Below are 57,671 nucleotides of genomic sequence, written 5' to 3'. Positions count from 1 at the left end.
CGTGGGCGGCGGCGTCATCGTAGGAGTCGCCGTGCAGCACCGCGGTGGCGCCGAGTGCCTGCACCGCGGAGACCTTGATCTGCGGCGTGGTCGCCGGCATCACGATCACCGCGTCGATGCCCAACTCGCGCGCGCCCAGTGCAACGCCCTGGGCATGGTTGCCGGCGGACACTGCCAGCACCCCGCGTTCGCGCTCCTCGGCGCTCAGCTGGCAGAGCCGGTTGTAGGCACCGCGCAGCTTGAACGAGAACACCGGCTGCAGGTCCTCGCGCTTGAGCCACACGCGATTGTCCAGACGGCGGCTGAGCCGTGGCGCCTCGTCCAGCGGCGAGCGCCGGGCCACGTCATACACCGGCGCGGTGAGGATGGCGCGCAGCCAGTGACTGGCCTCGGCGGCCTGGCGCTCGGCCTGCGTCCCGGTGCGGGCTTCAGGTAGTGTGTCAGGGGTGCTCACGCGCGCCGCCGCTTGGCGAGCTTTCGATAGCGCTTGCGCACCGCCTCGCCGGCTTCCCGGGTCGACACCGCATGCTTGCGCGACAGGTCGGCGGTCAGAACGCCCTCATCCAGCACATCGGCGACCGCCTGTTCGATGCGTGCGGCCTCGGTCTCCAGGCCCAGCGAGTGGCGCAGCAGCAGGGCGACCGAAAGCAGGGTCGCGTAGGGATTGGCGATGCCCTGACCTGCGATGTCCGGCGCTGATCCGTGGATCGGCTCGTACAGCCCGACCCGTCCCTCTCCCAGCGAGGCGGAGGGCAGCAGCCCCATCGAGCCGGCCAGCACCGAGGCCTCGTCGGTGAGGATGTCGCCGAACAGGTTCTCGGTCAGGATCACATCGAAGCTGGCCGGCCGGGTCAGCAGGTACATCGCCATGGCGTCGACCAGCAGGTGCTCGACCGCCACGTCCGGAAACTCATCGCGCATCACCCGGGTGACCGTCGAACGCCACAGCCGTGAGGTCTCCAAAACGTTGGCCTTGTCGACATGGGTCAGTTTGGCGCGACGGCCGCGCGCCAAAAGGGCCGCCTTGCGCGTGACCCGTTCGATCTCCGTGACCGTGTAGCGACATTCGTCCACGGCGGCATCGGCTTCGCGCCGCTTGGCGCCGAAGTAGCTGCCGCCGGTGAGCTCGCGCACGAACAGGATGTCCACGCCCTTCAGCAGCCTGGTCTTCAGCGGTGCCAGCTTGGCGGCCACCGGGTGTGGGGCCACCGGCCGCAGGTTGGCGAACACGCCGAGCTGGGCGCGCAGACGCAGCAGGCCCTGCTCGGGCCGGACCTTCGCATTGGGATCCGACCACTGCGGTCCGCCCACCGCGCCGAGCAGCACGGCGTCGGCCTTGGCGCACAGCTTCACCGTCTCCTCGGGCAGCGGGTCGCCATAGGCATCAATGGCGCAGCCGCCGATCAGACCTTCCTTGAGTTTGAACGTATGCCCGTCCTTCTCCGCCACCAGTTCCAGCAGCTCACGCGCTTCCGCGCAGATCTCGGGGCCGATGCCGTCGCCGGGGAGCAGGGCAATGGTGGCTTTCATGCGGTGAGTCCTTTCAATGGGATGGGTGCCTTCCCGGCGCCGGGGAACATGCCGATTCTTGTAGGAGCCAGCTTGCTGGCGATGGTGTACGGACTGCCGGTGCGCCGATCGCCAGCAAGCTGGCTCCTACAAGTTAGTGATGGCGGGCGCACTCAGGCCGCCCGCTGCGCCTCGAAGGCGCTGATCGCCGCGTCTTCGGCGAGCAGATAGCCCAGCTGGTCCACGCCGCGGAGCAGGCACTGCCGCGCGAAGCCCTCGACGCTGAATCCGATGGTCGTTCCGTCCGGCAGCTCGATCTGCTGGCGCTCGAGGTCCACCGCGATCGACTGCGCATTGAACGCGGCGATGCGCTGCCAGTCGGCCTCGCTGACCACGATCGGCAGCAGCCCGTTCTTCAGCGAGTTGTTGCGGAAGATGTCAGCGATCTGGCTGGAGATGACCACTTGGATGCCGAAGTCGAGCAGCGCCCAGGGCGCATGCTCGCGGGAGCTGCCGCAGCCGAAATTGCGTCCGGCCAGCAGGACGCCGGCGCCGCGCAGCTCGGGGCGGTGCAGGATGAAGTCGCGGCGTTCGTTGCCGTCCTTGTCGTAACGCCAGTCGGCGAAGCAGTGCCGGCCAAGGCCGCTGCGCTCGGTGGTGGTGAGAAAGCGGGCGGGGATGATCTGGTCGGTGTCGACGTTCTCGGTCGGCAGGACGGCCAGACGCGATTCAATGCGGCGGATCGGCTTCATCAGGCGGCCTCCTCCTGCAACACATCCAGTTCCCGCGGGTCGGCGATCGCCCCGGCGACGGCGCAGGCCGCGGCGGTGGCCGGACTGGCGAGCACGGTGCGGGCCCCGGGGCCCTGGCGGCCCTCGAAGTTACGGTTGCTGGTGCTGACGGCCAGCTGGCCCGGGGCCACCTGGTCGCCGTTCATGGCGATGCACATCGAGCAGCCGGGCTCGCGCCATTCGGCGCCTGCCTCACGGAACACCCGGTCCAGCCCTTCGGCCTCGGCCTCGCGCTTGACCCGCTCCGAGCCCGGCACGACCAGCATGCGGACATGCCCGGCGATGCGCCGGCCGCGCAGCAGGGCGGCGGCTTCGCGCAGATCGGACAGTCGCCCGTTGGTGCAGGAGCCGATGAACACGACGTCGACCTTCTCACCGAGGATCGGCGCGCCGCCCGCGAAACCCATGTACTGCAGGGCGCGCTGGGCCTGCGGATCGGCGGACGAGGGAATGGCCCGGCCGACCGGCGTGACCTGGCCGGGATGGGTGCCCCAGGTGATGGTCGGTTCGACCTGGGCGGCGTCGATGCGGACCTCGCGGTCGAAGCGTGCGCCGGGTTCGCTGGCCCAGGCCAGCCAGGCCTGGGCCGCGGCTTCGAAGGTCTCGCCCTTGGGGGCGTGCGGGCGCCCGCGCAGCCATTCCACGGTGGTGGTGTCCGGCGCCACCAGCCCGGCGCGGGCGCCGGCCTCGATGCTCATGTTGCACAGGGTCATGCGCTGCTCCATCGACAGCGCGCGGATCGCTTCGCCGCGGTATTCGATGACATGGCCGGTGCCACCATCGACACCCAGCACGCCGATGATGTGCAGGATCAGGTCCTTGGCCGCGACGCCGGGCCGGAGGTGGCCGTCGACGGTGACCGCCATGGTCTTCGGCCGCCGCTGCAGCAGGCATTGCGTGGCCAGCACATGCCCGACTTCGGTCGTGCCGATGCCGAACGCCAGGGCGCCGAACGCGCCGTGCGTGGCGGTGTGCGAGTCGCCGCAGACGATGGTCATGCCGGGCTGGGTGGCGCCCAGCTCCGGGCCCATCACGTGGACCACGCCGCGGCTGCCAGATCCGAAACCGTGCAGGGTCAGGCCGAACTCGGCGCAGTGGCGCTCCAGTGAGGCCACCTGTTCAGCCGCCGAGGCATTGGCGTAGGGCAGCTTGCCGTCGGGCCCGGCGGGCAGGGTCGGCGTGCTGTGGTCGAGCGTCACCAGCGTGCGCTCGGGACGGCGCACCTTGAGCCCGCGTGCGCGCAGCTCGGAGAAAGCCTGCGGCGAGGTGACCTCGTGGACCAGATGCAGGTCGACGTAGAGGATGGCCGGCGCGTCCTCGCTCTCCGCGCGTACGCAGTGCGCGTCCCAGATCTTGTCGATGATCGTTCTGGGGCCGTGATTCGTGACTGGTAATTCGTGATTCGTCTTCATTGCGCTTCGCTGTTTGGGGGCCAACGGAGAGGAGCTGGTCTGCAGGCGCCTCTCGACGCCTACGCCGCTACCTCCACCGCCTGCGGGCTGCCGACGTGGACATGGTCCAGCCAGCCCCAGCGGTCCTCGGTGCGGCCGTCGAACAGGCCGAAGAACTTTTCCTGCAGTGCGGCAGTGATCGGTCCGCGGCCGCCATTTCCGACGGGTCGGCGATCGACCGAGCGAACCGGGGTGATCTCGGCCGCGGTGCCGGTCATGAACACCTCGTCGGCCAGATACAGCAGCTCGCGCGGCAGCGGCTGCTCGACGATCTTCAGGCCGAGGTCGCCGGCCAGCTCGAACACCGTGTCGCGGGTGATGCCGACCAGGATCGAGGCCGCGGCGGGTGGGGTGTAGAGCACCCCCTTGCGGATGATGAACAGGTTCTCGCCGCTTCCCTCGCTCAGGGTGCCGTCGGGCGCGAGCGCGATGCCCTCGCCGAAGCCGTTGGCTCGGGCCTCCATGGCGATCAGCTGCGAATTGAGGTAGTTGCCGCCGGCCTTGGCCGCGGTGGGGAAGGTGTTCGGCGCGGCGCGATGCCAGCTGGAGACGCAGGCGTCGATGCCGTGCTTGAGACCTTCCTCGCCGAGGTAGGCGCCGAACTCGATCGCGGCGATCGCGACATCGACCGGGCCATCGACCGGCGCTGCGACGCCGAAGCCGCTGATGCCGCGCATCGCGATCGGACGCAGGTAGGCCGCGTGCAGCCGGTTCTCGCGGATGGTCGCGCGGCAGGCTTCGACCAGATCGGCGGGCGAGAAGCGCAGGTCCATCCGGTAGATCTTGGCCGACTCGTAAAGCCGCTCGATGTGGTCGACCAGGCGGAATATCGCCGGCCCGTTGGGGGTGTTGTAGCAGCGGATGCCCTCGAACACCGAGGAGCCGTAGTGCAGGGCATGGGACATCACGTGCACATTGGCCTCTGCCCAGGGCAGGAAGCAGCCGTTGAACCAGATCGATTGGGAGGTCTTCATGGGGCGCTCTCTCGTTGGCGGGGCGGCTTCAGGCCACGGCTTCTTCACTGGCGCCGGCGCTGGCCTGCAGGGCTCGCCGGCGTTCGATGCGGTTGATCACTTCGACCAGGGCCAGCGCGCTGGCCTCGAGGATGTCGGTGCTGACCGCGCGGCCGCGGTACTCGCGACCGTCGGCCTCGATCTCGACCCGGGCCTCGCCCTGGGCGTCCTCGCCGGTGGTCAGGGCGCGGACCTGGAACTGGCGCAGGGTGACTGCGGTGCCGGTGGCGCGTTCGATGGCGGCGAAGATGGCATGGACCGGGCCGTCGCCGACTGCCGCCTCCTGCACCACGCGGCCGTCCTCGTGCGCCAGGCGCACCGAGGCGCTGGGCACCGCGTCGCGCCCGATGGCGCCCTGGATCTGCAGCGCCAGCAGCCGCCACGGGCCCTGCTCGTTGCCGGTCTGGCCGAGCGCGATGGCTTCCAGGTCGGCGTCGAAGACTTCCTTTTTCTTGTCGGCCAGGGACTTGAAGTGCGCAAACGCCTGGTTCAGGGCTGATTCGTCCAGCGCGAAGCCCAGTTCGCGCAGGCGGTCGGACAATGCAGCGCGGCCGCTGTGCTTGCCCAGCACCAGCTGAGAGCGGGATACGCCTACGTCGTCCGGGGACATGATCTCGTAGGTTTCGCGATTGCGCAGCATGCCGTGTTGGTGGATACCGCTTTCATGGGCGAAGGCGTTCTCGCCGATGATCGCCTTGTTGCGCGCGACCGCCGAGCCGGTCACCGCGACCAGCTGCCGCGAGGTCGGGTACAGCCGCTTCGTGTTGACCCGGGTGCCGACACCGTAGAACGGCGCGCGGGTGCGCAGGGCCATGACGATCTCTTCCAGCGCGGCATTGCCGGCGCGCTCGCCGATGCCGTTGATGGTGCACTCGACCTGGCGCGCGCCGTTCTGCACGGCGGCCAGCGAGTTGGCCACGGCCATGCCGAGATCGTCGTGGCAGTGGCAGGAGAGGATGGCCTTCTCGATGCCACGGACGTGCTCGCTCAGATACTTGAACAGCGCGCCGTACTCCTCCGGTACCGCGTAGCCGACCGTGTCCGGCACGTTCAGGGTGCGCGCACCGGCCTCGATCGCGGCGCTGAACACATCGGCGAGGTAGGCCGGATCGGAGCGCGAGGCGTCCTCGGCGGAGAACTCCACGTCGTCACAGTACTGGCGAGCCAGTTCGACGCCGGCCGCCGCCGCGTCCAGTGCCTCGGCCCGGCTCATGCGCAGCTTGTGCGCCAGATGGATGTCGGAGGTCGCGATGAAGACGTGGATGCGGCCTTTCTCGGCGGGTTCCAGAGCGGCGGCAGCTCGCTCGATGTCGTTGCGCTGGCAGCGCGCCAGCGCCGCGACGCGCGGGCCGCGCGCCTCGCGGGCGATCGCCTGCACCGCCGCGAAGTCGTCCGGGCTGGCCGCGGCGAAGCCGGCTTCGATCACGTCGACGCCCAGCTCGCTCAGGGCGCGGGCAATGGTCAGCTTCTGCGGCGTGGTCATCGAGCAGCCGGGCGACTGCTCGCCATCGCGCAGGGTCGTGTCGAAAATGCGTACGAAATCCTCTGATACGCCGCTCACGCCACACCCCCTTGCGCGACAGACACGCGCTCCGGAATACCCAGGAAGCTCATCCCCCGGCGCTGGCGCAGGGCGATGCGCGACAGCTCCGGCGCCGGGTCGGGCTGCGCGGGCAGGGCAAAGGCCGGGCGGACGATGTCCAGGCTCACCTCACGCACTTCCATCAGACGCTGCAGCTGGCGCACCAGCACCTCGGCCGGCCGCGCGGTGTTGCCCAGTGCCACCTTGATCCGCTGCGACGTGCCCTGCGGGGTGACACTCAGCGATTCGATGCGGAAACCGCGACGCTCGATGGTGCCGAGCAGGCGCAGCAGGGCACCTTCGGTCTGGGCGATGGTCAGGTTCAGTTCCAGCATGGCGGCGGTCCTCGTGGCTCAGGCAGCGGGCGTGGACGCGGGCGGGGCAGCGTCCATCATCTTGTGGTTTGGGGTGTTCGGCGGCACCAGCGGCCAGACGTTGGCCTTGGGGTCGATACGAACGTGGAGGAGGAAAGGGCCGTCCGTGGCAAACAGATGCTTGAGGGCGTCCTCGACCTGGTCGCGGCGCTCGATGCTCGCCGCCTCGATGCCGAAGGCACGGGCCAGCACGGCGAAATCCGGGTTGTCGGACAGGTCGATCTCGGAATAGCGCTCGGCGAAGAACAGCTCCTGCCACTGGCGCACCATGCCCAGCGCGCTGTTGTCGAGCAGGATGATCTTCACCGGCACCTGGTAGCGGCGCAGGGTCGCCAGCTCCTGGATGTTCATCATGATCGAGCCGTCGCCCGACACGCAGACCACCGGCCGCTCGGGCATGCCGATCGCCACGCCCATCGCGGCGGGCACGCCGAACCCCATGGTGCCGAGGCCGCCCGAGGTCAGGTGCTGGTGGATCGAGCGATGGATGCAGTGCTGCGCCACCCACATCTGGTGCTGGCCGACATCGCAGGCGACCACGGTATTGGCCGGGGCGATCTCGCTCATCCGGCGCAGCAGGGCGGGAGCGTAGATGTCCTCCCCGGGCGCGTCGTAGCGCGGCTGCGACTCCGCCCGGCGCTCGGCGCACAGCGCCTGCCAGTCGGCGATCTGCGGGCGGCAGTCCAGCTGGGGCAGCAGTTCGGTCAGGGTGCCGAGCAGGTGCACATGGGCATAGCGCAGCTTTGAGATCTCCGCGGCGTCGGTATCGAGATGGATGACCTTGGCGTGCGGGGCGAACTCGGCCAGCTTGCCGGTGGCCCGGTCGTCGAAGCGCGCGCCGACGCAGATCAGCAGGTCGCACTCCTGAACACCGAGGTTCGCCGCACGGCTGCCGTGCATTCCGAGCATGCCGAGGAACTGCGGGTGATCGGTGGGGACCCCGCCCAGCCCCTTCAGCGTGCTGACCACCGGGATGCCGGTGTCCTCGGCCAGCCTGCGCAGGGCCGGCTCGGCGCCCGCGACGCCGACGCCGTAGCCGGTGTAGAGCAGCGGGCGCTGCGACTGCTGGATCAGGGTGCGGGCGCGCTGCACGGCGGCGCGGTCGATCGGTGTCGCCGGCTCGCTCGGCGAGGTCGCGGCGCCGGTCCAGTCGACCTCGGCCACGGCGACGTCCTTCGGCAGGTCGATCAGCACCGGGCCGGGACGGCCTTCGCGGGCGATGCGAAAGGCCTCGCGCACGGTGGCGGCAATGTCGCGTGCGTCGCGGATGACCCAGCTGTGCTTCACGATCGGCAGGGTGATGCCGAAGATATCGACTTCCTGGAAGGCATCGGTGCCCATCAGGTGGGAGGGCACCTGACCGGTGATGGCGACCATCGGCACAGAGTCCAGATAGGCGTCCGCGATGCCGGTGACCAGGTTGGTGGCGCCGGGACCGCTGGTCGCCATGCACACGCCGACCTCGCCGCTGGCCCGGGCATAGCCGTTGGCCGCCAGCGCTGCGCCTTGCTCATGGCGGACCAGGATGTGGCGGATCGGCGAGTCCACCAGCGCGTCGTAGACCGGCATGATCGCCCCGCCCGGATAGCCGAACACCGTGCGTACGCCTTCCGCTTCCAGCGCGCGGAGCAGGGCGTCGGCTCCACGGATACGGGGCGTGGTGGCGGGCGTTGGCTGGGCGTGTGTGCTCATGGCTGGATCTGTTCGACTCTCTTGGCGGTGGCAGCCGTTCGTCCTGAGGTATCGAAGGACGGACGGCTTCGCTGCGCCCGTTCACCCTTCGATACCTCAGGGCGAACGGGCAGCGGTACGGGCCTCAGCTTGCAACCGCCTTCGGCTTGGCCTTGCCTTGTGCTGCTTCCTGCAGCCAGGGCATGCGTGCGCGCAGCTTCTTGCCAACCACTTCGATGGGATGCTCCAGGTCCTTCTGCTTGAGGGCGTCGTAATTGGCACGGCCAGCCTTGTGCTCGGCCACCCACTGGCGGGCGAAGGTGCCGTCCTGGATTTCGCGCAGGATGGCGCGCATCTGCTCGCGGGTATGCGCATCGACGACGCGCGGGCCGCGGGTCAGGTCGCCGTACTGGGCGGTCTCGGAGATGAACTCGTGCATGCGTGCGAAGCCGCCTTCCCAGAGCAGGTCGACGATCAGCTTCAGCTCGTGCAGCACCTCGAAGTAGGCGACCTCGGGCTGGTAGCCCGCTTCGACCAGGGTCTCGAAGCCGACCGCGACCAGCTCGGTGGCGCCGCCGCAGAGCACGGCCTGCTCGCCGAACAGGTCGGTCTCGGTTTCTTCGGCGAAGTTGGTTTCCATCACCCCGCCGCGGGTGCCGCCGATGCCGTGGGCGTAGGCCAGGGCCAGCTCCTTGGCCTTGCCGGTGGCGTCCTGGAAGACCGCCATCAGCGAGGGCACGCCGCGACCTTCCTCATACTGGCGGCGCACCAGGGCGCCGGGGCCCTTGGGCGCGACGAGGATCACGTCGAGGTCCTTGCGCGGGCTGATCTGCTTGTAGTGGACGTTGAAGCCGTGGGCGAACAGCAGGGCGGCGCCTTCGCGCGCCAGCGGTGCGATGTGCTTCTCGTACAGCTCGGGCTGCTGCATGTCCGGGGTCAGCAGGGCGATCAGGTCGGCGGTCGGGATGGCCCGCTCGGGCGTGTCCACCGCCAGGCCATCGGCCTTGGCCTGGTCGAAGCTCTTGCCCGGGCGCGCGGCGACGACGACGGTCATCCCGCTCTCGTGCAGGTTCCGCGCGTGCGCGCGGCCCTGGCTGCCGTAGCCGTAGATGACGATGGTGCGGCCACGCAGGGCGTCGGGATTGGCGTCGTTGATTCCGTAGTACTGCATGGCAAAGCTCCGTGTTAAGTAGGTGAGTGCTGGTTCAGAAGCGCGGGGCGGGGAAAGCGGTGGAGGCGCCGGTCGAGGCCGAGCTGACCGCGGCGGCGAACTTGGCCAGCGCGCCGGAGCGCGGCGGCGGCGAGGGCGGCGACCATTCGTTCGGGCGCGATGCGAGGTCGGCATCGGTGGACAGCGTGCGCGCCTCGACGTCGATCACGATGCGGTCGCCGTCGCGCAGACGGCCGATCGGTCCGCCCAGCGCGGCCTCCGGGCAGATGTGCCCGACCATGAAGCCGTAGGTGGCGCCGGAGAAGCGGCCATCGGTGATCAGGGCGATATCACCGCCCAGGCCCTGTCCGACCAGGGCCGCGGTGACTGCCAGCATCTCGCGCATGCCCGGGCCGCCGACCGGGCCTTCGCCGCGGATCACCACGACGTCGCCAGCGACGATCTCGCGGCGCTGCACGGCGGCGAAGCAGGCCTCCTCACCGTTGAACACTCGGGCGCGACCCTCGAAGCGCAGGGCATCGTGCCCGGCCAGCTTCACCACGCAGCCTTCCGGGGCGATGTTGCCGTAGCAGATGCCAAAGCCGCCGCGCGCCTTGACCGGCGCCTCGCAGGAATAGATGACCTTCTGCTTCGGGGTCTCCTCGGCGCGGTCGATCTCGCTGAACAGGGGGTTTCCGCTGACGGTCGGCTGATCGACGATCTTTCCCGCGGCGCGCAGGCGCTCGCCCAGCAGGCGCGAGCCACCGGCCAGGTACATGTCCGGGGCCATGAAGCGACCACCGGGCTTGAGGTCGGTGATCACCGGCGTGTCGCGGCTGATGCTGTCGAACTGGTCGATGTCGAACTCGACGCCGGCCTCGCGGGCGATGGCCAGCAGATGGAGGATGGCATTGGTGGAACCGGCGGTGGCGGTGACCGCGACGGCCGCGTTGCGCACCGATTCGGCGGTGATGAACTGCCGCGCGTTGATGCCTTCCTTCACCATCTGCACCGCGCGCTCGCCGCACCAGCGCGCGGCGGGCTTCTTCGCCGGGTCCGGCGCAGGAATATCGTTCAGGCCCATCGGCGCGAGGCCCAGGAAGGTGCTGGCCAAAGCCATGGTGTTGGCGGTGAACTGGCCGCCGCAGGCGCCGGCGCCCGGGCAGGCGGTCTTCTCGATCGCGGCCAGTTCCTCATCATCGATCTTGCCGGCCGCGTGCGCGCCGACCGCCTCGAACACGTCCTGAATCGTCGTCGCCTGGTCCTTGTGGCAGCCGGGCAGGATCGAGCCGCCGTAGAGCATCAGCCCGGGCAGGTCGAGGCGCGCCAGCGCCATCGCCGCGGCGGGGATGGTCTTGTCGCAGCCGCAGAGCACCACCAGGCCGTCCAGGCAGTGGCCGCGCACGGCCAGCTCGATGGAGTCGGCGATCACCTCACGCGAGGCCAGCGAGGCGCGCATGCCCGGCGTGCCCATCGCGATGCCGTCGGTGACCGCGATGGTATTGAACTCGATCGGCGTGCCACCGGCCGCCTCGATGCCGGCGCGCACTTCGGCGGCCAGTTCGCGGTGGTTGATGTTGCAAGGAGAGACGTCCGACCAGTTGTGGATCACCGCGACCAGCGGCTTGGCGATGGCGGCGTCATCCAGCCCGGTCGCGCGCAGCATGGCCCTTGCGGGGGCGCGGTCCGGTCCGGTCTTGATGGCATCGCTTTGCATGGATTCGGGGTTCCTCGGTGTCGTCTGCAACGTTTTCGGGGGCCCATCAAGCAGAAACCCCGCACTGGTTGCCCGGTGCGGGGTTTCGGTTTTGTCTGGGTCTGCTGTCGCTCAGGCCAAACTCGCCGCTCCGCACCGTTGTCGGCTAATAAGGAGTACGAGTACGAGCGCGAGCAGGCCGTCGAGCTTCTGCCCGATAGCTTGCAGGTGGAACGCTCTGTTCAGTGCGGCGGAGGTCATGGGTCTATGCTGTGCCGCAACAAAGAACGTTGTCAAGTGGTTTTTCACGGGCCTGCCATGATTTCCCGTGAAACCGATTAAGTGACTGATAGACAGAGCGTTATTCTTGGCGTGGCAGGCCTGAATCCGCTTGACGATTGCCTGCGCTGACGCAGCTCGGGCCACTGAACGACGGGATCCGCCTTGGTCGGTGAGGCCTTGAGGCAAGGTCGGGTTCAACCCATCGGCGCTTCGCGAACGGCGGCGCGAAGGCGGATGCGGCGTTGGAGTGCATCCACCACCCTCAGTCCAGCACGGCGCAAATGCGAAGGAAGGGCGAGAAGTTCGCATTCGCCACGGTTCATCAAATGGGCCGATATTCTGTGGGAGTGCCCTTGGGCGCGACCGCGGAGTTCCGCTCTGGCCGCGGTCTGTGGTGAATCCGTAGCGCTGCGGTCGCGCCGGAGGGCACTCCCACAATTTGACTGCGGCAAGGCCTGCTTTGCAGCGCAAACCGGACCTGGCAGCGACGTTGCGTGTAGGAGCCAGCTTGCTGGCGATCGTTCCGTCCGGGGTGCCTATCGCCAGCAAGCTGGCTCCTACAGCGGGGCCGGGGCGAATGCGAACTTCGCGCCCAGACTCCGCATTGGCCGGGCTCAGCCCGGCAGCGTGCGGCAGCCCAGCGCGGTGAGAAGGTCGTGCATCGCGGGAACGGAAGCCAGCCAGGGCGCGAAGATGGTCAGGAGGCCCGCCGCGATCAGCGCAGCGCCGGCCAGAGTTTTTGCGGGTGGCTGTCGCAGCCAGCCGATCAGCCGCGATCCGCTCCAGGTCAGGGGCAGCATGGTGGCCCAGGTGCCAAGGCCGAAGGCGAGCATCAGCAGGCCGCCCTGCAGCGGATCGACGGTCAGCCATGCCGCACCCAGCATGGTGGCGCTGAGGCCGCACGGCATCCAGCCCCAGAGCGCGCCCAGGGCCAGCTGGCGGATCGGCGTATCGGCGGGAATCAGATGCCGCTTCAGCGGTCCCAGCTTGCCCCACAGCCGCTGGCCCGCGCCGGCCGCGAAGCGCAGCCGCGGCCACAGCACGCGCAGGCCAGCCAGCATCAGGACGACGCCGACGCCCATGCGCAGCGCCAGCTGCAGCGACTCGAACCGGGCGAGGCTGAGCAGGCCTGCGCCCAATCCACCAACCAGCGCGCCGGCCAGCGCATAGCCGAGCACGCGACCGAGATTGAGCCGGAGCGCCGCGGCGAAGGGCTGCCCTTTCGGGAACGTCGCACTGAGTCCGGTAGCGATTCCGCCGCACATGGCCACGCAGTGCAGTCCGCCGAACACGCCGGCGAGGGCGGCGCCGGACAGGACCAGCCAGTCGATCACCCGGTGTGGTCGCCGTTGCTTGAGGCAGGGGCCGCGCCCCGTCGCGGCAGCGGCTTCGACTCATCGGCCAGCACGTCGACGGCCGGCGTGTCGAGATCGTCGAACTGGCCGCGACGCACCGCCCAGATGAAGGCCCAGACGGCGATGCCCAGCAGCACCAGGCTGATCGGAATCAGGACGACAAGGATGCGCATGGGCTGAGCTTATACCCGGCCCGCGAGCGGGGTCCTGTCCAGCGCCACGGCTGTATCGGCGTCCACGGGCGCACGCGGCGCGTCCGCAACCGGCCGTGTTCCGGAATGGGTGGAACGGTGTGATGTGACGCGCTGCAGGCGCAGCGCATTCAGGGTGACCCCGAGCGAGGAGGCCGTCATGCCGAGGGCGGCCAGCCAGGGCGCCACCCACCCGGCCATTGCAAACGGCAGGGCGACCACGTTGTAGGCGAGCGCCCAGGCGAGGTTCTGCCGCAGCACGCGGCGCGCGCGGCGGGCGAGGGCGAGCGTCTGCGGGATGCGGGTCAGGGCGCCTTGCAGCACCACGAGATCGGCGGCGCGGTGGGCGATGGACGAACCGTCGGACAGCGCGAAGGAGATATCGGCACCGGCGAGCACCGGGGCATCGTTGATGCCATCGCCGATCATCGCCACCCGGTAACCCTTGGCCTGCAGGGCGCGGACCCGGGCCAGCTTGTCCTCGGGGAACTGCCGCGCGGTCCAGGCCTCGACGCCCACGGCTTCGGCCACCTCGCGTACCGCCTGCTCCCCGTCGCCGCTGGCGATGTGCAGCGCCACGCCGAGCCGGCGCAGTTGCCCGATGGCCTCCAGCGCGTCCTCGCGCAGCGCGTCGCGGACCTCGAAGCGGCCCAGCGCTCGACCCTCGTCATCGCCGAGCCAGAGCGCGCCATCGTCCTCTCCACTGCAGGCAAAGTCGGCCCGGCCGAGCCGCAGGGACTGCCCCTGCACCCGGCCGCTGACGCCCAGGCCGGCGTGGACGGCCACGTCGCTGGCCTCGGGGACGAGGCCCACGTGTTCGAACGCGCGCGCCAAGGGATGCCCGCTGGCGCGCTCAAGTGCCGCCGCCAGTCTGCGCACCTGATCGCGGGTCAGCTCCCCGAAGGCCTCGCAGCGAAGCAGGGTGGGCGCGCCCGCGGTCAGCGTGCCGGTCTTGTCGAGGACCACGCAGTCGACACTGGCCAGGCGCTCAAGCGCATCGGGGGTGAGACTCAGCACGCCGCTGCGTGACAGTCCGGACTGCGCAGCGGCGATCCCGGCAGGCACCGCCAGAGACAGGGCGCAGGGACAGCTGACGACGAGCACGGCCAAGGTGACGGCAAAGGCTCGCGAAGGGTCGAGCCACCACCACACCAAGGCGGTCAGCGCCGCGGCGACGAACAGCACCAGCACGAAATGGTGGGCGAGGCGCTCGGCCCAGCGGGCCAGCGGCGGCCGGTGCTCCTGCGCGCGCTCGATCGTCTGCACCAGTCGCGACAGCCGCGTGTCACTGCCCACGCGGGTGACCCGAAGGCGGACCGGCCTGCCAAGGCACTGGCTGCCCGCGAGCACCTCCTCGCCGGCCGCGCGAGCGACCGGGCGCGATTCGCCGCTGACCAGGGCCTCGTCGAAGTCGCCCGGCTCCAGCAGCACGCCGTCAGCGGGCAGGGCCTCGCCGGCGCTGACCTGCAGGACGTCGTTGGGATTGAGCCCGGCCAGCGGCACGCATTCGACGCCGCCGTCGGCATCAAGCCGGGTGGCGCTGCCCGGCTGGGCGCGGGCCAGGCGCTCGACCACCGCCTGCGAGCGCTGCCGGGCGAAGCGCTCAAGCGCGCGCGCGGCGAGCAGGAAGAAAACGAACATCACCGCGGCATCGAACCAGACGTCCGGTCCGCCACGCACGGTCTCGATGGCGCTGGCCGCCCAGGCCAGCAGCACCGAGCTGGCGATCAGGCTGTCCATGCCGGCGTGCCGGGCGCGCAGCTCGCGCAGCATGCCGGCGATGAACGGCCAGCCGCTGTAGAAGACCACCGGCGTAGAGACCAGCAGGGTGATCCAACGGAAGAAGTCGCGGGTGGCCGGATCCATCGCGCGGTCGAAGTCGAGGTACAGCGCTTCGGCCAGCATCATCGCCTGCATGGCGCCGAGCGCGGCCACGCCAAGGCGGATCATCAGGCTGCGCTGCTCGCGGCGGCGGGCGTCCTCGCGGGCCGGGTCAGGCGCGAGATGCACGCGGTAGCCGAGCTCCGCCAGGCGTTCCAGCAGGCGGCTCAGCGCTATCTCCTCAGGATGCCAGCGCAGACGGATGCGTCCGGTCACGGCATTGACGCCCACCTGCTCGACGCCGGGCTCGCGCTGCAGGGCGCGATCGATCAGCCAGGCGCAGGCGGCACAGCGCATGTCGTCGCTGACCACGGTGATCTCGCGCAGCCCGGGCGAGCCGTCCACCGTTCGGCAGTGTTCGGCGAGGATGTCCTCGCGGTCCCACAGGGCCAGCGACTCCGCGCGCGATCGGCCGGCCGGCTGGCTGCGCAGACGGTAGTAGTCGGCGAGCCCGGCGTCGCGGATGAAGCGCGCGGCCGCCGCGCAGCCGGCGCAGCAGAAATCACGCGGCTCGCCGTCCAGCGTGAGCCGCTCGGGACGCGCCGGCAGCGGCTCACCGCAGTGGTGGCAGCCGGCCATTCGCGGCTCAGCCATGGCCGAATCGGGGGGACAGCACCGCAATGCCCGAGTGGCCGCGCAGCTCGCCATCGAGCCGCCAGCTGGCATCCGATGCGCGCAGGACGAGGCGCCAGTGGTCGGCGACGGGCAGGTCGATCCGGGCCGTCCACACCGATCCGTCACGCTGCAGGGCGATGTGACGGTCCAGCTTCGAGTTGGACGGATGCTCGAAATGCAGGGAGAGGGCGTCGTCGGCCTCCCCTGCGCCCAGCAGCTGCAGCTGCAGCGCGCCATCCTCGACGCGCAGCGAGGCACTCAGGCCGCGGCGCAGCGCCTGTGCATCGGCCCTCATGTCGGTCTGTTGCACCTGCGCCATGCGCCGCACGGCATCGCTGCTGGCATCGAGCTGGCCGGCGCGGATCGCGATGCCGAGGGTGACCAACCCGGCCACGACGACCACCGCGGGCAGCCCCCAGACCAGCAGCAGCATCGGTTCGAAACGACGCGGGGTTTCGTGGGAACGATCAGAAGTGTTCATCGGCTGCCCTCCTCGGGAGCGAAGAATCGGGCCACGTGGGTGACGCTCAGCCGGGCGTCGTCGAGCCCGGTGACGCGCAGTTCGATGTCACGCCTTCCGCCGGGTCCGCCGGCGGGCGCGGTCAACGTCAGCGGCAGGCTGGCGACCTCCTCGGCCTCCACCCGCACGTCGAGCGGCCCCCCGACGACCTCGGCCGCGCCGCCCGCCACCTCGACGCGCAGGCGGACCGGCGCGCCCTGCTTGTTGACCAGCTTCAGGGTGTAGGCGTTCTCGATCCGGCCATCCGGGGCGACGCGATACAGCGCGTTGCGGTCACGAAGCACGTCGACCAGCAGGGGCTCGCGGTTGAAGACGCCGTACAGCCAGCCGAGGCAGATCAACGCCAGCAGGGTCCCGTAGGCGAGGACACGCGGACGCAGCACCTTCGATGGCTTGCCGTCCACCGCGTTCTGCGTCGTGTAGCGGATCAGTCCGCGCGGATAGTCCATCCGCTCCATCACCGAGTCGCAGGCGTCGATGCAGGCGCCGCAGGCGATGCATTCGTACTGCAGGCCATTGCGGATGTCGATGCCGGTGGGGCAGACCTGCACGCACAGCGTGCAGTCGATGCAGTCGCCGAGCTGCTCGCGCTTCAGCGGCCCGCGTTCGGGCAGCGGCTTGCCGATGTCCAGCGCGCCCGTGGTCAGCCGCGCGGCGGCCTGCCGGTCGGCCGCGCTGCGCCGCCCGGCGGCGCGGACCAGTTCCTCGTGGGCCCGCTCGGGCGAGAGCAGGCCGCGGGCCCGCTCCAGCACCGAGGCCAGCGCGCCGCGCTTGCGCGGCCCGCGGGGTTCGCCGCGCAGCGGGTCATAGCTGATGATCAGGGTGTTGCGGTCGAACATCGCGCCCTGGAAGCGCGCATAGGGACACATGTACTTGCAGACCTGCTCGCGCAGCACGCCGGCATTGCCCCAGGTGGCCAGCGAGTAGAACAGCACCCAGAACGTCTCCCAGGCACTCCACTCAAGCGTCAGCAGGCGCGCGCCGAGGTCCTGGATCGGGGTGAAGAAGCCGACGAAGGTGAAACCGGTCCATAGCGCGAAAAGCAGCCAGATGAGGTGCTTGCTGCCCTTGCGACGGACCTTCTCGGCACTCCACGGCCCGGCGTCGAGCTTGATGCGCTTGTGACGGTCGCCCTCGGTCCAGCGCTCCATCCACAGGAACACCTCGGTCCATACCGTCTGTGGACAGGCATAGCCGCACCACAGGCGTCCGGCCACCGCGGTGAAGAAGAACAGGGACAGCCCGGCCATGATCAGCAGCAGGGCGAGGAAGATGAAGTCCTGCGGCCAGAAGGCGAGGCCGAAGACATAGAACTTGCGCGCCGGCAGGTCGAACAGCACCGCCTGGCGTCCATCCCAGGTGAGCCACGGAAACAGGTAGTACATGCCCAGCAGCCAGAACAAGGCGGCAGTGCGCAGTCGCGTGAAGCGGCCCTGCACGTCGCGCGGATAGACCTTGCGCTCGGACACGTACATCGCGCCGTCGTCAGGGTCGAGCGTGCTGGGAATCTGCTTGCTCATCTCGGTGTGGCGCAGGGCGTTGGCTGCAACACGCCGGCCTCAGTCCAGCGGCCGGTTGAAGCGGCTCGCCGGGCGCAGCAGGATCCAGGTGAACAGCGAGCTGGCCGCGGTGGCCAGCCAGAACATGAAGAAGCCGATCGTGTAGCCGAGCTCGCGGCTGATCTCCCAGTCGACGAAGCTGATGTCGCGCAGGGCAAGGGGGTCGATGAAGGCGAAGAACACCGTGGTCGAGACGCCCGCAGCGAAGAAGCTGGGCCAGAGGATGGCGCCGACCCGCTGCGCCATCGGGCGCGGCGGGTGGTCGAACAGCTCGCTTTCACCGGTGTTCACGGCGCCGTACCGCTGCCCGCGGTGCTCGCGTCTCCGTGCGAGAGTGACCATACCCAGGCGCCGGCCAGTCGCGCCCGGGTCTCGCCGATCAGCGGCTCGTGGGCAGGCATGGCGCCGGCGCGGCCCTTGACGATGGCCGTGCGGATGGCATCGAAGTCGCCGCCATAGAGCCAGACATCGTCGGTCAGGTCGGGGGCCCCGAGGGCCGGATTGCCCTTGCCCTCAGCGCCGTGGCAGGCCGCGCAGACGTTGGCGAAGCGCGGCTTGCCGGCGGCGGCGAGCGCCGGATCCACCGGCTGCCCCGACAGGCTCTGCACGTAGACGCCGGTTTCCAGCACCGCGCGATCGCTGCCCAGCACCGCGGCGAACGGCGGCATCGCGGCCTGGCGACCGTCCAGGATCGAGGTCAGCACAGCCTGCGGATCGCGGCCCCACTGCCAGCTGCCATCGGCAAGGTTGGGGAAGCCGCGTGCGCCGCGGGCGTCCGAGCCGTGGCAGGTGGCGCAGTTCGCGGCAAACACCGAGCGACCATGTTCGACGGCCTGCGGGTTGCGTGCCAGGACGTCGATGGGCTGCCCCTCGAAGGGTGCCAGCGCCGCCATGATCTTGGCTTCGGCGACCGCGCGGTCGGCTGCGTGCTCCTTGGCCGAGGTCCAGCCCGAGGTGCCGGCAAAGCTGCCCGCACCCGGGTACCAGATGAGGTAGCCGACGGTGAATACGATGGTGATGTAGAACAGGTTGATCCACCAGCGCGGCAACGGCTTGTTGTACTCGCGGATGTCGCCGTCCCAGACGTGGCCGGTAGTCTCCGGCTCGCCCGGGCGGCGCTTGGAGGTCCACCAGAGCAGCCAGATGCAGCCGGCGATATTCAGGACCACCAGCAGGATGATGAAGATCGACCAGAAAGTGCCCATGGCAGCCCTCAGTGCTTGTCTTGGGAGCGGGAGGACGACGTCGATTCGTCGTGCAGCGGCAGGCGCGCGGCGGCGTCCAGAGAGGCCTTGCGCTTGCTGCTCCACAGCCAGAGGGTCCCGCCGATGAAGGCGATCAGCAGCACGGCGGTGATCAGGCCCTGGATCATGGTGCACCCCCTGCCGAAGCGCTGGCGGAGGCAGGGTCATCGCCCTCCGGGCTCGCACCCGGACGTGGCGCATGGCGGCCAAGGGCCTGCATATAGGCGATCAGCGCATCCATTTCGGTCTTGCCATCGACCGCGACCGGTGCCCCGGCGATCTGTTCCTCGGTGTAGGGATCACCAAGCGTCTTCAGCGCGCGCATGTGCCGGACGATGGCGCTGGCGTCGACGCGGGTCTTTTCCAGCCAGGGATAGCCCGGCATGTTCGATTCCGGCACCACGTCGCGCGGGTTGATCAGGTGGACGCGGTGCCACTCGTCCGAGTAGCGGCCGCCGACGCGGGCGAGGTCGGGCCCGGTGCGCTTGCTGCCCCACTGGAAGGGGCGGTCGTACACCGACTCCCCGGCCAGCGAGTAGTGTCCATAGCGCGCGGTTTCGAAACGCAGCGTGCGGACCATCTGCGAGTGGCAGTTGTAGCAGCCCTCGCGGACGTAGACATCCCGCCCTGCCAGCTGCAGCGGCGGATAGGGCTCGATGCCCGGCGTCGGCTCGACGGCCTCGGCCTGGTACATCAGGGGCACGATCTCGGCGAGGCCGCCGAAGCTGATCGCCACCGCGATCAGGATGCCCATCAGGCCGACGTTCTTTTCGATCTTCTCATGGCTCATAGCGGGCTCCTCAGGCGTGGGCCGGCTTCAGGACCGGGCTTTCCGGGGTTTCCTCCCGCGCCATCTGGAAGGTCTTCCAGACGTTCCAGGCCATGACCAGCATGCCGGCGACGACCAGCACGCCGCCGAGGAAGCGGACCAGGTAGTAGGGGTAGGTGGCGACCAGCGACTCGACGAAGCTGTAGGTCAGCGTTCCGTCGGCATTGGTGGCGCGCCACATCAGGCCCTGGTTGATGCCGGCCACCCACATCGCGGCGATGTAGAAGACGACGCCGATGGTGTGCACCCAGAAGTGGGTGTCGATCAGCTTGACCGAGTACATCGCCGATAGGCCCAGCACCCTCGGGTACAGCATGTACATCGCGCCGATCGAGATCATCGCCACCCAGCCCAGCGCGCCGGAGTGCACGTGGCCGATGGTCCAGTCGGTGTAGTGGCTGAGCGAGTTGACCGTCTTGATCGACATCATGGGCCCCTCGAAGGTGCTCATCATGTAGAACGACAGCGAGACGATCAGGAACTTGATGATCGGATCGGTGCGCAGTTTGTGCCAGGCACCCGAGAGGGTCATGATCCCGTTGATCGCGCCGCCCCAGCTCGGGGCCAGAAGGACCAGCGAGAACACCATGCCGAGCGACTGCGCCCAGTCCGGCAGCGCGGTGTACTGCAGGTGGTGCGGGCCGGCCCACATGTAGATCGCGATCAGCGCCCAGAAGTGCACGATCGACAGCCGGTAGGAGTAGATCGGCCGGCCGACCTGCTTGGGTACGAAGTAGTACATGATCCCGAGGAAGCCGGCGGTCAGGAAGAAGCCGACCGCGTTGTGCCCATACCACCACTGGACCATGGCATCCACCGCGCCGGTGTAGATGCCGTAGCTCTTGCCGAGGCTCACCGGCAGGGCCAGGTTGTTGACGATGTGCAGCACCGCGACGGTGATGATGAAGGCGCCGAAGAACCAGTTGGCGACGTAGATGTGCTCGACGCGGCGCTTCGCGATCGTGCCGAAGAAGACCACGGCGTAGGCGACCCAGACCGCGGTGATCAGCAGGTCGATCGGCCATTCCAGTTCGGCGTACTCCTTGCCCTGGGTCCAGCCCATCGGCAGGGTGATCGCGGCCAGAACGATCACCGCCTGCCAGCCCCAGAACACGAAGGCCGCGAGCCGGTCGGAGATCAGCCGCGCGTGGCTGGTGCGCTGAACGCAGTAGAGGCTGGTCGCGAACAGGGCGCAGCCGCCGAAGGCAAAGATCACCGCGTTCGTGTGCAGCGGGCGGAGCCTGGAGTAGGTCAGCCAGGGAATGTCGAAGTTGAGCGACGGCCAGTAGAGCTGGGCGGCGATGACCACCCCCACCAGCATGCCGACGATGCCCCAGACGAGAGTCATGACGGCGAATTGGCGCACCACCTTGTCGTTGTAGGTTTCCTGCAATGTCGCGGACATGCCTGCCTTCCCGGAAATCGGTGGCGCGATTGTCCGTTCGGGAACTCGGGGAGGGCTTGACCGTGGTCAAGTCGTCGCCGGGAGCACGATCGGCAGTGCAAAGTCGCGCAGCCGGGCCGGTCCCGGCGAAAGCCTGCAGAGCGCGTGGGAATCAGGGATAATTTCGCAAAGCCGGGCCGCGTCCTGGCTTTTTCTGTGCCTGCGTCGGGAAAAACCCTTGCCCCGCCCACGCCGGTTCGTGGTCCTGGCCGGGGTTCGCCAGCAAGCTGGCTCCTACATCGGATGCGCCCTGTGTAGGAGCCAGCTTGCTGGCGATCAGACGCGCGAACCTAGTCAGCGACGTCGCCCCCAACATTGCATTTCAATCGGAGTAAAGACATGGGTCAGTCAGTGGTGGTGATCGGCGCGCAGTGGGGGCTCATGCCGTCGCTTTCGCGTGCCGTTCAGGCACGCGAGACGGCCTGAGCGCCCGAGGCAGGAGCCGAGGGCCGGCTGACTTGGTGAGCGCTGGACGCGCGAACCTAGTCAGCGACGTCGCCCCCAACATTGCATTTCAATCGGAGTAGAGACATGGGTCAGTCTGTAGTAGTGATCGGCGCGCAGTGGGGCGACGAAGGCAAGGGCAAGATCGTCGACCTGCTCACCGAGCAGGTGGGTGCCGTGGCGCGCTTCCAGGGCGGCCACAATGCCGGACATACGCTGGTGATCGGCGGCAAGAAGACCGTCCTGCACCTGATCCCGTCCGGCATCCTGCGCGAGAACACCCTGTGCCTGATCGGCAATGGCGTGGTGCTGAGTCCGGCGGCGCTGAAGAAGGAGATCGGCGAACTGGAGGGCGAGGGAATTGACGTGCGCTCGCGGCTGAAGATCAGCCCGGCGACGCCGCTGATCATGCCGTACCACATCGCCCTTGATCAGGCCCGCGAGAAGGCCGCCGGTGGCAAGGCCATCGGCACCACCGGCCGCGGCATCGGTCCGGCCTACGAGGACAAGGTTGCCCGGCGCGGGATCCGCGTGGCCGACCTGCACTACCCGAACGAGCTGGCCGAGAAGCTGCGCGGCACGATGGAGTACCACAACTTCGTGCTGACCAAGTACCTCGGCGTCGAGGCCGTGGACTACCAGAAGACGCTCGACGAGGCGCTGGCCTTCGGCGAGTACGTCGAGCCGATGAAGACCGACGTCGCCGGCCTGCTGCACGACCTGCGCCGCCAGGGCAAGCGCGTGCTGTTCGAGGGCGCGCAGGGCGCTCTGCTCGATATCGACCACGGCACCTATCCCTACGTCACCTCGAGCAACACCACGGTGGGCGGGGCGCTGGCCGGCACCGGCGTCGGCGCCGATTCGATCGACTACGTCCTCGGCATCGCCAAGGCGTATGCGACGCGCGTGGGTGGCGGCCCGTTCCCGACGGAGCTGGACGACGCGATGGGCGAGGACATCCGCAAGCGCGGGGCCGAGTTCGGCGCCACCACCGGCCGCCCGCGCCGCTGCGGCTGGATCGACCTCGTGGCGCTCAAGCGCGCGGTGGCGATCAATGGCATCTCCGGCCTGTGCATCACCAAGCTCGACGTGCTGGACGGACTGCCCAGCCTCAAGATGTGCATCGCCTACCGCTACCGTGGCAAGGAGACCGAGTACTCGCCGCTGGACGCCGCCGGCTGGAACGAGTGCGAGCCGGTATACCTCGAATTCCCGGGCTGGCAGGAGTCGACCCACGGGGTGACCGAGTTCGCCAAGCTGCCGCCTGCCGCGCGCGCCTACCTGCGCTCGCTGGAAGAGCTGGTCGGCTGCCCGCTGGCCATGGTCTCCACCGGCCCGGACCGCGACGCCAATATCGTGCTGAGGGACCCGTTCGCCTGAGCGAAAGGCGGACTCGGGCGCGAAGTTCGCATTCGCCACGGCCCCGCTGTAGGAGCCAGCTTGCTGGCGATAGGCGCCCCGGATGGGACGATCGCCAGCAAGCTGGCTCCTACATTCGGGTGTTGTGGAATGTCTGCTTCGCGCCCGAATCGGCCGCCCAACGAGCGCCCACACGCCTTCAGCCGACGCCTCGCGGCGTCGGTTCGCTGGTGCTGCGAATCAGGCGGTAACGTCTAGAAGGCTGCCCGGGCCGCGCGGGTCGGTGTCGGCGCGGCGGGTTTCGGCGCCGGTGGCGCTGCTGGCGTTGCCGCCCTCGACCACCTGGGTGGCGTTGAGGTCGGCGCCGGCGCGTTCGCGGGCGGCGTCGCTGATGGCGACGCTGACGCCGCTTTGAGCCTGGGTCGCACGCTCGGACTGCTGCTCGCGGCTGCGCTCCGTGCCGGCGGACGGATCCTGCGGACGGGCCCCGTCAATGCGGAGCGGATTCTCGAAGGCGGTGGCCGGGGAGGCGGTGCTGAGCGGGTTCATGGGCGCTCCTCTGCTGCGAGGAAACCGCAGCATACCCCGACGGCGCGCGGGGTGTGCTGCCAGAGTGTGAAGATCGTGAACTCCGGGCGGATTCGCGAACCCCCGTTCAGGCTGCGGCCGGCTTCCGGCCCCGTCCCCGTGGCTTGTCCGGCCCCGGCGCCGTAAACAGCTCGGCAGGCAGGTCGCGCATCACTTCGGCCAGCTTGCCGAGGAATCCGTCCAGCGCCGAACTGCGTCGCCAGATCATCGCGATCCTCCGGCTGGGCGCTGTGCCCTGGAACGGCACCAGCTCGATCGCCGGGGAGCGTGGTACCGGCGGCTTGACCGCGAGCACAGGAAGCAGGGTGATGCCGACGTTGGCGGCCACCATCTGGCGCAGGGTCTCGAGGCTGGTCGCGCGGAATTCGGCCTTCTCCTCTGCTCCCGCGAGATGGCAGACGTCGAGCGCCTGGTCGCGCAGGCAGTGTCCCTCCTCGAGGAGCAGCAGGCTTTCGTTGGCGATGTCCTCCAGGCGCAGCGGTCCGGCCTTGGCCAGCCGGTGCAGCTCGGGCACGGCAAGGACGAAAGGCTCCTCGAACAGCGGCTCGACGTGCAGCTGATCATCGCCGACAGGCAGGGCGAGGATGCCGGCATCGAGCCTGCCCTCGCGCAGCATGCGCAGGATCACCTCGGTCTTCTCCTCGACCAGAAGCAGCTCAAGCTTGGGAAACCGCTTGCGGATCGGCGGCACCACGTGCGGCAGCAGATAGGGGCCGAGGGTCGGGAACAGGCCGATGCGTACCGCGCCGGCTTCCGGGTCGGTCGCCCGGCGGGCCGCTTCGCGCAGCTGCTCGACATCGGAAAGGATCCTGCGGGCGCGATCGGCGACCTCACGACCGACCGGGGTCAGCATGATCCGTCTCGGCGCGCGCTCGACGAGGGCGACGCCCAGTTCCTCTTCCAGCTTCTTCAACTGGGTGGACAGCGTAGGCTGACTGACGAAGCAGGCCTCGGCAGCGCGGCCGAAGTGCTTGTGGTCGGCCAGGGCGACGAGGTAGCGCAGGTCGCGAATATTCATCCCGTTTCCCGCTCCGGTGTGGGTGATCTATCCATTTTCTCTATGGAAAGGATAAACACAATCAACTTGATCGATTTTGTGCGTCGCAGCAGACTGAGGTTGAAAGCAGCCCGGTCTCTCCCTTGCCGCGGCGGCCTTCGGCGTCCGCGAACCTCCCCCCGGTTCGGCGCGTCAGGACGGCGGGGTGTCCACTCCCGCCCCGCCGTCCGCCCTTCCCTCGGGCTCGCGGTCGAGGCCAGGCGAAGGGACCAGCGTCTCCAGGGCCTCGCGCAGGGCGGGCTCGGCGATCGAGCTGCGCAGGCGCAGCACCCCCCTGGCGATCAGACCGGCGGCCTCGCGCGGAAGCGCTTCGGATAGCGGCGCGTCACCCGTCGCCTCGATGCCGACCCAACCGTTTCGCCCGGCATGCTTGACCGCATACAGGGCGAGATCGGCCAGTTCCACGGCCTCGGCCCAGCCATGCCGTTCCGGGTGGGCGGGCTGCAGGGGCAGGGCTGCATAGCCTACCGAGCAGGTACAGCGCAGCCGGCGCGGTCCGGGCAGTTCGAAGGCGAAGTCGGCCACCGCGCGGACCGCGCGCCCGGCAAGCTCGGCGGCGCGCTGGCGGTCGCTGTCGCGAGACACGACCAGGAACTCCTCGCCGCCCCAGCGGACCAGGTGGTCGATATCACGGAAGCAGGCCTGCAGCCGCTCGCGCATCTGGATCAGCACGGCGTCGCCGGCCGCATGGCCGTGTTCGTCGTTGACCTGTTTGAAATGGTCGAGGTCGACGAGGAAGAACACCAGGTCGGCGTTGCGCGGCGCCTCGCCTCGGTCAAGCGCGGCGCGATGGCGTCGACGGCTGCGCATCACGTCCTCGTCGATGTGCTCGGCGAAGAAGCGCCGGTTGCGAAGCCCGGTCAGCGGGTCGGTGAGACTGGCCTGCTCCAGGGCATCCGACTTCTCCTTGAGCCGCGCCGACAGCGCCTGCAGCTCGCGGGTTCGTTCCTCAACACGCAGTTCCAGCTGCGCCTCGCGCAGGCGCTGGCGGCGGTTGCGCCGGTTCAGCAGCAGCAGGCCGACCGCCAGGACCAGCGCCGCGGCCAGGGCATGGACCATCCGGCGCTGCCACCAGGCCGGGATGACCTCGACCGAAAGCACGATGCGCTGCGCGGTCCAGCGACCATGCCGGTCGCTGGCCTCCACTTCGAGCTGGTAGCTGCCGGGGTCGAGGTTGGCGAGGATCACCCGGCGGTAGGCGGCATCGGTCTCCTGCCATTGAGGTGATTCGCCGCTGATCCGGTGCCGGTAGCGCAGCTGCTCCGGGGCGCTGTAGTCGAGGGCGGCGAACTCCACGCTCAGCCGGCGCTGGCCAGGGCTCATGGCGAGGGCGCGGTCTTCGGGCACCGGAAGGGGCTCGCCGTCGAGCAGCAGCTCGCTGATCACCAGCGGGGCGTCGTAGTCGGGCAGGCGGTAGCGATCCGGCTCTACGTGCAGGAGGCCGCGGCTGCCGCCGAACAGCAGGCTGCCGTCGCGGCCGCGGGCATAGGCGCGGAACCAGGCGGAACCGATGTCGACGCCGTCGGCCGGGCCAAGCGCCACCAGCCGACCGGCGTCGGGGTCGAGCATGTGGTGCTGGGTCCAGATGCGTCCCCGGGAATCGGCCAGGAGGTTGGCGCCGAAGGGTCTTGGCGGAGCACCGAGCTCGATGCCCACGGCCTTGACCTGCCCCCCTCCCTCGGCGTCACCCGTGCGCCGGAACAGGCCGCGGGGCGTGTCGAACCAGAGCGCGCCTTCGGCGTCGACCAGCAGCCCCAGCACGTCGTGGTTGTCGCGGCGCAGCGCGTGCTGCACCGGCACCCATCCGGCCTGCTGCGCCGTCGCCGGCAGGCGCAGCAGGCCCTGGTCGCCGCCGATCCAGAGCGTGCCGGCCTCGTCATAGGCCATAGCATTGACGTCCCGGTCGAGTGCCGGCCCGTCGGCCACCGGCAGGGCGGTCGCCATCGTCTCGCCGGCACGGGCCCGCAGCAGTCCAGCCTCGGTGGCCACCCAGACGCCGCCGTCGGCCGCGGGCCCCAGGCGACGTATCCGCCGCGCGCCGAGGTCAACGGTCTCAAGCGCCTGCGAACCCTCGCGCAGGCGATACAGCCCGGCATCACCGCCGATCCACCAGCTGCTGTCGGCATCCTCGGCCAGGCCCGAGATGCGGGTGCCATCGAACAGCGGGCGACCCGATGCGTCGCGCAGCAGGTCGATCGGTGCGAGGTCGGCTGCTACCAGGGCGACGCCCCGGTCCTGGCTGCCGAGGAGGAAGCGGCCGTCGCGCAGCGAGGCGATGGCGCGGATGTTGGGGTCGCCGAGCAGCCGGCCGAGGCGGCTGTGGCGGTCGTGGACGCGGAACGCGGCGTTATGTGGATTGTGTCGCTGCAGGCCGCCGCCGTAGCCGGCCACCCAGATCAGGCCGCCGCGGTCACGGATCAGCGCGCGCACCTCGTTGCCGGCCAGGCCGTGCTCGACATCGGGACGGTGCCGCAGCTTGGCGCGCACCGCCCCGCTGTCGAGCGAACGGATCTCGATGCCATCGCCGCGGCCGACCCAGAGCGTGTCTTCGTCTGTTTGCAGGAAGGTGAACACCACGGCTGGCGAGGCCCTGCCGGCCTCGCCCAGTCGCTCGACGCCGCGCTGCGCATCCCAGCGGTACAGAGCGCCCTGCCGCGTGCCGATCCAGATCCGCCCGCCATTGTCCTCGTACAGCGCGCTGATTCGGGGTTCGCCCCGTCCGGCCTCGAGAGTGACCGTCTCGAAGCGCCCGCCGGCCTTGTCGAAGCGCAGAAGGCCACTCCAGCTGCCGACCCAGAGGCTTCCGCGATGGTCCAGCAGCAGGCTGTCGATGCGATCGTCCAGCAGCCCGGAAGCGGGGCCAGCCTCGAATCGGTGCACCCCGCCATCGGCTTCGCGGCGGAACAGTCCCTCACCGTCGCTGCCGGCCCACAGGGTGCCGTCGGATTCCAGGGCCAGCGCATTGATGGACAGTGGCGCATGTGCGTGTGTGAGCGGCACCCGGCGCAGGCGACCGAGCATCGGGTCGTAGCGAAGCAGGCCGGCGAAATCGGTCCCGACCCAGAGCCGGCCGCCTTCGGGCTCGGCGAGCAGGGAGCGTACGAACAGCGCGGCCTCGCTGCCGGGCAGGCTCCAGTGGTCGCCGTGGGTGCGGAAGCGGTACCCGTCGTAGCGGACCAGGCCGGCCGGCGTGCCCAGCCACAGGAAGCCGCGGCTGTCCTCGGTCAGCGAGGAGATCACCCCGCTCGGGATCTGCTGCGGGGCGACGCTGGTAAAGCGCGGCGGTTCGGCGGACGCGGGGGCGCAGCACGGAATCGCGAACAGCAGGAAGAGCCGGGCGAGCGCCCGAAGCCAGCGTGACATGTGCGAATGGTAGGCGAGCGCCGGCAGCCTGCCCAGCAGGCCGTCGGGCTCGCCCTGAAGGCTCCCTAGAAGCCGCTCTCCGGCATCTCCAGCGCGCTGCGGTCGACGTCGGACACCAGCCGCGCCCAGTGCTCGATCTGCGGCAGCTCGGTGGCGAAGAAGAAGCGGCAGGTGGCGAGCTTGCCGGCGGCGAACTCGGCGAGGGCCGGCTGCGCCGCGGCGCGTCGGGCGGCGGCGCTGGCCTGCCAGAGCCACATCCACGCGATGCAGGTATGGCCGAGCAGCTGCATGTACCAGTTCGCATTGGCCAGCACCGCTCGGACCTCGCCTTCGGCGATCCGCTTGCCGGCCTCAAGGGTGGTGCGTGCGCAGAGCGCGGCGGCCTCGCGCAGGGCCGCGGCGTAGGGCGCAAGAGCGGCATCGTTCTCGGCCGCGGCGCAGCAGGCCTCGATGCGCTGCAGCAGCAGCTTCAGGCCGGCGCCCTGCGCCTGCATCGCCTTGCGACCGAGCAGGTCGAGCGCCTGAATGCCGTTGGTGCCTTCGTGGATCGGATTGATCCGGTTGTCGCGGTAGTACTGCTCGACCGGATACTCGCGGGTGTAGCCGTAGCCGCCCAGCACCTGCACCGCCAGCTCGTTGGCCTTCAGACACCAGTCGGACGACCACGCCTTGACGATCGGGGTCAGCAGGTCGAGCAGCTGGGTGCTCTCGCGGCGGGTCGTCTCGTCGCCCTCGTGCCCGTGGTCGACCAGGGAAGCGGCGTACAGGCCCAGGGCCTGGGCACCCTCGACGTAGGCGCGCTGCTGCAGCAGCATCCGACGCACGTCGGCGTGCTCGATGATCGGCAGCATCGGCGAGGCCGGGTCGCGCTGGTCCGGATGCCGGCCCTGGCGACGCTCGCGCGCGTACTGCAGCGAGTACAGGTAGCCGCCCATGCCCTGCTGCACCGCGCCCATGCCGACGCCGATGCGCTCCTCGTTCATCATGTGGAACATGTAGGCCAGACCCTGGTGCGGCTCGCCGACCAGATAGCCGTGGCAGTCGTCCTGCTCGCCGAACTTGAGGAAGGTATTGACGCTGCCGCGCTGGCCCATCTTGTGGTTGAGGCCGGCCAGGCGCACATCGTTGCGCGCGCCGCGCGAGCCGTCCTCGTTGACCCGGAAGCGCGGCACGATGAACAGGCTGATGCCCTTCACCCCGGCCGGCGCACCGGCGATCTTGGCCAGCACGAGGTGCACGATGTTCTCGCCCATCTCGTGGTCGCCGGCGGAGATCCACATCTTCGACCCCGTGATGCGGTAGCCGCCGTCCTCATGCGGCGTGGCCACGGTCTTGATGTCGGCCAGCGATGAGCCGGCGTGGGGCTCGGACAGGCACATCGTGCCGTAGTAGCGACCCTCGATGATCGGGCGCATGAACAGGCGCTTCTGCTCCTCGCTGCCATACACAGCCAGCAGGTTGGCCGCGGCGCGGGCCAGCAGCGGGTAGGCCGGGGTGCTGGCGTTGGCGGTGGCGAACAGCGCGTCGCAGGCCGAGGTGATCAGGAACGGCATCTGCATGCCGCCGTCCTCCGCGGCCGCGTAGATCGACATGAAGCCGGCCTCGCTGAAGGCCCTCAGGGCCTCCTCGATCTCCGGAATCAGCACCACCTTGCCGTCGACCATCTGCGGCTCGTTGAGGTCGGACTTGCGGTTGTGCGGGGCGAACTTCTGCTCGGCGATCTGTTCGGCGAGGTCGATCGTGGCGTCGAAGATCTCCCGCGAATGCTCGGCAAAGCGCGGGTAGCGGCACAGGCCTTCGGCATCGAGCATGTCGTGCAGGATCAGGTCCAGGTGGCGGCGGTCGACCAGGGTCGGGTGGCTCATGGTGTTTCCTCGGGTGCGATCCGGCCGGGGCGCAGGGTCGGGGCGCCCGTGACTCGGGAAAGGGATGAGTCATTTATCGAATATGACTCATCCGCAGTCAAGCCTTGCTGACTTAGACTCCCGTCATGAGTCCCGCCGAACGTCCTTCCCACCGCGCTGGCGGCCGGCGCCGCGCCGACGGCCAGCCGCGCGCCACGCCGGCCGATGCGCTGCGCCTGGCGCGCAAGCGCTGGCTGGACGGTGAGCGACTGGACATCGGCCAGCTGGCCCAGGAGCTGGGGGTGGCCCGGGCCACCCTGTTCCGCTGGGTCGGCAGCCGTGACCTGCTGCTCGCCGAGGTGCTCTGGTCGATGTGCGCGCCGACCCTGCAGCGGGCGGCCGACTCGACGCGCGGCGAGGGCGTGGCGCGGATCGCGATGGTCTGCGAGACCGCGGTGCGGCAGATGATGGATTTCGAGCCTCTGCGCCGCTTCATCGCACAGGACGCCGATCTCGCCCTGCGCCTGCTCACCTCCAAGGCCAGCCCGGTGCAGGCGCGCACCATCGCGGCCGTCCGCGACCTGCTGGAGAGCGAGCGCCGGCGCGGCAGCTGGACGCCGCCGCTGGCCATCGACACCCTGGCCTACCTGATGGTCCGGCTGGGCGAATCCTTCCTCTATGCCAACGTGCTGAGCGGCCAGCAGGTCGACGTCGGTGACACCGGGTTGGCCGTACAGCTGCTGCTGTCCGGACGCATCGAAGAGCCGCGGCTCAGCGAGCGGCGTGGCGGTGGACGAATTCGATGAGGTCGGTGCGGGTCGGCGCCAGCGCGGGATAGCGCAGCGAGCCGAGGATGCGTACGTGGCCGACGCCGGGATAGAGGCGCAGCTCCGCCGGGGCCCCGATCGCGTCGAAGCGCGCCTTCAGCCTGCGGCTGTTCTCGGCCCAGACCAGCAGGTCGCTTTCACCATGCAGCAGCAGGAAGGGCGGCTCGTCGCCGTCGATGTGGTTGACCGGCTGCGAGGCCGCCTGTGTGGCCGGGTCGGCACTGAAGATTTCGATCAGGTCGTCCGCGCGAAGCGGCAGGAAGTCGTAGGGACCGGCCACGCCGATCACCCCGGCGAGGTCCTTCGGCCGCAGGCCATGCGCCGCCAGATAGCGCGGATCGCTGCCGATCAGCGCCGCGATATGTGCCCCGGCCGAGTGGCCGGCGACGAACAGGGCATCCGGCCGGCCGCCGTAGCGGGCAGCGTTCTCGCGCGCCCAGGCCACCGCCGCCGCGGCATCCTCGACGAAGGTCGGAAAGCGCACCTCGGGGTAGAGTCGGTAGTCGGCGACCACGGTCACGATGCCCGCCGCGGCCAGCTGCTCGCCGACAAAGGCGTAGTCGGCGCGCTCGCCGTCCTGCCAGCGGCCGCCATAGAAGAACACCACGACCGGGGCCTCGCCTTCGCCCTGCACCGGGAAGACGTCGAGGGCGACGTCCTGGCGCGGCAGGAAGGACAGGCTGCTCGGCGGCGCCGGAGGCGCGCCGCGGTTGAGTGCGGCAAAGTAGCCGGATACGCAGCCGCCCAGCAGGGGCAGCAGCGCGATCAGTGCCGCGAGGACGGCGCGGCTTGCTAGTCTTTGCATTGGCACGGCGCGGACAGGGCGAGGAAGGGGAGTATGAGCGAAGCCGTCGAGGCATTGAAACCGAAGCCGGCCGCGACCATGGCCCAGGTGCCCGAACGCAGCAGCTCCGACCACCTGCTGCGCCTGATCCAGCAGCACCATGTGCAGCTCTCGACCATGGCCGACACCAAGGCGAGCATGATCATCACGGTTTCGTCGATCGTGTTGACCCTGGCCCTTGGCCGCCTCAACGACCCTGAGTTCCGTCTCGCCCTGATCGTGCTATCGGTATTCACCATGCTGGCCCTGCTCTGCGCCATCTTCACCGTGCTGCCGAAGTTTCGCGGCGTGAAGCGGCTGCAGGGCGAGATTCCGCCCGGCTTCAACCTGATGTTCTTCGGTCACTTCAGCGCGCTCGACCAGCAGCGCTGGATGGACGAGATGGCCGCGAGGATGATGCCCGGCCGTGCCTACCAGACCGTGCTGGAGGACGTGTATGGCCTCGGCATGTATCTGGCCCACCACAAGTACCCCTGGCTGCGCATGGCCTATCTGTTCTTCCTGACCGGCTTTGTGCTGGCCTGCGTAGCGCAGCTGTATACGGTGGTGGCGGCGTGGACGTAGGCCTCCCGCCCCGGCAGCGGTCTTGATCCGCAGGGCAAGGCCTCCTACCGCACGACGAAGCCGTTCGCCCTGAGGTATCGAAGGGGGAAGCCTCGGACCTAGACAGGCCGTTCGTGCTTCGATACCTCAGCACGAACGGCTGCGGGGCGGTCGGGACTCCGGGGTGGAATGCACGCGGCGTGGCTGGGCGCGTTGATGGACCCGGACGGGCGAACACCAACGCATCTCTCAGCTCAACGAAGCCGTTCGCCCTGAGGTATCGAAGGGCGAAGCCTCGGCTCTCGGCAGGCCGTTCGTGCTTCGATACCTCGGCACGAACGGCTCGGGGCCGGGCTGGGCAGGGCTGCCGAGCTAGGCGCGATCCCCACGCAGGGCGCGGACCGCTTCCTCAAGCTCGGCCGCGCTGGAGGTCGGCGGCAGGGCGGGGCCCGCCACCACCCCGATGTGCGCGCGCAGCCTCCGCGGCACGCGCATGCGGCCGAGCCGCGAATCGCGCCGGCTCCACATGCTCTCCCAGAGCCCGGTGATGGCCATCGGCACCACCGCCACCGGGGTCTCGGCGAGAATCCGCTCGACGCCCCCGCGGAACGGCGCGATCTGGCCATCGCGGGTCAGCGCGCCCTCGGGGAAGATGCCGACGATCTCGCCGGCGCGCAGGGCGGAGCGCACCTCCTCGAAGGCCTTCTCCATCAGCGCCGGATCTTCCTTGGCCCCGGCGATGGGGATGGTCCGCGCCGTGCGGAACAGCCAGCCGAGCAGCGGGATCCGGTGGATCTTGTAGTACATGACGAAGCGCACCGGCCGCGGGATCGAGCCGCCCAGCACCAGGGCGTCGACATAGCTCACGTGGTTGCAGACCAGCAGCGCCGGCCCCTCGTCCGGCACATGCCGCTCGACGCCGCGGACCTCGACCCGATAGAGCAGGTTGACCAGGCCCCAGGCGACGAAGCGCATGGCGAACTCGGGCACCAGGCTGAAGATGTAGACGGCCACCACCGCATTGAGCAGGGCGGTGGCCAGCAGCAGCTCGGGGATCGTCAGCCACTTCAGCAACAGGATGGACAGCAGGGCCGAGACCACCATGAAGGCGGCATTGAGGATGTTGTTGCCGGCAATCACGCGGGAGATGTGCGCGCGCTCGGCGCGCTGCTGCACCAGGGCGTACAGCGGCACGATGAAGAAGCCGCCGAACAGGCCGATCAGCACCAGGTCGAGCATGACCCGCCAGCTGCCCTCGCGCTCGGCGAAGGCCCGGGCGCCGAGGTCCAGCGCGCCGGCTGCCTCGGGATGGGCCAGGTACAGGTCGACGCCAAACAGGGTCATGCCGGCCGCACCGAGCGGAACAAGGCCGATCTCGACCGTGCGATGCGAGAGCTTCTCGCAGAGCAGGGAGCCGATACCGATGCCGAGCGAGAACAGCACCAGCACGAGGGTGGCCACCTGCTCGCTGCCGCCGAGGATGTCCTTGGTATAGCTCGGCAGGACCTGGAGGATGGTGGCGCCGAAGAACCAGAACCAGCTGATCCCCAGCACCGAGAGGAACACCGTCCGGTTGCCGGACAGGAAGCGCAGGTTGCGCCAGGTCTCGCTCAGCGGATTCCAGTTGATCGCAAGGTCGGGGGCGCTGGGCGGGGCCGGCGGGATGGCCCGGCTGGCCAGATAGCCGATGACCGCAATCAGGACCACGCTGACCGAGACGATGATCGGGCCGCTCGGCTGCAGGGCGATCAGGATGCCGCCGGTCATCGTACCGAGCAGGATGGTCAGGAAGGTCGCGCTTTCGATCAGGCCATTGCCGCCGACCAGCTCCTCGGGGGCGAGGTGCTGGGGCAGGATGCCGTACTTGGCCGGGCCGAACAGCGTGCTCTGCGTGCCCATCAGGAACAGCACGCCGAGCAGCAGCTCGATCGAGCCGAGGGCAAAGCCCAGTGCGGCAAGGCCCATCACCCCGATCTCGAGCAGCTTGGCCGCGCGGATCAGCCGCGACTTGTCGTACTTGTCGGCGAGCTGGCCGAAGGTCGCCGAGAACAGGAAGAACGGCAGGATGAAGATGCCGGCGGCGGCGATGGTGAGTTCGGTCGAGGCAAGGCCGGCAAGGGTGGCGCCCTGGAACGCGATCAGGATGATCAGCGCATTCTTGAATACGTTGTCGTTGAAGGCGCCCAGCGCCTGGGTGCAGAAGAAGGGCAGGAAGCGGCGGGACTGCAGCAGGGCGAACTGGCTCTGACCAGACATGGGGCCTCCGGGCGCTGACGGGCGAGCATAGCAATGCTGCCGTTCGGGGCGGGAAATTCCCGCCCCGAACGCCCTTGCCGTGCCGGCGGTCGCCGATTAGCTTGGCGGCGCCCCGGCATCCGCCGTCCCCCGAGGAGTCCCCGTGTCCCTGCGCATGAAGGTGATCGCCGTGCTGGTGCCGGTCATGGCGCTGTTGTTGACCGCCCTGTACCTGCTGATGTCGGGCGTCATCTCGCGCGGCTTCGCGCAGATCGAGGAGCAGCACATGCAGCGCAACGTGCAGCGGGTGCGCGCGGCGCTGGAGCAGGAGATGCAGGCGGTGCGCGCCAGCGCCCGCGACTGGGGCTCCTGGACCGATCTCTACGACTGGATGGAAAGCGGCGATTCCGGCTTCGTCGAGCGCAGCCTGCGCCTCGGCGCCGAGGGGCTGGAGCGCCTCGGCATCGACCTGCTGGCCGTGCGCGCCCACGCCGGCGGGATCCGCTTCGGCGAGCAGCTCGATCCGGGCGCGGAAGACGCCACCATCGAGCCCGACGCACGGATGCGCGCCCTGATCGACGCCCATCCTGCGCTCGCTGCCCCGTCCAAGGAGGCCGGTGGCCAGGTCGGCTTGCTCGCCGACGGTGGCCAGCTGCTGATCATGGCGGGATCCCCGGTGCTCGACAGCGATGAGCAGCGGGCGAGTCGCGGCAGCGTGATCCTTGTCCGCCTGCTGGACGAGGACTTCATGGCCCGGCTGTCGGATCGCGTCGGGCTGAGCCTTGCCGTGAGTCCTGCCGGGCCGGAGGGCTGGCAGGGCGAGCCGGCGCGCCTTGCTGTCGCACTCGGTCGCTCCCCGTCGGGAAGCCTGATCAAGGCCCTCGGCGAAGAGCGGATCGCCGGCTACTTCCTGATCGAGGGGCCGGGTGGCGAGACCCTGGCGCTGGTCGAGGTCAGCCAGGACCGACCGATCCATCGTCAGGGCCAGCTCAGCCTGCGCTACCTGCTCGGCGTCTTCATGCTGGCGGCGGTGGCCATCCTCGCCGCCCTGGTCCTGCTGTTGAACAACGTGGTCCTGCGCCGGATCCTGCAGCTCAGCGCCGAGGTCAACCAGATCAGCCGCAGCAGCGACCTGCGCCTTCGGACCAGCGCAGAGGGCCGCGACGAGATCGGTCACCTCGGCCGCGAGATGAACGACATGTTGCGCGCCCTGGAAGCGGCGGCGGAGAAGGAGCGCAAGTACATCCGCGAGATCGACGCATCGCTGAAGCTGGCCGCCTCGATCCAGTCCAGCATGCTTTCGCGGGACTTCGGCGACGGTGCCGGTGTGGTCGACCTGCATGCCCAGCTGATTCCCGCCAAGACCGTGGGTGGCGACTTCTATGACTTCTTCTGGCTGGATACGCATCGGCTGGCCTTCGTGATCGCCGACGTGTCCGGCAAGGGCGTGCCGGCGGGCCTGTTCATGGTCAAGGCCAAGAGCGTGATCAAGACCGCGGCCAGCGTATTCAGCGACCCCGGCGAGATCGTCGCCCGCGCCAACGACGAGTTGAGTGCCGGCAATGACGAATCGATGTTCGTCACCGCCCTGTTCGGGGTGCTGGACACCGCCAGCGGCGAGCTGGAACTGGTCAATGCCGGACACAACCCGCCGATGCTGATCGAGGGTCCGCAGCGCAGCGTGCGCGAGCTGCGCCTCGAGCAGCAGGTCGTGCTTGGCGCCATGGACGGCCTGCCCTACGCCTCGACCCGCCTGCACCTGCAGCCGGGCGACCGCCTGTTCATCTACACCGATGGCGTCAACGAGGCCATGGACCCGGACAACGTCGAGTTCGGCTACGCCCGCCTGGTCGAGTCACTGTCCGCAGCCAGCGGTGACGCAGCAGCCATCGACGCCGCCGTGGTCGATGCCGTCCAGGCCTTCGCGCGCGGCGCCGAGCAGTCCGACGACATCACGGTCATGTGCCTTGCCTGGCTGCGGCCCGGCAGTCTGGCGGATGGGTTGGGCTAGGGCGGGGCGGGCGCCACGTTCGCCTTCGCCCCGGTGCATCAATTGGGCCGATGTTCTGTGGGAGTGCCCTTGGGCGCGACCGCGGAGTTCCGCTCTGGCCGCGGTCCGAGGTGAATCCGAAGCGCCGCGGTCGCGCCCAAGGGCGCTCCCACAGTTTGACTGCGGCAATGGCCGCTTTGCGCCCGAACCGCCCCCGCGCCGCCTAGCGGTCGAGCGCGCGCCAGCCGATGTCGCTGCGATGGAAGGCGCCTTCCCAGTGGACCTGCTTGACGGCCGCGTAGGCCGTTTCGCGGGCTTCCTCGATGTCCTCGCCGAGCGCGGTGGCGCAAAGCACGCGGCCGCCCGCGGTGACCACGCGGCCGGAGTCGTCAAGGGCGGTTCCGGCGTGGAACAGCTTGCTACCCTTCGGGAGCTTGGCGTCCAGGCCCTCGATCAGGTCGCCGGTGCGCGGTGCGTTGGGGTAGCGGGCGGCGGCCATCACCACGCCAAGCGCCGGGCGCGGGTCCCACTCGGCGCGGGCGCTGTCGAGGCGGCCATCGAGCGCGGCCTCGACCAGGTCCACCAGATCCGACTCCAGCCGCATCATCACCGGCTGCGTCTCCGGGTCGCCGAAACGCACGTTGAACTCGATCACCCGCGGTGCGCCGGTCTCGTCGATCATCAGTCCGGCGTAGAGGAAGCCGGTGAACGGGTGACCGTCCTCGGCCATGCCGCGCACGGTGGGCTCGATGACGTCGCGCATGACCCGCTTGTGCACCGCCTCGTCGACCACCGGCGCCGGCGAATAGGCGCCCATGCCGCCGGTGTTCGGACCGCTGTCACCGTCGCCGACCCGCTTGTGGTCCTGGCTGGTCGCCATGGGCAGCGCATGAAGGCCGTCGACCATACAGATGAAGCTGGCCTCCTCGCCCTCGAGGAACTCCTCGATCACCACCCGCGCGCCGGCCTCGCCGAAGGCATTGCCGGAAAGCATCTCGTGGACCGCGGCTTCGGCCACGTCCAGCGTCTTGGCGACGATCACGCCCTTGCCGGCGGCCAGGCCATCGGCCTTGACCACGATCGGCGCCCGGCGCCGGCGCAGGTAGGCGATCGCCGGCGCCACCTCGGTGAACACCTCGTAGGCGGCCGTGGGGATGTTGTGACGGCGCAGGAAGTCCTTGGCGAAGGCCTTGCTGCCTTCAAGCTGGGCCGCCCCTGCGGTCGGTCCGAAAATGCGGAGCCCGGCCTCGCGGAAGCGGTCGACGATGCCGGCGACCAGAGGTGCCTCCGGTCCGACCACGGTTAGCGCCACCTGCTCGGCGCGGGCGAGGTCGACCAGCGCGTCGAGATCGGTGGCCTTGACCGGCACGTTGCGGCATTTGTCCTCGCGCGCCGTGCCGGCATTGCCCGGTGCGACCAGCACCTCCTGCACGCGCTCCGATTGCGCCAGCTTCCAGGCCAGCGCGTGCTCGCGCCCACCCGATCCGATCAGCAGTACCTTCATCACAAGCACCCGAGGCGGGAAAGGCGCGCATTGTAACGGCCGCGGCCCCGCCGCGGCCTGGAGGGTTGGTTCGGGCGGCTGGATTGGGCGCATCCTTGCCGTCCGCCCTGGCCGGCGAATGGGCCTTTCGGGCGAAGCCAGATCAAGAACAGGATCAAGAGCTTTCAGACCGACCTGCGGTCGGCCCGAGTCACTTTCTCTTGGTCGGCAAGAGAAAGTAACCAAAGAGAAGCCGACCCGACTTCCGCGCCGTCATTGCTGCGCAATGCCGGTGCCCTGCGTTGCTCGGAACCCGGCGGCCGGCGTGAACTCGCGCATCCATGCGCTCAAACATCCACGCCTTTCCCCGCCGGTTTCCTGCGCTACTCGGCGCTGCACACGGGACCCACGCGCGTTGAGGTCTTTGAGATTCGAGGGCCGCGTTCCGCGACACGCCGCCTGAAAAGGCTTGCCCGACCAGCCCACGGGCTGTGCGGCCAGGATGGCCGATCAATGGGGCCCCTGTCTGGCGGCGGGCGGAGAACAAGGTCCGCAGGGGCGAGCATAGGGACGTGCTCGCGTTCGCCCAGCGCAGGATGCGCTGTCGGCGAACCCTCGGAGCCCGCACGCGTACCTGGAGGGCAGGAAGCCCGGAAGGCGCCTGACCGGGGTGCCCTTTCTCTTGGTTACTTCTCTTTGGGCACGCAAAGAGAAGTGACTCGGGCCGGCCGAAGGACGGTTCGAAACGCCCTTGATGTTGATCTTGATCCGGCTCTGGATACAGAACAAAGGCCCCATTCGCCGGCCAGGGCGAAGGGCAAAAATGCGCCCGAAGTTTCCCCCCCAACTCGGCGCCTTACGGGGTCCACAAAAGACGACGCCCCGGCGAACCGGGGCGTCGGGCACATCCCTGTTGGGGCGGGCTATCCCTATCCCGCCACCTCTTCCTTGAAAGCGTCCACCGGGATACAGGCGCACATGATGTTCTTGTCACCGTAGACGTTGTCGACGCGCGCCACCGGCGGCCAGTACTTGTACTGGCGCAGGCTGGCCAGCGGAAACACCGCCAGCTCCCGGGGGTAGCCGTGGGTCCATTCACTGGCCATGGCCATGGTCGCCGTGTGCGGGGCGTTCTTCAGCGGGTTGTCCTCGCGGTCCAGCTTGCCATCCTCCACCGCACGGATCTCGTCGCGGATCTGGATCATGGCGTCGATGAAGCGGTCCAGCTCGTGCAGCGACTCCGACTCGGTCGGCTCCACCATCAGGGTGCCGGCCACCGGGAAGCTCAGGGTCGGGGCGTGGAAGCCGAAATCGATCAGCCGCTTGGCGACATCCTCGGCACCGATGCCGGTGGCGTCCTTGATCGGCCGCAGGTCGAGAATGCACTCGTGGGCGACCAGGCCATTGCGGCCGGTGTACAGCGTCTCGTAGTGCGGTGCCAGGCGCTTGGCCACGTAGTTGGCGTTGAGCAGGGCGACCTGGGTCGCCCGGCGCAGACCGTGGGCGCCCATCAGCGTGATGTACATCCAGCTGATCGGCAGGATCGAGGCGCTACCGTAGGTCGCCGCGCTCACCATGCCGACCTTACCCTCGCCGCCGAAGGTCTTCGGCAGGTAGGGGGCGAGATGCGCCTTGACCGCGCAGGGGCCGACACCCGGGCCGCCGCCGCCGTGCGGGATGCAGAAAGTCTTGTGCAGGTTGAGGTGCGACACGTCCGAGCCCCACTTGCCGGGCTTGGCCACGCCGACCAGCGCGTTCATGTTGGCGCCGTCGGTGTAGACCTGGCCGCCGTGCTGGTGGATCACCTCGCAGATGGCGACGATGTCTTCCTCGAACACGCCGTGCGTGGACGGGTAGGTGATCATCAGCGCGGCAAGACGGTCGCTGTATTTCTCGGCCTTGGCGCGGATGTCCTCAAGGTCGACGTTGCCGTTGGCATCACACTTGGTCACCACCACGGTCATGCCGCACATCTGTGCGCTGGCCGGATTGGTGCCGTGGGCCGACTCGGGGATCAGGCAGATGTCGCGCTGCGCCTGGCCGTTGGCCAGGTGATAGGCGCGGATCGCCAACAGGCCGGCGTACTCGCCCTGGGCACCGGAGTTCGGCTGCAGGCTGACCGCGTCGTAGCCGGTGCACTCGACCAGCATGGCCTCCAGCTCGGCGATCAGCTGGGCATAGCCTTCGGTCTGCTCGGCCGGGGCCAGCGGATGGATGCGGGCGAATTCCGGCCAGGTCACCGGAATCATCTCGGCGGTGGCGTTGAGCTTCATCGTGCACGAGCCGAGCGGGATCATCGTCCGGTCCAGCGCCAGGTCCTTGTCGGCCAGCTGGCGCAGGTAGCGCAGCATCTCGTGCTCGCTGTGGTGGGTGTTGAACACCGGATGGCTGAGGAAGTCCGACGTGCGTGCAAGGCCCGCGGGCAGCGCGTCGTCGACCCCGGCGTCCAGCTTCTCCACATCGAGGTCCACCTCGAACAGCGACGCCAGCGCGCGCAGGTCGGCGGCAGTGGTGGTCTCGTCAAGGCTGATGCCAAGCGAACGGCCATCGATCCGGCGAAGGTTGATGCCGGCGATCCGGGCGCGCTCGTGCACGGCGTCGGCGTCGAGGTCGACGATGTGCAGGGTGTCGAAGAAGTCCGGGCCTACGGTGTGCCCCGCGGCGCGCAGCCCGGCGGCCAAAATGCTGGCCAGGCGGTGCACGCGGCGCGCGATCCGGATCAGACCGTCGCGGCCGTGGTAGACGGCGTACATCGCCGCCATCACCGCCAGCAGCACCTGGGCGGTGCAGATGTTCGAGGTCGCCTTCTCGCGGCGGATGTGCTGCTCGCGGGTCTGCAGGGTCAGGCGATAGGCCGGCTTGCCCTCGGCATCCACCGAGACGCCGATCAGGCGGCCGGGCATGGCGCGCTTGAAGGCGTCACGGCAGGCCATGAAGCCGGCGTGCGGACCGCCGAAGCCGAACGGCACGCCGAAGCGCTGGCTGTTGCCGATGACGATGTCCGCGCCCCATTCGCCCGGCGCCTTGAGCAGGGTGAGGGCGAGCAGGTCGGTGGCCACCGCGACCAGGCCACCTCGGGCATGCACGGCGTCGCACAGTGCCGCGTAGTCGCGTGCCTCGCCGAAGGTGGTCGGATACTGCAGCAGCACCCCGAAGGCCTCGGCCGAGGCGGCCTGGGCATCGTCACCCACCTGCAGCGCGATGCCCATCGGCTCGGCGCGGGTAAGCAGCACCTCGAGCGTCTGCGGGTGCACGTCCTTGGAGACGAAGAACAGGTTCGACTTCGACTTCGACGAGCGCCTGGCGAGGGTCATGGCCTCGGCCGCGGCGGTGGCCTCGTCGAGCAGGGAGGCGTTGGCGATCTCCATCGCGGTCAGGTCGGTGACCATGGTCTGGAAGTTGATCAGGGCCTCCATGCGGCCCTGCGAGATCTCGGCCTGGTAGGGCGTGTAGGCCGTGTACCAGGCGGGGTTCTCGAGCACGTTGCGCAGGATGACGTTCGGCGTGTGCGTGCCGTAGTAGCCCTGGCCGATGAAGCTCCTGAACACCTGGTTTCGCTTGGCGATGCCGCGGATGCGGGCAAGCGCCTCTTCCTCGTTGATCGCCTCGGGCAGGGCCAGCGGCGCGGTCGACTTGATCGACTTCGGCACGATGGCGTCGGTCATCGCTTCCAGCGAAGGCTGGCCGATGACCTCGAGCATGTGGGCGATCTCGGCGTCGTTGGGGCCGATGTGGCGCTCGATGAAGGCAGCGTGGTGTTCGAGGTCGCGCAGCGAGGGCTTGGACATGGAGGCGGGCTCTGGGAGGAGGGGGGGCATCGCGGCGGCAGCGCGGGCGCAACTGGGACGCGCGGCTGGCCGAAGGTGTATCAAGCGTCGTATCGCAAACGCTCGACGGCCGGCTTCGACTGATGTCTGCGCGCGGCGTACCACCCGGCCAACCGGCCTGCATGCCGGTTGGCGCCCGCAGGCTCGAGTCGCGGCAGTTCGAACCATGCGCCCGGCCCATCGGCCTGCATGCCGATGGTCGCTCGCAGGCTCGCAGCTGTGCTGCTCGAAAGCCCTGCTCGCCCCCTCTGTCCTTTTGCCTGAGAGTTTGGGTCTTGCGACCGCGTGCCCCTTCGGCGCCGGAATGAACCGGTCTCTCCAGAGTTGCTCGCGCGCGGCGGTACGGGGGCCTGAGCGATTTCGGGGATTGCGCCTTCGGCAGTGGCTGACGCCACTTCTCCCGCCACGAACATTGAGCAGCGCGATTATATCCGAGGCAGGTGGCGACGGTTGAAGCCGTCGTCACATCCTTGCGGGAGGCGCGCCCTCGGCCCCGGGCTCGGGCTCCGGGATCATCTCGAGGGCCGTGCCCGAGGTCCGGACCATGGGCAGGAAGTGCCCGGGATGATCCGTGGCGCGGGCGCGCTGGCGCAGGCGCCAAGCGACGAACAGTCCGAGCGCGACCAGCACCGTGGCCGACAGCGCGAACAGGCTGGCCGCGCCGAAGCGGCTCATCAGACTGCCGGCCAGCAGCGGGCCGAGGGTGGCGCCCACCCCGTACAGCAGCAGGACCCGGCCGCTGCCGGCCAGCAGCTGACCGGGTTCGAGGCGGTCCATCAGGTGGGCGACCGCCACCGGATAGAGGGTGAAGGCGAGGCCGCCATAGGCGAACAGGAGTCCGCCGCGAAGCAGCGGGTGGTCGTGAAGCAGGGCGAGCAGCACCGCGATCACGCCGCCGAAAAGGGCCAGCACGGCGAGCATCTGGCGTCGGTCAATCCGGTCGGAGACCCGGCCGAGCGGCCACTGCAGCAGGGCGCCGCCGAGGATGGTGATGGCCATGACCTCGGCCACGCCGCCGGCGTCGAGACCGGTGGCGTTGGCGAACACCGGCATCAGGCCCCAGAAGGCGCCCATCACCACGCCGGAGAGCAGGGCCGTGGCCGCGGCCGAGGGGGCCTGCTGCCAGAGCTGGCCCAGCGGCAGCGGCTGCGGCGCGCTGAGCGGCGGCTGCGGCAGGCGCGTCCAGGTCACCGGCATCAGCGCGACGCAGGTCAGCAGGGCGACGAGCGAGAACAGCGCGAAGCCCTCGATCGGACCCAGCGGCAGCAGGGCCTGCCCGAGGGCCAGGGAGAGCAGGTTGACCATCATGTAGCCGGCGAACAGCTGGCCGCGCTGCTCCGGGCTGCCCTGGGCGCCTAGCCAACTCTCGATCACCGCATACAGGCAGACCAGGGCGGCACCGGTGACGAAGCGCAGCACGGCCCATGCAAACGGGTCGACCAGGATCGGGTGCAGCAGCACGGCGGCGCTGGCCGCGGCCGCGCAGAACGAGAAGCTGCGGATATGGCCGAGCCGGGCCGCCAGCGGCGGCGCCAGCCAGGTGCCGGCGACGAAGCCGAGGAAGTAGGCCGACATGATCCAGCCGAGGGTCGCCGCATCGAAGCCTTCCAGCGCGCCGCGCAATGCCAGCAGGCTGCCCAGCAGGCCGCTGCCGGTGACCAGCAGGGCAAGGCCGAGCATCAGGGCGGCGACCGGCAGCAGGAGTCCCAACATAAGGGTTCACCGAGGGCGCGGCGTTCTCCTTGAAACTAGCACGATTCATGCTTGCGCGCAGGCAGGGTGCTAGCATCGGCCGCATGCAGTGCCGGATCGCCATAGCCATCCTGCTCGGCCTGGTCCCCGCCGTTCCCGTCGGCGCCGAGGACAGTTTCCATTTCGGCGGCGCGATCCGCATCAACCACGCCTGGCGCGACTACGGCCCGACCAAGGGCGAGGGCAGCACCAACCTCGAGCTGTTCCGGCTCGACAGCCGAGGCCAGCGCGGCGCGCTGAGCTACTCGGCGCAGTACCGCTTCTACAACGATTTCGAGGCGATCCATCACGCCTGGGTTGGCTACCGCTTCGACGACGTCGGCCAGCTGCGCGCCGGTGTGCAGCAGGTGCCCTTCGGCCTGTTGCCCTATGCCTCGCAGAGCTTCTGGTTCGGCTCGGGCTATTACCTCGGCATCGAGGACGATTACGACCTGGGCCTGGTCTGGGAGCGCGGGGACGAGGCGGTGCGCTGGCATGCCGGGCTGTTCTTCGCCGACGAGTATGGCGACGGCAGTCGCTTCGACCGCTATTCCTTCGATGTCGCCGAGACCAGCGCCTTGCCCTACCGCGAGCGTGAGCGGGTGGTGCTGCGTCGGGCGAGCCTGCACGAGGACGGCGACGAAAGCCGGGAGTGGGGCGTTTCGGCCTTCGCCGGACGGGTCGAGAACGACGTCGACGGCCGCGAGCATGACCACCTGGGGCTCGCCCTGCACGCCCGATGGAAACGCGATGCCTGGACCTTCGAGGGCCAGTGGGCGGCCTACCGCTACGACGTGCCCGGCCAGCGTATCGCCCTGTCGGCCTTCGCCTTTCCGTTCGAGGCGGCGAGCGAGGCCCAGGTGCTGAGCGCCAATGTCGTCCGCAGCCTGCCGACGCCGGCCTGGCTCGACAGCCTCACCTGCTACAACAACCTCAGCACGACCCAGGTCTCCGGCGCCGGCCGCCGCGACTCCTGGCAGAACGTGACCGGCTGCAGCATCGGCCGCGGCCCGATGTTCACCTACGTCGACTGGATCGCCGGCTACAACATGTGGTTCATCGGCGGGCCGGGGATCGGAATCGACGACCCCGGCGGCGCCCGCTGGCGCTCGCGGCTGAACATCAACTTCGGTTTCTACTTCTGACCCGCGACGTCCCCCTGCTGCGGGGGCGCGCTTCCAAGGGGAGCTGCCATGAGCCAGCCCAGCGACGCCAAGGCCAGCTGGTACAAGATCAATCCGCCGGTGTTCATCGCATCGGTCATCCTGATGGTGGCCTTCCTCGGCTACACCGTCGCCGCGCCCGAAGCCTCGGAAGCCCTGTTCAAGGCGGTGCAGGCCTGGGTCGTCGAGTCGGCAGGCTGGTTCTACGTGCTGGCGGTCGCCGGCTTCCTGGTCTTCGTGGTGGTGCTTGCCTTCTCCGGCTACGGTCGGATCAAGCTCGGTCGCGACCACAGCGAGCCCGACTACAGCTACGGCTCGTGGTTCGCCATGCTGTTCTCCGCCGGCATGGGCATCGGCCTGATGTTCTTCGGCGTGGCCGAGCCGGTGATGCATTTCACCAGCCCGCCGGTGGGCGAGGCGGGCAGCGTCGAGGCGGCCCGGCAGGCCATGCGCATCACCTTCTTCCACTGGGGCATCCACGCCTGGGCGATCTACGCCGTGGTCGCGCTGTCGCTGGCCTACTTTGCCTTCCGTCATGATCTGCCGCTGACCATCCGCTCGGCGTTCTACCCGCTGATCGGTGAGCGCATCCATGGACCGATCGGCCACGCTGTCGACGTCTTCGCCGTGCTGGGCACTCTGTTCGGCGTCGCCACGTCCCTGGGGTTCGGGGTGATCCAGGTCAATGCCGGCCTGAACTATCTGTTCGGGGTGCCGGTGGGTATCGGCGTGCAGGTCGCGCTGATCGCCGGCATCACTGCCATCGCCACGCTGTCGGTGGGACTCGGCCTCGACGGCGGCATCCGCCGGATCTCCGAGCTGAACATGATCCTGGCCGTGGCGCTGCTGGTGTTTGTGCTGGTCGCCGGGCCGACCATCTTCCTGCTGCAGACCCTGGTCCAGAACACCGGCATGTACCTGTCCAGCCTGGTCGAACTGACCTTCAACCTCTACGCCTACCAGCCGAGCGGCTGGATCGGCGGTTGGACGCTGTTCTACTGGGGCTGGTGGATTGCCTGGTCGCCCTTCGTCGGCATGTTCATCGCCCGGGTCTCGCGCGGGCGGACCATCCGGGAGTTCGTCATCGGCGTGTTGCTGGTGCCGATGGGCTTCACCTTCGCCTGGATGACCTTCTTCGGCGACACCGCCCTGCACATGCTGATGGAGCGCGGCCTGACCGACCTCGCCGACGCGGTCGCCGCGGACAGCTCGGTGGCGCTGTTCAAGTTCCTCGAGTACCTGCCGCTGTCAGGCATCGTCTCCCTGGTCGCCACGGTGCTGGTGATCACGTTCTTCGTCACCTCGTCCGACTCCGGCTCGCTGGTGGTCGACATGCTGACCTCGGGCGGTGCCGAGGATTCGCCGCTCTGGCAGCGCATCTTCTGGGCCGTACTGGAGGGTCTGATCGCCGCGGTACTCCTGCTGGCCGGCGGTCTGTCCGCCCTCCAGACGGCTACCATCGCCAGCGCGCTTCCGTTCACCGTGGTCATGGTTCTGATGTGCTGGGGCCTGGTCCGCGCCCTGCGCATCGAGGCGATGAAGCGGGTCAGCCTCGGGCGTGCGCGGGTCGAGCCACGCGGCCCGCATGCGGCACTCGGCTGGCAGCAGCGGCTGGTCGGCATGGTGTCCCATCCGAGCCGTCAGCAGGTGATCGAGTTCCTTGAGGGTACCGTGCAGCCGGCGCTCTCGATGGTCGGAGATGAACTGGCGGCCCAAGGGCATCCGGCCGAACTGGGGCGCGGCGAGGATGGCCGGGTCTGGATCGAGGTCGGCCCGCCCGGCAACCACCGGTTCTTCTACTCGGTGCGTCCGCGCCCCTACCAGCCGGTCGCCTTCACCCTGCGCGACGTCAAGCCCGACCGAGCCGGCGCCCTGCAGTACTTCCGGGCTGAGGTTCATCTGCGCGAAGGCGGGCAGGATTACGACGTCATGGGCTGGCGCCGCGAGGATCTGATCAATGACGTCCTCGACCAGTACCAGCGCCACCTGCGCTTCCTTGAGGTGATGGGTTGATTCGGGTGGGGGGAGCGTCGGTCGGTAGGGCTCGCCGCACGGGACTTAGTGCCTGAAAGCCGGATTCGAAGCAGCGAAGAGAGGGAACGGGCGCGAATCGGACATTCGCCACCGAACCCGGTCGGGCGGGCTCTTCGTAGGAGCGGACATGGCCGCGACCGCAGAGATTCGCCCTGGCCTCGGTCTGTAGTGAATACGCGGCGTCGCGGTCGCGCCCATGTGCGCTCCTGCAGTCGGGCTTCGTTGGGCGTCAGCGAAGCCTCATAGGGTGCGCCTTGGGCGCACCGATACGGGCGCTCGGACGGTACGCCCGGTGCGGCCAGCCGCACCCTATGAATGTCCGGTTCGCGCCCGTTCCGGACTTTCACAATTCGGATGGCTGCTTGTCCGCATCGCCGCACGCGGACCATGATGGCGCCATGGGGGCATCGACCGAAAAGCGGGAACCCGGCGGCGGCAGCGGGACGAAGCGGAACTTCTTCGTCTACGCCGCCAGTCATGGGCTGACCAAGCTCGGCGATGCGCTGATGAACCCCAAGACCACGCTGAGCTGGCTGGGCTCGGCCCTGGGCGCGCCGACCTTCCTGGTCGCCATGCTCGTGCCGATCCGCGAGGCCGGCAGCCTGCTGCTGCAGGTCGCCGTGGCCGGACTGATCGACCGGATGCGGCGGCGCAAGTGGGCATGGGTGGCGGGCTCGGTGGTGCAGGGGGGCTGCGTGGGGGGCATGGCCCTGGTCGCGCTGCGGTTGGAGGGGCTGTCCGCAGGGCTTGCCCTGGTCGGGCTGCTGGCGCTGTTTGCCACGGCGCGCAGCGTGTGCTCATTGAGCTCCAAGGACGTGCTCGGGCGCACCGTTTCGGAGGATCGCCGCGGCCGCGCGGGCGGCTGGGCTTCCAGCGCGGGTGGGATCGCCACCCTGGTGGTCGCCGCCGGCGGATTGATCTGGGGCGGCGACGGGCTGCGCTCGATGGCTTGGGTGCTGCTGTGTGCCGCTGTGGCCTGGTGGCTGGCGGCCGGTCTGTTCTCGGCGATGCGCGAGCCTGCGGACGAAGGGGGCGGTGGCGGCTCGGCAGGGCTCGGGCGGCTGTCCCTGCTTCGTGAGGACCCGCGACTGCGGCGCTTCGTCATCACCCGCACCCTGTTGCTCTGTTCGGCACTCTCGGCGCCGTACTACGTGATGCTTGCCCAACGTCATCTCAAGGACGTGGAAAGCGGCTGGCTGGGCTTTGTCCTGCTCGCCGGACTCGCCAGCCTGGTGGGTGGGCCGCTGTGGGGCAGGCTGGCGGACCGGTCCAGTCGGCAGACCATGCTGTGGGGCGTGGCACTGGCCTCCCTGCTCGGTCTTGGCGTGTTTAGCGTCGAACGCTGGGCAAGCCCGGCCCTGGCCCAGTGGTGGCTGCTTCCCGGCGCCTTCTTTGTGCTGTCGATCGCGCACCAGGGCGTACGCATCGGGCGCAAGACCTGGATCGTCAACATCGCCGAGGGCCAGCGGCGGCGCGACTACGTCGCGGTCAGCAACTCTGCGATGGGCGTGATGCTGCTGATCGTTGGCGGCCTGGCCGCGGCGCTGGCCGAGTACTCGCTGTCCGGCGTGCTGCTCGCCCTGACCCTGCTGGGCGCCGCGGGTGCCGTGCTGGCCCGAGATCTGCCAGAGGCCGAGTCCGATCCGGACGAGGGCGGCTGAGCCGGCTTAGGGGATATCCCCCGACGCCGCCGCGTACCCGTACGGCGCCGGCTACACTGCTGGCCGAGCCTGCTTCCGCGGAGATCGCAACGGGTGACCCCGGACATCAGCCTGGTGTTCCTGATCGGACTGGTCAGCGCGATCAACGGCGGCGTGCTGTGCTGGGCCATTGCCGTGGGGGCTCCCAAGGACACCACACCCTGGTTCGCTGCGGGCTCTCTGGCGCTGGCGCTGGCCACGGCGACGCCCGTGCTGGTGAACGATGCTTCCTCGCCCTGGTGGGCTGCGGGGCTGAACCAGCTGCCGATGCTCAGCTACGCACTGTGGCTGGTCGGCATCCTGCACCTGTGCGGACGCCGCGACCGGGTACCACAGGTCTGGTGGGCGTTGCTGTTGCTGACCCTTCCCGTGCTGTGGTGGACCTTCGTCGAGCCGCAGCGGCCGCTGCGGGTCACCGTGGTGGCCGCCTCGCTGGCGGCCCTGCGCCTGGTGAGCGCCTGGCTGCTCTGGCGCGGCGCCGAGGGGGTGGATTCGCGCGTGGCCCGGGTGTTTGCCGTGGTCATGGTGGTCGAGGCGGTGACCATGTCCAACCGGGCCCTGTCCGCCTGGTCCGGGGTGCTGCCCCAGATCGGCGCCGATGCCGAGGCCGCCAGCGTGCTGACCTGGATCACCATGCTCAGCTCGGCGCTGCTCTCCACCCCGCTGCTGATGCTGCTGGTGCTGGGTCGGGTCATCGATGAGCTGCGCCAGGGCCGCTGGCGGCTGGAAAGCACACTGGATGCCATGCCCGATGCGCTGGTGGAACTCGATGCAGAGCGCCGCCTGCGCCAGGTGCGCGCCCAGCATCGTGAGCAGCTGCCGCTGTCCGGCGAGGCGCCAGCCGGCCTTCCCTTGTCGGATCTCCTGCCCGAGGGCTCGCGTGCTCCGGTAACCGCGCTGCTCGACCATGCCCGCGAGGACGGCACGAGCCCACGCATCCGGCTGCCGGTGGATGGCGCGGGGGGACGACGATTCTTCGAGCTGACCGCTGCCACCCACGCGAGCGTTTCGGGTGAGGGGCCGCGTGGCTATGTTCTGGTCTCGCGTGATGTCACCGAGCTCGAGCGGGCCGAGCGCGAACTCCGCGATCGCAACGATCTGCTGCAGCATCTGGTCGCGCTGTCGCCGATCGGCATCCTGCTCACCGACCTGGACAGTGGCCGGGTCTGCGAGGCCAATCCCGCCCTGCTCTCGCAATGCGGACTGGGCCCGGAGCAGCTGGCGGGGCTGTGCCTTGTCGACCTGTTTGCCGAGCGCAGCGCACACGACCGGGTGATGGAGCGCCTGCAGACCAGCGGTCGCTGCGACCCGGTCGAACTGGACTGGCGGCGTGCCGACGGAGCGCTGCAGTCGGTCCGCCTCTCCGCGCTGGTGGCCAGCGATCCGCAGGGCAAACGTCTGGTCTGGACTCTCGTGGAGGATGTCTCCGAGCAGCGCCGCATCGAGCGTGCGAAGGGAGAGCTGGTGGCGGTCGTAAGCCACGAGTTGAGGACACCCCTGACCGCGCTGATGGGGGCTGTGGGATTGCTCGCTGGCACCGCCGGAGACGGTCTTGATCCACAGTCGCGCAAGCTTCTCCACGTGGCGCTGGACAACGGCCAGCGGCTGCGCCAGTTGATCGACGACCTCCTCGATCTGGATCGGATGGTTGCGGGGCGGCTGCGGTTCACCATGGAAGTCCGCCGCTTGAAGCCCCTTCTGCTCAATGTCCTGTCCAGCAATCAGACCTACGGGGCTGATCGCTCGGTTCGGCTCGAGCTGCTCGACCCCTTGCCCGATGTCGAAGTCAGGGTGGACGGGCAGCGCCTTATCCAGGTGCTGGGCAATCTGGTCTCCAACGCGATCAAGTTCTCGCCACAGGGTGCCGTGGTCGAGCTCTCGGCGGAAGAGGTCGACGCGCGTGTGGTGATCGCTGTGCGCGACCATGGTCCCGGTGTGCCGGTCGAGTTCCGTGACCGCATGTTCGAGCGGTTCTCCCAGGCGGACGCTTCAAGCACCCGAACGCAGGGCGGGAGCGGGCTCGGCCTTGCCATCTCCAGGGAACTGGTCGAGCACATGGGCGGCAGCATCGATTACCAGTCGACGGCGGACGGCGGGGCCTGCTTCAGGGTGCTGCTGCCGCGCGCGTGAAGACGCAGCGGGTCTTGTCGATGCTGGCGTCAGGCCGGGCATGCTGGCATTCTCGAAGGAGGCATCGGTGGGTCGGATGTTCCGGCCGGGGAACCCACTGCCATGCAGAAGCGAGTCCGTCCCTGCGCTGAACCAGCGCGCGGCCGCGTTACCCCGTTCGCCAGTGCGGCCTGCGCGCAATCTTTCGCGTGGGCGCCACTTCCTGGCAACTCCGCGAGCTGGCGGGGGGAGACCCTCTGAGTGCGGCTGCTTGCGGAGCTTCGTCGCCGCAACGTGTTCCGCGCCGGGCTGGCGTGGCTGGCGCTCGGCTGGCTGCTGATCATCGTCGCCAATCTCCTGTTTCCCCTGCTCGGCCTGCCGGAACGTGCGGTGCGCAACCTCGCGCTGGCGCTGCTCGCGCTGTGGCCGCTGGTGCTCTGGCTGTCCTGGCGCTACGAATTGACCGCGCAGGGACTACGGCGCGATGCCGGCGCCGGTGCTGCCAATCCGGTAAGCCGGCGCACCGCGCGGCGCCTCGACCAGCTGACCGTAGCCTTGGTGCTGATGGCCCTGGCGCTGTCCGGCCTGCGCCACTTCGTCCTCGACCGTGCCGAGCCGCGCGGCGAGGCCGCGACCGGGCGTGCCTTACCCGTCGGGGAGGCCGCCGTGGACTCCGAGCGCCCGCCGGCGGTGCCCGCCGATCCGCGCTCGCTGGCGGTGCTGGCCTTCGCCAACCTCAGTCCCGATCCGTCGAATGCCTATCTCGCCGAGGGCATCGCCGAGGAGATCCTCAACGTGCTGGCACGCATCGACGGGCTGCGCGTGGCTTCGCGCACCTCGTCCTTCGCCCTGCGCGCGCAGTCGCACAGCGCGCGGGAGATCGGCCGCCAGCTGGGCGTGGCGCACGTGCTCGATGGCTCGCTGCGCCGCCAGGACGATCGCGTACGGGTCAGCGTGCAGCTGATCGACGCGGCCACCGACCAGCCGCTGTGGAGCGACAGCTTCGATCGCGAGCTCACCGACATCTTCGCCCTGCAGGAGGAGATCGCCCAGGCCGTGGCCGATGCCCTGGCCGAGCCGCTCGGCGTGCAGACCGTCCGCGTGCGGCGCGCCACCGACGACCTGGAGGCCTACAGCCTGTACCTGCGTGGTCGCCAGCTGTTCACCCAGCGCGGGGCCAGCCTCGAGCCAGCGCGCAGCCTGCTGGAACAGTCCGTCCAGCGCGATCCGCAGTTCGCCGAGGCCTGGGCTGCCCTCGCCGCGACGCTGTACGTCATGCCCTCTTACTACCCGGACGCTGCCCAAACGTCCTTCGAGCAGGCCGACGACGCCTCCGCGCGGGCCCTCGACCTGCTGCCGGACCTGGCCGAGGCCCTGGCCGTTCGCTCGCGCATCGCCGCCGACGCGGGTCGCCGCGACGAGGCACGCGCGCTGCTGGAGCGCGCGCTGACGCTGGAGCCCAACAACGCCAACAGCCGCATGTGGCTGGGGCTGACCCACCTCGAGGCCGGACACGTCGATGCCGCCGCCGAGGCCTTCGCCGAGAGCCATCGCCTGGATCCGCTCAGCGGTATCCATGTCGGCTGGCTGGGCGCGACCGAGCTGATCCACGGCGAGCTGGCCGGCGCCCGCGAGCACCTCGAGCGTGGCCACGCGCTCGGCTGGCGCGGCCCCGCCAGCGCCTGGCTGCTCAAGCTGGCGCTGCACGGCAGCGATGCCGAAGAGACCGCGCGGCGTTTCCAGGACTGGCTGCGTGATGATGGCCGGATACCGGAGGCGGTGCGCGCCGTGCACCACGCGGTGGCACCGGCCATCACCGACCCGGCCCAGCGGCCAGCCGCGCTCGCGACGCTCCGGCAGGCCGTGGAGCAGCAGCCCGGCTACGACTGGACCACCCTGATGCTGTTCGCCGGGCTCACCGATGCCGCGATCGAGGAAGCGCTACGGCCCAAGCCCGCCTCGGGCCAGATCCTGCTGATGATGATCTGGTCGCCGGTCGATGCGGACTTCCGCGCCCATCCGCGCTTTGCCGAGATCGCGCAGCGCCATGGCCTGCCTGCCTACTGGGCCGAGCATGGCGCGCCCGACGGCTGCCAGTGGCACGGGTCGCCGGACCCCAGGCTGGAGTGTGGCCAATGAGCGCGCCGAACACGGACGGGACGAAGTCAGACGGTCTCTATGCCGAGCTCAAGCGGCGCAACGTGTTCCGCGTCGCTGCCGCCTACATCGTGCTGGGCTGGCTGACCCTGCAGGTGGCCGACGTGGTGCTCGGCTTCACCGGCGCACCGGAGTGGGTCGGCAAGACGCTGATCGCGCTGCTGCTGCTGGGCTTCGTCCCGGCGCTGGGCCTGGCCTGGGTCTTCGAGGTCGACAGCCGCGGCATCCACGTCGATGACGGTGAGGCGCCCGCCACTGAACACGCCGATCCCGCGACGCACGCCAGCCGGCTGGACATGCTGACGCTGGGCGCGGTGTTCTTCGTCGTCGTGCTGATGGCCTGGCAGCATCTGGGGCCCGGATTCCGAAGCCAGTCGGATTCACCTGCCGAGGCACCTGCAGCGGCCGTCGACGCTGCGCCTGCGCCCACGGCGCAGGCCGATACGCCCGGCCGGGTCCCGTTCGACGATGAGCTGGTGCCGCCGTCCGGCTCGATCGCGGTGCTCCCGTTCACCAACCGCAGTGCCGAGCCCGACACCGCCTACTTCGTCGATGGCGTGCACGATGACCTGCTCACCGAGCTGGCGCGCAATCCGGCGCTGACGGTGATCTCGCGCACCTCGGTGCTGGAGTACCGCGACACCACCAAGAACCTGCGACAGATCGGCGATGAGCTGGGTGTCGCCCACGTCATGGAGGGCGCCGTACAGCGCGCCGGGCAGCGCGTGCGGATCAACGCCCAGCTGATCGATGCGCGCACCGATGCGCACCTCTGGGCCGAGACTTTCGACCGCGAGCTGAAGCCGGAGAGCGTGTTCGAGATCCAGAGCGAGATCGCGCGGGCCATTGCCAGCGCACTGAACAGCAAGTTGGGGGTGGCCGCCGAGCCCGGCGGCGTCGATCCGCCGACGCGCAGTCCGGTCGCCTATGAGGCTTACCTGCGCGCCCGCCAGGGACGCGAGAGCTGGGCCCGCGGTGCCATTGATGCACGCATCGCCCTCTACCGGCAGGCGGTGGAGGCTGATCCGGATTTCGCCGTGGCCATGGCCGAGCTCGGTCGCGAATATGCCAACCGGTTCTGGTACCAGACGCGCCGCGACGAGGACCGCCGCACCAGCCGGGAGTGGATCGACCGCGCCCTGGCGCTGCGCCCGGACGATCCCGTGGTCCGCCTGGCGCTCGCCGAGCACTACTACCGCGCCGAACTGGACTGGGAGGCTGCGCTGGCCGAGCTGGGCCGTGCCGAGGAGGGACTGCCCGGTAGCGCCGAGCTGGTCGCGATACGTGGCTACGTGCTGCGCCGAGTGGGCAAGCCGCAGGCCGCGATCGCCGCCCTGCTGCGCGCGGCCCGGCTTGATCCGCGCTCGTGGACTCCCGCGCAGACCCTGTTCGAGACCTATCTGCTGATCGGCAGGATGGAGGAAGCCAACTACTGGGCTTCGGTCATCTGGACCCTGCCCAACGTGCCCGAAGTGTTCCGGCGCGCCTACTACGAGCAGGCCAGGGCGCGCAGGACCGGAAACTACGCGCGGGCAATCGCCGAGATGGATCGCCTCGGCGGACTCGACCTGCCCGAAAGTGAGCGAGCGCTGCCGGAAATCAGTCTGGCCATCGCCTACGGCGCAGGGGACTGGACGCGCCTGTCGCGCTACCTCGATTCGCAGTCCGGTGAGGTGGTGGAGAACCAGTTCCGGGTGCTGATGCCCAACGCATGGAGGGCGAGGATGCTGTACGCCCAGGGTGACCGGGACGGCAGTCGACAGCTGGCGGAGGCGGCGCGGAAGCAGGTCGAGGGTCTGCTTGCCGGCGACCCGGACGATTACCGCCTGTGGATCGAGATGGCCCGGGCGCAGGCGCTGCTCGGGAGGCTCGAGGCGAGTCGCGCGGCGGTCGATCGGGCTCTCGCGAATCCGACGCTTGCACGCGACGCGTTGATCCGTTCGGAAGTGATGGCCGAAGCCGCGTTGGCCCTGGCGCCCGTGGTCGACAGCGAAGAGTTGGCCGAAGCGCTTCGCGCCTACCTTGCCCTGCCGATGCACTACTGGAGCCTCGATGGCCTGCTGGTGCTGCCCGAGCTAGGTCGCCATCGTGAACACCCAGCCATCCGCGCGCTTGCCAATGGGCAGGTTGATGACGGAGGGCGCGAATGAGCTTCCTCGCCGAACTCCGCCGTCGCAATGTCATACGCGTCGCCGGGCTGTACGTGGTGGCTGCCTGGCTGGTGGTGCAGGTGGCCGAGACCGTGCTGCCCATCTTTGCCACCCCGGAGTGGGTGCTGCGCACGCTGGTGGTGATGCTGGCGATCGGCTTCGTCCCGGCGCTGATCTTCAGTTGGGTGTTCGAGCTGACCCCGGAGGGCATCAAGCGCGAGCGGGACATCCGTCGGGACGAGAGCATCGTCGACCACACCGCGCGCAAGCTGGATGTGGCGGTGATCGTGCTGCTGGTCGGCGTGGCGGCCCTGGTGCTGTGGAAGCCCGGGCAGCGCGCGGAGACACCCGAGGGGGTCGCCACGGCCGAGACCGGCGCGGCTGCCGACGAACCGCTGCCGAGCCCGGAAGTGCCTGTCCCTCTGCGAGAGCCCAGCACCTCGATCGCCGTCCTCCCCTTCGTCAACATGTCCTCGGATCCCGAGCAGGTGTACTTCTCTGACGGCATCGCCGAGGAACTGCTCAACGCGCTGGTGAAACTGCCTGACCTGAAGGTCGCCGGCCGCACGTCCTCGTTCGCTTTTCGCGACCAGACTGGCGATCTGCGGGAGATCGGCCGCGCGCTCAACGTGAACCACATCCTCGAGGGCAGCGTACGCAAGCAGGGGGATCGGATTCGCATCACCGCCCAGCTGGTCACCGCCGAGGACGGCTTCCACCTGTGGTCGGAAACCTACGACCGCGAGGCCGGCGACATCTTTGCCCTGCAGGACGAGATCACCGCCGCGATCGTTGGCGCCCTGAAGGTGAAACTCGGTGGCGAAGTGGCCCCACGCGCCGAGCGTATCGACCTCGCCGCCTACGAGCGCTACCTGAAGGCGCGTCAGCAGATGGCCCTGCGTGGGGTGGAGGCGCTGCAGGTGTCGCGCCGGCTGTTTGGCGAGGTGGTCGCGTTGGCCCCCGACTACGCCCCGGCGCATGCGGGCCTGGCGCGCAGCCTGACCCTGCTCGCCACCTACGCCTCGACGGACCTGACCACGGAGGCCGTCCCCAGCGACCTGGAGGTGCAGCGCGTGGCCGGGCTCTCCGCGCGCCGCGCGCTGGAGTTGGATCCCGAGAACGCCGAAGCGTGGTCGGTGCTGGGCTACGTCGCCTGGCTGTATTCCGGTGACCTCGACCTCGCCGAGGAGGCCACCACGCGCTCCTTGGCGCTGAGTCCGCGCGACCCCGAGATCGTCAACTTCGCCGGTGATTATTTTTTCTGGGTGCTGGATCCACGCTCCGAAGCTACCGAGCGGCTGGCCGTCGAACTGGATCCACTGCAGGCCGCCAACCACCATGACCTGGCCCGGCTGCTGATCTTCGAGGAGCGCTACGCGGAGGCACTGGACGCGGCGCAGACAGCCCAGGCGCTGGGCTTCTACCGGCGCTCGCCGGCGCTGCTGACCGACACCGTGCTGCCTGGCCTGATCGGGGTCGGTCGCTTCGATGAGGCGCAGGCCCTGATCGATTCCGCTCGGCGTTCGGGCGGGCTCAGTGAGGGCATGGCGATCTTCATGCAGGCGCGCCTGCTGGTCGGGCAGGGAGATCAGCAGGCGGCCTCCGCCCTCCTCGACACCCTGATCAAGGAGGATGCGCCGTCGGTGCTGGGCTACTACGTGGTCGACGGCCTGCTGCGCCTTGGCCGACTGGACGAGGCAGCGGTCTGGCTTGAGCGCGCCTTGAGCGGCAAGGACCGGCTGCTGATGGATCCCCTGTACCTGCCCATGCCCGAACGGCTGCCCGAGCACGCCGGTCTTCGCAGCCTGCTGGACCGGCCATCGCTGCGACGGCTGTTCGAAATGCGCCGACAGAATCTGCAAGCCAAGGAGGGTGCGAGCGCATGAGCTTCTTCGCCGAGCTGAGCCGACGCAACGTGATCCGGGTCGCCGGCCTGTACGTCGTCGCGGCGTGGCTGGTGGTGCAGGTGGCCGACACCATGCTGCCGGTGTTCGAGGCGCCGGGTTGGGTGATGAAGGTGCTGGTCGGGCTGCTCGCCCTCGGCTCCGTACCGGCGGTGGTATTCAGCTGGGCGTTCGAGCTGACGCCCGAGGGAATCAAGCGGGAGCGGGACGTCGACCGCTCGGAAAGCACGGTCGACCTGACTGCGCGCAAACTGGATGTTGCAGTGATCGTGCTGCTTGTGCTGGTCGCCGGCCTGGTTTTCTGGCGGCCGGGCGGTGAGCCCGACCTTGTGGCCCGGTCGCCGGCGCCGGCAGCGGATTCGGCCACCCAGGATGCCCCCGGGGAAGGGGCCGAGATCACTGACAAGAGCATCGCCGTGCTCCCCTTCGCCGACTTCAGCCAGGGCGGCGACCAGGGCTGGTTCGCCGACGGTCTGACCGAGGAGATCCTCAACGCGTTGGCGCGCACGCCGGACCTGCTGGTCAGCGCGCGCACTTCCTCGTTCAAGTACAAGGGCAGCGACCTGGCGATCCCGCAGATCGCGGCGGAACTGGGCGTGGCCCACGTGCTCGAGGGCTCGGTGCGCAGCGGCGCCGGCCGGATCCGCGTCACCGCCCAGCTGATCCGCGCCGCCGACGGCTTCCATCTGTGGTCACAGACCTACGACCGCGATGCGGCCGACATGATCGGCATCCAGGAGGACCTTGCAAGGCAGATCGCCACGGCCATGCAGACCAGCATGGATCCCAAAGCGCTGGCCGACATGGCCGAAGTGGGCACCCATTCGGTGGAGGCCTACCAGGCCTACCTGCGCGGCGTGGCGGAATCCCTTCCTACGACGCAAGAAGACTTCCGCCGGGCCTATGAGCACTTCGAGAGCGCGCGGACTCTTGATCTCGGCTTTGCCGCGGCGCATGCGCGTGCCGCGGACTATTGGCTGAACGAGATGGATCCGACCCTGACGACGAGCTCGCAGCGTGACCTGTCTGGCAGCGAGATGCTGGCGCGATTCCAGGAGCGCATCGATCTGGCGATTCGCCACGCCTCCCGCGACGTTGACCGGCTGACTTCACGTTCGCTCAAGGCACAGGCGGAGCAGCGCTTCAACGAGGTCATTGCCTT

Annotated in this window: 41 protein-coding genes and 1 riboswitch (2 of these 42 running past the window's edge); of the genes, 12 read left to right on the top strand and 29 right to left on the bottom strand. The window is 69.2% G+C overall.

The window, feature by feature from the left end; genetic code table 11:
* From ilvA to ccoN, 20 genes are all read right to left on the bottom strand, one after another.
* Nucleotides 1-454 carry the 5' end (the start) of a threonine ammonia-lyase, biosynthetic gene (gene ilvA / locus M0G41_RS03715; protein ID WP_248205149.1) on the bottom strand. It extends 1,133 nt beyond the left edge of the window, so the window shows 454 of its 1,587 coding nt (coding positions 1-454); it begins with the start codon at nt 452-454; the stop codon falls past the left edge of the window.
* Entirely contained in the window at nt 451-1,530 is a 1,080-nt protein-coding gene (leuB, locus tag M0G41_RS03710) for a 3-isopropylmalate dehydrogenase (RefSeq protein WP_248205146.1), read from the bottom strand. The genes ilvA and leuB overlap by 4 nt, the downstream gene beginning before the upstream one ends.
* Nucleotides 1,531-1,682: 152 nt before the next feature.
* Nucleotides 1,683-2,261 carry a 3-isopropylmalate dehydratase small subunit gene (leuD, locus tag M0G41_RS03705; RefSeq protein ID WP_248205143.1) on the bottom strand — a complete coding sequence of 193 codons (579 nt, stop codon included), beginning with the start codon at nt 2,259-2,261 and terminating at the stop codon, nt 1,683-1,685.
* Nucleotides 2,261-3,712: a 3-isopropylmalate dehydratase large subunit gene (gene leuC, locus M0G41_RS03700; RefSeq protein ID WP_248205141.1), complete on the bottom strand. Its 1,452-nt coding sequence runs from the start codon at nt 3,710-3,712 to the stop codon at nt 2,261-2,263. The genes leuD and leuC overlap by 1 nt, the downstream gene beginning before the upstream one ends.
* A gap of 59 nt (nt 3,713-3,771) precedes the next feature.
* Nucleotides 3,772-4,725 carry a branched-chain amino acid transaminase gene (locus M0G41_RS03695; protein WP_248205139.1) on the bottom strand — a complete coding sequence of 318 codons (954 nt, stop codon included), beginning with the start codon at nt 4,723-4,725 and terminating at the stop codon, nt 3,772-3,774.
* Nucleotides 4,726-4,753: 28 nt separating this feature from the next.
* On the bottom strand, nt 4,754-6,325 hold the full coding sequence (locus tag M0G41_RS03690) for a 2-isopropylmalate synthase (protein WP_248205138.1): 1,572 nt from the start codon (nt 6,323-6,325) through the stop codon (nt 4,754-4,756).
* On the bottom strand, nt 6,322-6,681 hold the full coding sequence (locus M0G41_RS03685; protein ID WP_248205136.1) for an ACT domain-containing protein: 360 nt from the start codon (nt 6,679-6,681) through the stop codon (nt 6,322-6,324). Before M0G41_RS03685 ends, M0G41_RS03690 begins: the two co-directional genes overlap by 4 nt.
* A gap of 18 nt (nt 6,682-6,699) precedes the next feature.
* Nucleotides 6,700-8,412: an acetolactate synthase 2 catalytic subunit gene (gene ilvG, locus M0G41_RS03680; RefSeq protein WP_248205134.1), complete on the bottom strand. Its 1,713-nt coding sequence runs from the start codon at nt 8,410-8,412 to the stop codon at nt 6,700-6,702.
* A 124-nt stretch (nt 8,413-8,536) separates the two neighbouring features.
* Nucleotides 8,537-9,562 carry a ketol-acid reductoisomerase gene (gene ilvC, locus M0G41_RS03675; protein WP_248205132.1) on the bottom strand — a complete coding sequence of 342 codons (1,026 nt, stop codon included), beginning with the start codon at nt 9,560-9,562 and terminating at the stop codon, nt 8,537-8,539.
* A gap of 34 nt (nt 9,563-9,596) precedes the next feature.
* Nucleotides 9,597-11,258 carry a dihydroxy-acid dehydratase gene (gene ilvD / locus M0G41_RS03670; protein WP_248205130.1) on the bottom strand — a complete coding sequence of 554 codons (1,662 nt, stop codon included), beginning with the start codon at nt 11,256-11,258 and terminating at the stop codon, nt 9,597-9,599.
* 875 nt (nt 11,259-12,133) lie between these two features.
* On the bottom strand, nt 12,134-12,853 hold the full coding sequence (locus M0G41_RS03665; protein WP_248205128.1) for a sulfite exporter TauE/SafE family protein: 720 nt from the start codon (nt 12,851-12,853) through the stop codon (nt 12,134-12,136).
* The gene (gene ccoS / locus M0G41_RS03660; RefSeq protein WP_248205126.1) at nt 12,850-13,047 is read right to left on the bottom strand and encodes a cbb3-type cytochrome oxidase assembly protein CcoS; all 198 of its coding nucleotides are present in this window, start codon (nt 13,045-13,047) and stop codon (nt 12,850-12,852) included. The genes M0G41_RS03665 and ccoS overlap by 4 nt, the downstream gene beginning before the upstream one ends.
* Nucleotides 13,048-13,056: 9 nt before the next feature.
* Nucleotides 13,057-15,540 carry a heavy metal translocating P-type ATPase gene (locus M0G41_RS03655; protein WP_248205125.1) on the bottom strand — a complete coding sequence of 828 codons (2,484 nt, stop codon included), beginning with the start codon at nt 15,538-15,540 and terminating at the stop codon, nt 13,057-13,059.
* The gene (locus M0G41_RS03650) at nt 15,533-16,042 is read right to left on the bottom strand and encodes a FixH family protein (protein ID WP_248205122.1); all 510 of its coding nucleotides are present in this window, start codon (nt 16,040-16,042) and stop codon (nt 15,533-15,535) included. The genes M0G41_RS03655 and M0G41_RS03650 overlap by 8 nt, the downstream gene beginning before the upstream one ends.
* Entirely contained in the window at nt 16,039-17,601 is a 1,563-nt protein-coding gene (locus M0G41_RS03645) for a 4Fe-4S dicluster domain-containing protein (protein WP_248205120.1), read from the bottom strand. Before M0G41_RS03645 ends, M0G41_RS03650 begins: the two co-directional genes overlap by 4 nt.
* Nucleotides 17,602-17,640: 39 nt before the next feature.
* Entirely contained in the window at nt 17,641-17,886 is a 246-nt protein-coding gene (locus M0G41_RS03640; protein WP_248205596.1) for a hypothetical protein, read from the bottom strand.
* A gap of 41 nt (nt 17,887-17,927) precedes the next feature.
* Entirely contained in the window at nt 17,928-18,845 is a 918-nt protein-coding gene (gene ccoP / locus M0G41_RS03635) for a cytochrome-c oxidase, cbb3-type subunit III (protein WP_248205118.1), read from the bottom strand.
* An 8-nt stretch (nt 18,846-18,853) separates the two neighbouring features.
* A complete protein-coding gene (locus M0G41_RS03630; protein ID WP_248205116.1) occupies nt 18,854-19,012 on the bottom strand; it encodes a cbb3-type cytochrome oxidase subunit 3 in 159 nt (52 codons plus the stop codon).
* The gene (ccoO, locus tag M0G41_RS03625) at nt 19,009-19,674 is read right to left on the bottom strand and encodes a cytochrome-c oxidase, cbb3-type subunit II (RefSeq protein ID WP_248205114.1); all 666 of its coding nucleotides are present in this window, start codon (nt 19,672-19,674) and stop codon (nt 19,009-19,011) included. The genes M0G41_RS03630 and ccoO overlap by 4 nt, the downstream gene beginning before the upstream one ends.
* 10 nt (nt 19,675-19,684) lie before the next feature.
* Nucleotides 19,685-21,118: a cytochrome-c oxidase, cbb3-type subunit I gene (gene ccoN, locus M0G41_RS03620; protein WP_248205112.1), complete on the bottom strand. Its 1,434-nt coding sequence runs from the start codon at nt 21,116-21,118 to the stop codon at nt 19,685-19,687.
* A gap of 570 nt (nt 21,119-21,688) precedes the next feature.
* Here ccoN and M0G41_RS03615 point away from each other — a divergent pair.
* Complete coding sequence (locus M0G41_RS03615; RefSeq protein ID WP_248205110.1) at nt 21,689-22,981, top strand: adenylosuccinate synthase; 1,293 nt, start codon at nt 21,689-21,691, stop codon at nt 22,979-22,981.
* Between the two features lie 219 nt (nt 22,982-23,200).
* Here M0G41_RS03615 and M0G41_RS03610 read toward each other — a convergent pair whose 3' ends face one another.
* The 4 genes from M0G41_RS03610 to M0G41_RS03595 form a co-directional block, all read right to left on the bottom strand.
* Nucleotides 23,201-23,509: a hypothetical protein gene (locus M0G41_RS03610; protein WP_248205109.1), complete on the bottom strand. Its 309-nt coding sequence runs from the start codon at nt 23,507-23,509 to the stop codon at nt 23,201-23,203.
* Nucleotides 23,510-23,615: 106 nt separating this feature from the next.
* Complete coding sequence (gene oxyR, locus M0G41_RS03605) at nt 23,616-24,566, bottom strand: DNA-binding transcriptional regulator OxyR (protein WP_248205107.1); 951 nt, start codon at nt 24,564-24,566, stop codon at nt 23,616-23,618.
* A 171-nt stretch (nt 24,567-24,737) separates the two neighbouring features.
* The gene (locus M0G41_RS03600) at nt 24,738-27,968 is read right to left on the bottom strand and encodes a ligand-binding sensor domain-containing diguanylate cyclase (RefSeq protein WP_248205104.1); all 3,231 of its coding nucleotides are present in this window, start codon (nt 27,966-27,968) and stop codon (nt 24,738-24,740) included.
* Between the two features lie 65 nt (nt 27,969-28,033).
* The gene (locus tag M0G41_RS03595) at nt 28,034-29,833 is read right to left on the bottom strand and encodes an acyl-CoA dehydrogenase (protein WP_248205103.1); all 1,800 of its coding nucleotides are present in this window, start codon (nt 29,831-29,833) and stop codon (nt 28,034-28,036) included.
* Between the two features lie 125 nt (nt 29,834-29,958).
* Here M0G41_RS03595 and M0G41_RS03590 point away from each other — a divergent pair, with 125 nt between their 5' ends.
* A complete protein-coding gene (locus M0G41_RS03590; RefSeq protein ID WP_248205100.1) occupies nt 29,959-30,618 on the top strand; it encodes a QsdR family transcriptional regulator in 660 nt (219 codons plus the stop codon).
* Here the strand turns inward: M0G41_RS03590 and M0G41_RS03585 are convergent.
* The gene (locus tag M0G41_RS03585) at nt 30,584-31,444 is read right to left on the bottom strand and encodes an alpha/beta hydrolase (protein WP_248205098.1); all 861 of its coding nucleotides are present in this window, start codon (nt 31,442-31,444) and stop codon (nt 30,584-30,586) included. The genes M0G41_RS03590 and M0G41_RS03585 overlap by 35 nt on opposite strands.
* A 33-nt stretch (nt 31,445-31,477) precedes the next feature.
* On the opposite strand from M0G41_RS03585, the gene M0G41_RS03580 reads away from it, so the two are divergent.
* A complete protein-coding gene (locus M0G41_RS03580; RefSeq protein WP_248205096.1) occupies nt 31,478-32,047 on the top strand; it encodes a Pycsar system effector family protein in 570 nt (189 codons plus the stop codon).
* A 351-nt stretch (nt 32,048-32,398) separates the two neighbouring features.
* On the opposite strand, the gene M0G41_RS03575 is transcribed toward M0G41_RS03580, so the two are convergent.
* Complete coding sequence (locus tag M0G41_RS03575) at nt 32,399-34,282, bottom strand: MFS transporter (protein ID WP_248205094.1); 1,884 nt, start codon at nt 34,280-34,282, stop codon at nt 32,399-32,401.
* A gap of 142 nt (nt 34,283-34,424) precedes the next feature.
* On the opposite strand from M0G41_RS03575, the gene M0G41_RS03570 reads away from it, so the two are divergent.
* Nucleotides 34,425-36,272, top strand: coding sequence for a SpoIIE family protein phosphatase (locus tag M0G41_RS03570; protein WP_248205092.1), 1,848 nt, complete (start codon nt 34,425-34,427; stop codon nt 36,270-36,272).
* A gap of 202 nt (nt 36,273-36,474) precedes the next feature.
* On the opposite strand, the gene purD is transcribed toward M0G41_RS03570, so the two are convergent.
* The 3 genes from purD to M0G41_RS03555 all read right to left on the bottom strand — a co-directional run bounded on the left by purD (nt 36,475) and on the right by M0G41_RS03555 (nt 43,262).
* Nucleotides 36,475-37,755 (bottom strand): phosphoribosylamine--glycine ligase, encoded by a 1,281-nt coding sequence (gene purD / locus M0G41_RS03565; RefSeq protein WP_248205091.1) that lies wholly within the window; start codon nt 37,753-37,755, stop codon nt 36,475-36,477.
* 908 nt (nt 37,756-38,663) lie between these two features.
* The gene (gene gcvP, locus M0G41_RS03560; protein ID WP_425511226.1) at nt 38,664-41,552 is read right to left on the bottom strand and encodes an aminomethyl-transferring glycine dehydrogenase; all 2,889 of its coding nucleotides are present in this window, start codon (nt 41,550-41,552) and stop codon (nt 38,664-38,666) included.
* Between the two features lie 247 nt (nt 41,553-41,799).
* A riboswitch (glycine riboswitch) is annotated at nt 41,800-41,893 on the bottom strand.
* 130 nt (nt 41,894-42,023) lie between these two features.
* A complete protein-coding gene (locus M0G41_RS03555) occupies nt 42,024-43,262 on the bottom strand; it encodes an MFS transporter (RefSeq protein WP_248205591.1) in 1,239 nt (412 codons plus the stop codon).
* Nucleotides 43,263-43,357: 95 nt separating this feature from the next.
* Here M0G41_RS03555 and M0G41_RS03550 point away from each other — a divergent pair, with 95 nt between their 5' ends.
* From M0G41_RS03550 to M0G41_RS03515, 8 genes are all read left to right on the top strand, one after another.
* Nucleotides 43,358-44,437 carry a porin family protein gene (locus M0G41_RS03550; protein ID WP_248205087.1) on the top strand — a complete coding sequence of 360 codons (1,080 nt, stop codon included), beginning with the start codon at nt 43,358-43,360 and terminating at the stop codon, nt 44,435-44,437.
* Nucleotides 44,438-44,485: 48 nt separating this feature from the next.
* A complete protein-coding gene (locus M0G41_RS03545) occupies nt 44,486-46,468 on the top strand; it encodes a BCCT family transporter (RefSeq protein ID WP_248205085.1) in 1,983 nt (660 codons plus the stop codon).
* A 419-nt stretch (nt 46,469-46,887) separates the two neighbouring features.
* Nucleotides 46,888-48,150 carry an MFS transporter gene (locus M0G41_RS03540; protein ID WP_248205083.1) on the top strand — a complete coding sequence of 421 codons (1,263 nt, stop codon included), beginning with the start codon at nt 46,888-46,890 and terminating at the stop codon, nt 48,148-48,150.
* 93 nt (nt 48,151-48,243) lie between these two features.
* A complete protein-coding gene (locus M0G41_RS03535) occupies nt 48,244-50,319 on the top strand; it encodes a PAS domain-containing sensor histidine kinase (protein WP_248205081.1) in 2,076 nt (691 codons plus the stop codon).
* 240 nt (nt 50,320-50,559) lie between these two features.
* Nucleotides 50,560-52,437 (top strand): tetratricopeptide repeat protein, encoded by a 1,878-nt coding sequence (locus tag M0G41_RS03530; RefSeq protein ID WP_248205079.1) that lies wholly within the window; start codon nt 50,560-50,562, stop codon nt 52,435-52,437.
* Nucleotides 52,434-54,605 carry a hypothetical protein gene (locus M0G41_RS03525; protein WP_248205077.1) on the top strand — a complete coding sequence of 724 codons (2,172 nt, stop codon included), beginning with the start codon at nt 52,434-52,436 and terminating at the stop codon, nt 54,603-54,605. The genes M0G41_RS03530 and M0G41_RS03525 overlap by 4 nt, the downstream gene beginning before the upstream one ends.
* Nucleotides 54,602-56,491 carry a hypothetical protein gene (locus tag M0G41_RS03520; RefSeq protein ID WP_248205076.1) on the top strand — a complete coding sequence of 630 codons (1,890 nt, stop codon included), beginning with the start codon at nt 54,602-54,604 and terminating at the stop codon, nt 56,489-56,491. Before M0G41_RS03525 ends, M0G41_RS03520 begins: the two co-directional genes overlap by 4 nt.
* Nucleotides 56,488-57,671, top strand: the 5' portion of a protein-coding gene (locus M0G41_RS03515) for a hypothetical protein (RefSeq protein ID WP_248205073.1). 670 nt of this gene lie beyond the right edge of the window; only the first 1,184 of its 1,854 coding nucleotides appear in the window; it begins with the start codon at nt 56,488-56,490; the stop codon falls past the right edge of the window. The genes M0G41_RS03520 and M0G41_RS03515 overlap by 4 nt, the downstream gene beginning before the upstream one ends.

The organism is Pseudomarimonas salicorniae, from assembly GCF_023156535.1.
Taxonomy (GTDB): domain Bacteria; phylum Pseudomonadota; class Gammaproteobacteria; order Xanthomonadales; family Xanthomonadaceae; genus Pseudomarimonas; species Pseudomarimonas salicorniae.
Note: the sequence above shows the minus strand (reverse complement) of the source record. Positions and strands in the feature narration are given on the sequence as shown.

What these genes read in the sequence shown, in the direction of transcription:
- M0G41_RS03590 (WP_248205100.1), top strand. Translation starts at nt 29,959, where the DNA reads ATGAGTCCCGCCGAACGTCCTTCCCACCGCGCTGGCGGCCGGCGCCGC.
- M0G41_RS03695 (WP_248205139.1), bottom strand. Translation starts at nt 4,725, where the DNA reads ATGAAGACCTCCCAATCGATCTGGTTCAACGGCTGCTTCCTGCCCTGG.
- M0G41_RS03525 (WP_248205077.1), top strand. Translation starts at nt 52,434, where the DNA reads ATGAGCGCGCCGAACACGGACGGGACGAAGTCAGACGGTCTCTATGCC.
- leuC (WP_248205141.1), bottom strand. Translation starts at nt 3,712, where the DNA reads ATGAAGACGAATCACGAATTACCAGTCACGAATCACGGCCCCAGAACG.
- M0G41_RS03630 (WP_248205116.1), bottom strand. Translation starts at nt 19,012, where the DNA reads ATGATCCAGGGCCTGATCACCGCCGTGCTGCTGATCGCCTTCATCGGC.
- ilvC (WP_248205132.1), bottom strand. Translation starts at nt 9,562, where the DNA reads ATGCAGTACTACGGAATCAACGACGCCAATCCCGACGCCCTGCGTGGC.
- M0G41_RS03615 (WP_248205110.1), top strand. Translation starts at nt 21,689, where the DNA reads ATGGGTCAGTCTGTAGTAGTGATCGGCGCGCAGTGGGGCGACGAAGGC.
- M0G41_RS03585 (WP_248205098.1), bottom strand. Translation starts at nt 31,444, where the DNA reads ATGCAAAGACTAGCAAGCCGCGCCGTCCTCGCGGCACTGATCGCGCTG.
- ccoO (WP_248205114.1), bottom strand. Translation starts at nt 19,674, where the DNA reads ATGAGCCATGAGAAGATCGAAAAGAACGTCGGCCTGATGGGCATCCTG.
- ccoS (WP_248205126.1), bottom strand. Translation starts at nt 13,047, where the DNA reads ATGCGCATCCTTGTCGTCCTGATTCCGATCAGCCTGGTGCTGCTGGGC.
- purD (WP_248205091.1), bottom strand. Translation starts at nt 37,755, where the DNA reads ATGAAGGTACTGCTGATCGGATCGGGTGGGCGCGAGCACGCGCTGGCC.
- M0G41_RS03645 (WP_248205120.1), bottom strand. Translation starts at nt 17,601, where the DNA reads ATGAGCAAGCAGATTCCCAGCACGCTCGACCCTGACGACGGCGCGATG.
- M0G41_RS03655 (WP_248205125.1), bottom strand. Translation starts at nt 15,540, where the DNA reads ATGGCTGAGCCGCGAATGGCCGGCTGCCACCACTGCGGTGAGCCGCTG.
- oxyR (WP_248205107.1), bottom strand. Translation starts at nt 24,566, where the DNA reads ATGAATATTCGCGACCTGCGCTACCTCGTCGCCCTGGCCGACCACAAG.
- M0G41_RS03540 (WP_248205083.1), top strand. Translation starts at nt 46,888, where the DNA reads ATGGGGGCATCGACCGAAAAGCGGGAACCCGGCGGCGGCAGCGGGACG.
- M0G41_RS03685 (WP_248205136.1), bottom strand. Translation starts at nt 6,681, where the DNA reads ATGCTGGAACTGAACCTGACCATCGCCCAGACCGAAGGTGCCCTGCTG.
- leuB (WP_248205146.1), bottom strand. Translation starts at nt 1,530, where the DNA reads ATGAAAGCCACCATTGCCCTGCTCCCCGGCGACGGCATCGGCCCCGAG.
- leuD (WP_248205143.1), bottom strand. Translation starts at nt 2,261, where the DNA reads ATGAAGCCGATCCGCCGCATTGAATCGCGTCTGGCCGTCCTGCCGACC.
- M0G41_RS03575 (WP_248205094.1), bottom strand. Translation starts at nt 34,282, where the DNA reads ATGTCTGGTCAGAGCCAGTTCGCCCTGCTGCAGTCCCGCCGCTTCCTG.
- M0G41_RS03650 (WP_248205122.1), bottom strand. Translation starts at nt 16,042, where the DNA reads ATGAACACTTCTGATCGTTCCCACGAAACCCCGCGTCGTTTCGAACCG.
- M0G41_RS03580 (WP_248205096.1), top strand. Translation starts at nt 31,478, where the DNA reads ATGAGCGAAGCCGTCGAGGCATTGAAACCGAAGCCGGCCGCGACCATG.
- M0G41_RS03600 (WP_248205104.1), bottom strand. Translation starts at nt 27,968, where the DNA reads ATGTCACGCTGGCTTCGGGCGCTCGCCCGGCTCTTCCTGCTGTTCGCG.
- M0G41_RS03595 (WP_248205103.1), bottom strand. Translation starts at nt 29,833, where the DNA reads ATGAGCCACCCGACCCTGGTCGACCGCCGCCACCTGGACCTGATCCTG.
- ccoN (WP_248205112.1), bottom strand. Translation starts at nt 21,118, where the DNA reads ATGTCCGCGACATTGCAGGAAACCTACAACGACAAGGTGGTGCGCCAA.
- M0G41_RS03550 (WP_248205087.1), top strand. Translation starts at nt 43,358, where the DNA reads ATGCAGTGCCGGATCGCCATAGCCATCCTGCTCGGCCTGGTCCCCGCC.
- ccoP (WP_248205118.1), bottom strand. Translation starts at nt 18,845, where the DNA reads ATGGGCACTTTCTGGTCGATCTTCATCATCCTGCTGGTGGTCCTGAAT.
- ilvG (WP_248205134.1), bottom strand. Translation starts at nt 8,412, where the DNA reads ATGAGCACACACGCCCAGCCAACGCCCGCCACCACGCCCCGTATCCGT.
- M0G41_RS03640 (WP_248205596.1), bottom strand. Translation starts at nt 17,886, where the DNA reads ATGGCGCAGCGGGTCGGCGCCATCCTCTGGCCCAGCTTCTTCGCTGCG.
- M0G41_RS03610 (WP_248205109.1), bottom strand. Translation starts at nt 23,509, where the DNA reads ATGAACCCGCTCAGCACCGCCTCCCCGGCCACCGCCTTCGAGAATCCG.
- M0G41_RS03520 (WP_248205076.1), top strand. Translation starts at nt 54,602, where the DNA reads ATGAGCTTCCTCGCCGAACTCCGCCGTCGCAATGTCATACGCGTCGCC.
- gcvP (WP_425511226.1), bottom strand. Translation starts at nt 41,552, where the DNA reads ATGCCCCCCCTCCTCCCAGAGCCCGCCTCCATGTCCAAGCCCTCGCTG.
- ilvD (WP_248205130.1), bottom strand. Translation starts at nt 11,258, where the DNA reads ATGCAAAGCGATGCCATCAAGACCGGACCGGACCGCGCCCCCGCAAGG.
- M0G41_RS03545 (WP_248205085.1), top strand. Translation starts at nt 44,486, where the DNA reads ATGAGCCAGCCCAGCGACGCCAAGGCCAGCTGGTACAAGATCAATCCG.